Source organism: Pseudomonas sp. LBUM1644, from assembly GCF_059716195.1.
This window is the reverse complement of sequence record NZ_CP166812.1, coordinates 5790994-5848314: the sequence shown is the minus strand read 5'-3', so window position 1 is coordinate 5848314 and position 57321 is coordinate 5790994. Positions and strand designations below refer to the sequence as shown.

The window sequence follows — 57321 nt, the reverse complement described above, 5'->3', positions numbered from 1 at the left end:
CCCGCGCACGCTACTACCGCGCCGAGGTCTACCTGCACAATGGCAGCCAGGATTACGACTTGATGGGTTTCACTCAGGATCAGATCACCCGTGACGTGCTCGATCAGTTTGAAAGCCATCGGCAGCTCCTTGGCCGTGTCTATAGCTGAGACTTGAGGTGATGCGGTGCAAGTTGCTGCACCGCAGATCCACTGTGGTAAGGGGATTTCTGTGGTGAGGGAATTCTGTGGTGAGGGGGATTTTTGTGGTCAGGGGATTTCTGTGGCGAGGGGATTTATCCCCGTTCGGCTGCGCAGCAGTCGTAAAACCGGCCAGCGCGATTCATCTGATGTACCTCGGTGACTAGTTTTGGGCCGCTTCGCGACCCAACGGGGATAAATCCCCTCGCCACAGAAATCCCCTGACCAAAGAAATCCCCTTACCATAGAAATCCCCTCACCACAGAATCCCCTTGCCACAGTAGTCCGTGTTTACAGTTGAATATCAGCACTAACAAAAACGCCGCGATCCTCTCGCGGCGTTTTTGTGTCTGCTGCCTTACCCCAGGTTCTTGCCGAGCAGCGCGTGATACAGCTCGCTGTCGCCGAGAATCCCGACCACTTTGTTGTTGTCGTGCAGCACCAGTTTGTTGCCGGTGTGATAACGAATCTGCAGTGCATCGCGCATGCCGATGTTGGAGTCCACCAGCGTTGGCCGACGTCCCAGGCCTTCAACCGCCTGCCCCGGGATCCAGTTCTGCAGGTCCAGGCTCGCGCCGTTCTGGCGTGCGCCCTTGATGGTGTTGCCTTCGGCCAGGTCCAGCCACGAATCGCCACCCGGATCGAGGCAGACCGACCCGTTGATGCGCTTGCAGTTGTCGAGCGTGCGCATCAGGCTGCGACCGCACAGAACGTTCAGCGGATTGGTGTGGGCAACGAACGTGCGCACGTAGTCGTCTGCAGGGTTCAGGACGATTTCTTCGGGCTTGCTGTACTGAATGATCCGGCCGTCTTTCATGATCGCGATGCGGCTGCCGAGCTTCAGGGCTTCATCGAGGTCGTGGCTGACGAAGACGATGGTTTTGCTGAGCTTGCTCTGCAGTTCCAGCAACTCGTCTTGCAGGCCTTGGCGGATCAACGGGTCGAGTGCCGAGAACGGTTCGTCCATCAGCAGAATGTCAGCGTCCATTGCCAGTGCCCGAGCCAGGCCCACACGCTGTTGCATACCGCCGGAAAGTTCATCGGGTTTCTTGTTACGCCACTGGGTCAGGCCCACCAGCTCAAGCTTTTCGTCAACCAGTTTTTTCCGTTCTTTCTCTGGGCGACCCTGCATTTCCAGGCCGAAGCTGATGTTTTCGCGCACGGTCAACCAAGGCATCAGGGCGAACTTCTGGAACACCATCGCGATGCGCTTGGTGCGCATCATTTTCAGTTCTGCCGGGGTGCAGGAAGCGATGTCGATCTGCTTGCCTTCGTGCTCGACGAACAACTTGCCACGGCTCACGGTGTTGAGGCCGTTAATGCAACGCAGCAAGCTGGATTTGCCGGAACCGGACAGGCCCATCAGGACGCAGATTTCGCCTTTCTCGACGTCCAGGCTGGCCTTTTCAACACCGACGATCTGCCCGGTCTTTTTCAGGATCTGGTCGCGGGTCATGCCCTGGTCAAGGAGTTTGAGCGCCTCGCGCGGGTCTTTTGAAAAGACTACGTCGACGTCTTCGAACCGAATAATGCTCATGCGTCACCCCCTACTTTGGCGTCGGGTTGTTTGCAGATACGGTCGAGCATGATCGCCAGCAGTACGATCGCCAGGCCGGCTTCGAAGCCCAGGGCGATATCAGCAGTGTTCAGTGCGTTGACCACGGGTTTGCCCAGGCCGTCGGCGCCCACCAGTGCCGCGATCACCACCATCGACAACGACAGCATGATGCACTGGGTAATACCGGCCGCGATGCTTGGCATGGCGTGGGGCAATTCGATGCGCGAGAGCAGCTGGCGGCGCGAACAGCCAAAGGCTTTACCGGCGTCCATCAATTCTGCGGGCACATCGCGGATACCCAGGTAGGTCAGGCGGATAGGCGCGGCAATCGCGAACACCACCGTGGAGATCAGGCCCGGGACCACACCCAGACCGAAGAGGGTCAGGGTAGGAATGAGGTACACGAAGGTCGGCACGGTCTGCATGAGATCGAGCACCGGACGCATCAGTGTGTAGAACATCGGTTTGTGCGCGGCGACGATGCCCAACGGCACGCCGATGACCACGCAGACCAGGGTGGCGAACAACACCTGGGCGAGGGTTTCCATGGTTTCCTGCCAGTACCCCAGGTTGAGGATCAGCAGGAAGGAGGCGATGACGAAAACGGTCAGGCCCCATTTGCGTTGAATGAAGTGTGCCAGTAGCGCGATGAGGCCGATCAATGCCAGCGGGTTGAACCAGGTCAGCGCAAACGTCACGCCGTGGATCATCGTTTCCAGTGTCACGGCGATTGCGTCGAAGGTGCTGGCGCCGTGTTGCGTCAGCCATTCAACGAAGCCCGCAATGTACTGGCCTAAGGGTATTTTCTGATCAATCAGCATGGTAGTGAACGTCCGCATGCAAGGAATAAACAGCCCGGGCGAGCGAACTCGCCCGGCGTAAGCGATTTACTGCGCGAGCTTGGCTTTCACGGCCTCCAGGCCTGGTTTACCGTCAATGGTGGTCACGCCAGCGAGCCAGGTATCGAGGACCTGTGGATTCTTTTTCAGCCAGGCCTTGGCGGCCGCGTCAGGCTTCATCTTGTCGTCCAGGATGTTGCCCATCAGCGAGCTTTCCATGTCGACGTTGAATTCGAGGTTTTTCAGCAGTTGGCCTACGTTGCTGCACTCTTGGGTATACCCCTTGCGGGTGTTGGTCGCAACGGTGGCGGCACCGAAATCAGGGCCGAAGAAATCGTCGCCCCCGGTCAGGTACTGGATTTTGAAACGTTTGTTCATCGGGTGCGGTGCCCAGCCGAGGAATACCACGGCGGTATCGCGTTTCTGGGCGCGGTCGACTTGCGACAGCATGCCCGCTTCGCTGGACTCAACGACTTTGAAACCGGCGTCTTTGAGACCGAAAGCGTTTTTGTCGATCATGGTCTGGATCAGGCGGTTGCCATCGTTGCCTGGCTCGATGCCGTAGATCTTGCCGTCCAGTTCCTTCTTGAATTTGGCGATGTCGGCGAAGTCATGCAGCCCTTTGTCGTACAGCGCTTGCGGCACGGCGAGGGTGTATTTGGCGCCGGTGAGGTTGGTGCGCACGACGTCAACGGTGCCGGCATCACGGTACGCCTTGATGTCGTTTTCCATGGTCGGCATCCAGTTACCCAGGAAGATGTCCATGTTCTTGCCGTCGGCCAGGGACTTGTAGGTCACCGGCACGGAAATCATCGTGGTTTTGGTCTTGTAGCCCAGGGCGTCGAGCACGACGCTGGTGGTGGCGGTTGTCGCAGTGATGTCGGTCCAGCCGACATCAGAGAAGTTTACGGTGCTGCACTGAGCGGGTTCTGCTGCTTGAGCCAGTAACGGCAGACTCAGCATGGCGGCCAACAACAACGACGGGGAACCTTTCATGGATGGACTCCTTGGTGTTTTTTTTGGCAGTGTTCCGACTGGACCACCGCACTTATAGGTTGCGGTTGGATGGCGTTTTGGAGACAGCTTTACCACGGCGCCTTGCAATCGAGTCGATATGATCATGTACCAGTGAAAATCTGACGCCTACAGGGTGCGTCGTAACCAGTACAGGGATGGTCGCATCCAGTGTCGGTGACGTCGTTTACAGATTTTTTAAGCCCCCTTTACCCCTCTGAGCCGCAAAAAAACGGCGAAAACGCTACGTAAAACGCGCGCGGCGTTGGTGGACAAGAGTGCGTCGGTACCAGACGTCGAACGACACGGTAAAAGCCTGATGATGCAGCCATATCGACGGATTGCAGCTTGAGCGTAGCAGCTCCGTCACCGGGCGCTTTTGCGCCCGGAGTTGGCTCATCCAGGAGTTCGGCAGTAATGGCTATCAGCGTTTTCGACCTGTTCAAAATCGGCATCGGCCCTTCCAGTTCGCACACCGTAGGGCCCATGCGTGCCGCGGCGCTGTTCGTACAGGGATTGCGTGAACAAGGTCTTTTGGAACAAGTGCGGCGCATCGAAGTTCAGCTTTATGGTTCGTTGTCGGCCACCGGCATCGGTCACGGCAGCGACAACGCGGTAATCATGGGCCTGATGGGCGAGTGGCCGGACGCGATCGACCCGTCGCAAATCGGCATTCGCATTGAAACCCTGCGTGAAACCCACATGCTGTTGCTCGACGGTCGTTTATCGGTCCCGTTCATCTGGGCTCGGGACATGCGCCTGATCGACGAGAACCTGCCGTTCCACCCCAACGCCATGACCCTGATCGTCGAAGGCGATGACGGCGAGCTGCATCGCGACACCTACTATTCCATTGGCGGCGGTTTCGTCGTGGATGAGGCGCAAGCTTCAAGCGGCGTGGTCGACCTGGATCGCACCGAATTGCCTTATGACTTCTCCAGCGCGGTCGAACTGCTCAGCCTCTGCAAACAGCACAACCTGCGTGTGGCCGAATTGATGATGGCCAACGAGCGGGTCTGGCGCAGCGAAGAGGAAATCCGCAGCGGGCTGATGAAACTCTGGCGCGCCATGCAGGATTGCGTCGAGCAAGGCCTTAAACATGAGGGCATCCTGCCCGGCGGCCTGAATGTGCGCCGTCGTGCGGCCAAGTTGCACCGCAGCCTGCAGGAACTGGGAAAACCCAACGTGATCGGCTCGACATTGAGCGCGATGGAATGGGTCAACCTGTTCGCCCTGGCAGTCAACGAAGAAAATGCGGCCGGCGGGCGCATGGTCACGGCGCCGACCAACGGCGCGGCGGGGATTATTCCGGCGGTGCTGCACTACTTTATGAAGTTCAGCGAGGCGGTGACTGACGCCAACGTGGTCGACTATTTCCTCAGTGCGGCAGCGGTGGGGATTCTGTGCAAGAAAAACGCTTCGATCTCCGGTGCTGAAGTCGGTTGCCAGGGTGAAGTCGGTTCGGCCTGTGCGATGGCGGCGGCGGGGCTGGCGGAGATCCTGGGCGCCACGCCGGAGCAGTTGTGCAACGCGGCGGAAATCGGCCTGGAACATAACCTCGGCCTGACCTGCGACCCGGTGGGCGGGCTGGTGCAAGTGCCGTGCATCGAGCGCAATGCAATTGCGGCGGTGAAAGCGATCAATGCGGCGCAGATGGCGTTGCGCGGGGACGGTCAGCATTTTATCTCCTTGGACCGGGTGATCCGTACCATGCGTGACACCGGCGCGGACATGCATGACAAATATAAAGAGACCTCGCGGGGTGGGTTGGCTGTCAGCGCGGTGGAGTGTTGAGACCGGGTTGCCCCTGTGGCGAGGGGGCTTGCCCCCGTTCGGCTGAGCAGCAGTCGTAGAAATTTCAGGGCCGCTGCGCGACCCAACGGGGGCAAGCCCCCTCGCCACAGAGATCTCATTCGCCACACCAGACCAGTCAAAACTGCGCGCTAAGTGAACACCAGATTTAAAACACGCCACCTTTTGGCGCGTCGCTTACAGGTAAGCGACTAACCCACGGTCCGGGATCCAACTGAGCCCCGACCGTCCGTCTCCCGTGCTTGCGGTGACACTCTTTCCGTGGGCGCCGCAGCCCTGTTCCCACAAGTGCTACCGATTTGCTCACACGCAACGGGGCAGTGCGCTTGTTGCCTTGATGGCACTTGAATTCCACCCTCTGCGCGCATCATATCCAGACACATTCCGACGTCGTTTTCAGGAGTTATTGAACGCGCATTCAAGTTTAGGCATGGCAATTGCTCTGTCATTAAAAAGCCCGTCTCCCACGCGAGAACGATGGCAATAACAAGAGCCTCCGCCTGAGGCCATCACCCGCTTTGTGTGAGGAGATACCGCGATGACGACGTTCAACTCCGGGGCCCAACCCCAGAACCGTGCGCCCCAATCCATCGGCTTTTTGCTGTTGGACAATTTCACGCTGATTTCTCTGGCCTCCGCCGTAGAACCCCTGCGCATGGCCAACCAATTGTCCGGCCGCGAGCTGTATCGCTGGACCACGCTCACCGTCGATGGCGGTCAGGTCTGGGCCAGTGATGGCCTGCAGATCACCCCCGACTGCTCCATGCACAAAGCGCCAGCCCTGGACACCGTCATTGTCTGCGGTGGTATCGGCATTCAGCGCACCGTGACCCGCGAACACGTTTCATGGCTGCAAAGCCAGGCGCGTCAGTCCCGTCGTCTCGGCGCGGTCTGCACCGGCAGCTGGGCCCTGGCTTGCGCCGGCCTGCTGGATGGTTTCGATTGCAGCGTGCACTGGGAATGCCTGGCCTCGATGCAGGAAGCCTTCCCCCGTGTGGCCATGAGCACGCGCCTGTTCACCCTCGACCGTAACCGTTTCACCAGCTCCGGCGGCACCGCGCCGCTGGACATGATGCTGCACCTGATCAGCCGCGATCACGGCCGTGAACTGTCGGCCGCGATCTCGGAAATGTTCGTCTACGAGCGCATCCGTAACGAGCAGGATCACCAACGTGTGCCGCTCAAGCACATGCTCGGTACCAACCAGCCGAAATTGCAGGAAATCGTCGCGCTGATGGAAGCCAACCTGGAAGAGCCGATCGACCTCGACGAACTCGCGGTTTACGTCGCCGTGTCCCGTCGTCAGTTGGAGCGGCTGTTCCAGAAGTACCTGCATTGCTCGCCGTCGCGTTACTACCTGAAACTGCGCTTGATCCGTGCGCGGCAGCTGCTCAAGCAGACGCCGATGTCGATCATCGAAGTGGCGTCGGTCTGTGGCTTTGTGTCCACGCCGCACTTCTCCAAGTGCTACCGCGAATACTTCGGTATTCCACCGCGTGACGAGCGTGTGGGTTCCAACACCACTCAGCAGGTTGCCATGATGCCGTTGCCGCAAGCGCTGGTGCTGTCGCCGTTGTCCGGGCCGTTGTCGGCGTTGAGTCAGGCGCGCAACGAGTCGACGTTTGCCAGCGTAAGGCTTTAAACCGAAAAGATCGCAGCCTGCGGCAGCTCCTACAGGGATCGGTGTAGGAGCTGCCGAAGGCTGCGATCTTTTGATCTTCGGTCAGGCGCTACGGCTCTGCTGATATTCCGCCAAAGCAGGCAGCAACTGCCTATCAATAGCCTGGCGCACCGCCGGTAAAATGGTCGCGCTGCTGGTGTACATCTGCTTGACCATGGTCCGCAGCACTATCGCCCGTTCATCGTTCAAGCCCCTTACCGCACACTCGCAAGCCTGCTCGGCCGTGGCGCCGCTCGGCACTTGAAAACCCAGCGACTTCAGCTGGCCCAACAGGTCTTCCTGGTCAATCAAATCGGCGTACATCATGACGCAATCCTTCTACAGGGAACGGTGTCGTGGCTCGATTCTCGTAGGGGCTTGGAGTGGCGGCAAGGACGATTTGTCGCAATGGCCGCAATACCTATGAACAGGTCGTTTTCGGCTAACTTGCGAGAGGGGAGAGTGGGCACACTGGATTCAGCTGGCTTCACGAAGGTTTGGTCACCCTCGGGCAACGGCTCCTCAACGGTACCCTCCTCAGCTCCGATCCTGTCACGGCTTGATCGGGGTTTTTTTTGCCTGTGAATCAGGTAAATATGAGGTGTGTTGGCTGACGCATTCGCGAGCAAGCCCGCTCCCACATTCGACCGCATTTATTCTGAGAGAACGCGGTCACTGTGGGGGCGGGCTTGCCCGCGAAGAACGATGACGCGGTCTAACGCTGCAACACCAATATCCGCGACAACAATTCATCACGGTCGACATAGCAACCCTGAAAATGCCGGGCCCCGCTGGCCGGGTCGAACGCATTGCGGGCATGCAAGGTCCGGCGATTATCAAAGCACCACAGCTCACCGGGATTGAGCCGCGTCATTACCCGGAAACGCGCCTCGCGCGTCATCGCGATGAAGCGGCGGTAGGCGCGATACAGCTTGGGCATCTGCTCCACGGAGGCATCGAACGGGCCGCGCAAAAAGTTCGCCATGCGGATTTCCGACACTTGCCCCCGCGCATCCAGGGCGATGATCGGCGCGAGGCAGCGGTAGTCGCTGTGACGATCCTTATTGCGGAACTCCACGGGGATCTCGCAGAGGCTTTTGAACGACTCGGGATCTTCCTCGCGCAACGCTTCGGCGATCGCAAAACCGTCGACGAAAATACTCTCGCCACCGTCGGCATCATTGACCAGGCAATGCAGGAATTGCAGCCCCGGTTGCAACTCGCGGGTCGGCAAGTCGCTGTGCAACGGCAAGTTGAAGGCGGTGTAGGCGTTGCTGTCGGCATCCGCCTTGGATTGCACGTTGAACAACACGCCAAAGTTGCTCTCGCGAATGAAAGAAATCCGCTGGGCGATCAACTTCAAGGAGCCGGGCTCCGTGGGCACGCCACGGACTTGCGTCAACCCGATATCGCGCACGGCCAGCAGCCATTGCAGCAAGGCGTCGTTATCAGTCATCAATGCCTGGTAGTCGAACACCGGTAGTTGCAAATCGTTTCGCCAAAGTCTTGATTGTGGCTTGCCGGCCTGGCGCTCGGCCCGGGACTCGTCGTCATAAGCATGAGCCCGCAACCAGCCCGGATCGAAGCGGCTCACGTGGCCATCCTGCCAACCGACGCACAGGCAACCTTCGGCATCGACATTGGCCTGTGCAGCCGTCAGGTCCTCTGCCACATCGACGATTTCCAGCACTTGCTCGCGTGTCACGGTGTAGACGCATTGCGGGCAGGGGCAGTTGTCTCGCAACCACTGGTGATGGAACGGGCTGGCGCGACCGTCGGCCCACTGCACGTGAATTCGGTCCGCCAGGGTTTGCACGGCGGTCAACGCGCTGATCAACGGGTACGTACGGAAGTCGGCAAAAGCGGCAGCGGTGTTCATGGCGATCTCCTTGTTATTTTTTTGGGGGTAACGCGATCACTCGGCCAATGTACGCGGGGGCAGCCAGGTCGGCTTGCTCGGCGGCGATGGCTTGCAGTTTGCTCAAGGTATCGGCGCTGAACGGTGCGGAGTGTGGTCCCGCGAGGTCGACGTGGAGCAGCATTTGTTCGTTGCCCGCCAGCTCTTTGTCATCACCGACCAGGTGCAGGCTGTGATAGAGGTGCAGGCGTTTGCTGTCATTGCCGATGATCTGCGTGCGTACTTCTACATCCGCGTCGAGCTTCACTTCGTGCAGGTAGTTGAGGTGCAGTTCGAGGGTGAACAGCGAATGGCCACTGGCTTCGCGGTTGTTGCTGTCCATGCCGAGGCGGTCCATCAAGGCGTCGGTGGCGTAGCTGAAAATCAGTAGGTAGAAGGCGTCGCGCAGGTGGCCGTTGTAGTCGACCCAGTCTGGGATGATTCTGGTTTGGTAGGTGGTTAAGGCGGGCATGGTTCTTGTTCCGATTTTGGTGGTGACTGGACGGCCGCTTTCGCGAGCAAGCCCGCTCCCACATTGAATGTGTGAACGGCGCAGAACCAATGTGGGAGCGGGCTTGCTCGCGAAGGGGCCGGTCCTGCTAACTCATTACTCGCTGAACGCCATCCCATGCTTCTCTTTGGTGGTTTTCACTGCCTCCAGCACCGCCAACAAGCAATCATCACGATAGCGCTCCAGCGCCGAAATACTGTGCTTGCCCAACTGATCGCTGGTGCCATCCACCACATCATCGATCAATTTGTCAGTCAGCTCTGGCGCTGGCAAGTAAGTCCAGGGCAACTGCAGCGCCGGACCAAACTGCGCCATGAAGTGCCGCATACCGGCATCGCCACCCGCCAGGGTGTAGGTCAAGAACGTTCCCATGAACGACCAGCGCAGACCTGCGCCAAAGCGGATCGCATCGTCGATTTCACCCGTGGTCGCCACGCCGTCGTTAACCAGGTGCAGCGCTTCACGCCACAGCGCTTCCAGCAATCGGTCAGCGATAAAGCCAGGCACTTCCTTGCGCACATGCAGCGGACGCATCCCCAGGGATTCGTAGACTTTCATTGCCGCTTGAATCGCTTGCGGCGCGGTGTTCTTGCCACCCACCACTTCCACCAGCGGCAGCAGGTAAACCGGGTTGAACGGGTGCCCGACCACGCAGCGTTCCGGGTGCGTCGAACTCTCGTAGAACTCACTCGGCAACAGGCCGGAGGTGCTGGAGCCGATCAACGCATCGGGCTTGGCAGCCGCGCTGATCTTGCTGTGCAATTCCAGTTTCAGATCCAAGCGTTCCGGAGCGCTTTCCTGAATGAAATCCGCGTCGCGAACACACTCTTCAATCGTCGCGACAAAGCGCAGTCGGTCTTGCGACGCGCCGGGCGCCAGGCCTTGTTTCTCCAGCGCGCCCCAGGCATTGGCGACGCGTTTGCGCAGCGCGGCTTCAGCGCCCGGCGCCGGGTCCCAGGCCACCACGTCGAGGCCGTGGGCGAGGGCGCGCGATACCCAGCCGCTGCCAATGACACCGCTGCCCAGTGCGGCGAAGGTTTTGATCTCAGTGATAAAGCTCATGGCAACTTCCTAAAGAAATTCGGTGATCCCTGTAGGAGCTGCCGCAGGCTGCGATCTTTTGATGTTGCTCTTAAAAACAAGATCAAAAGATCGCAGCCTGCGGCAGCTCCTACAGGGTTTAGTGTGGGTCAGCCGCGCTTGGTCAGGCCCATTTTTGCCCGGCCCTCCGCCGGTGTCAGAACCCGGGCGCCGAGGCGGCTGAGGATTTCCGAGGCGCGTTCAACCAGTTGGCCGTTGGTTGCCAATACGCCTTTGTCCAGCCAGATGTTGTCCTCCAGGCCTACGCGTACGTTGCCGCCCAGCAGCACCGCTTGCGCCGCCATCGGCATCTGCATGCGACCAATCCCGAAGCCTGCCCACACCGCGTTGGCCGGCAGGTTGTCGACCATGGCTTTCATGGTCGTGGTATCGGCCGGCGCACCCCATGGGATGCCCAGGCACAACTGGAACAACGGGTCGTCAAGCAAGCCTTCCTTGATCAGTTGTTTGGCAAACCACAGGTGGCCGGTGTCGAAAATTTCCAGCTCGGCTTTCACGCCCAGCTCTTGAATGCGTTTGGCGCCAGCCCGCAGCTGCGCCGGGGTGGACACGTAAATGGTGTCGCCATCACCAAAGTTCAGGGTGCCGCAATCGAGGGTACAGATTTCCGGCAGCAGCGCTTCAACGTGGGCCAGGCGGGTCAGCGGGCCGACCAGGTCGGTGTTGGGACCGAACTCCATCGGGTTCTCGCCCGCGCCGATTTCCAGGTCGCCGCCCATGCCGGCGGTGAGGTTGACGATGATGTCGACGTCGGCTTCGCGGATGCGCTCCATCACCTCGCGGTACAGCGCCACGTCGCGGCTGAACTTGCCGGTTTCAGGGTTACGCACATGGCAGTGGACCACGGTGGCGCCGGCCTTCGCGGCTTCCACGGCGGCGGCGGCAATTTGTTTCGGGGTGACCGGCACGTGCGGGCTTTTGCTGGTCGTGTCGCCAGCACCGGTGAGTGCGCAGGTGATGATGACGTCGTGGTTCATGAGGCGGGTTCCTTGCAGGCGTGATGATCCCGTTCGCAGCCCGGTCGGGCTGCGAATCGGTGGTTCAATCAGGGTTTATTTGCTGGTCAGTTTCAGATTGTCAGCGGCGGGTTTGCCATCGAAGGTGGTCACGCCTTCGAGCCAGCGTTGCTTGTCTTGCGGGTGGTCTTTGAGCCATTGCTTGGCCGATTCGAAGGCGTCTTTGTGGTCGAGCAGCGGTTGCATCATCCGGCTCTCGTCTTCGGCGGTGTAGGTCAGGTTGCTCAGCAGACGACCGATGTTCGGGCATTGTTCGGCGTATTTCGGCGCGGTCACCGTCCAGACGGTGGCCATGCCTTCGTTCGGGCCGAGGGCGTCTTCGCTGCCGGTGAGGTAAGTCATCTTCACGTTGACGTTCATTGGGTGCGGCGCCCAGCCGAAGAACACCACCGCTTCATTGCGTCGAACGGCACGATCCACCGCCGCGAGCATGCCGGCCTCGCTGGACTCGACCAACTGGAACTTGCCGAGGCCGAACTGGTTCTTGGCGATCATCGCCTTGATCTGGGTGTTGGCGCCCGAGCCTGGCTCAATGCCGTAGATCTTGCCGCCCAGTTCTTTTTCGAACTTGGCGATGTCGGCGAAGGTTTTCAGGCCCTTGTCGGCGAGATAAGTCGGCACCGCGAGGGTGGCGCGAGCGTCTTTCAGGCTCGGCGCCTGAAGCACTTTCACCTGGTTGCCATCGACGAACGGGGTGATGGTCTGGGTCATCAGCGGGTTCCAGTAGCCCAGGAACAGGTCCAGGCGCTGGTCGCGGATCCCGGCGAAGATGATCTGCTGGGACGCGCTGGTTTGTTTGGTGTTGTAGCCGAGGCCATCGAGCAGGACCTGGGTCATGGCACTGGTAGCGATGACGTCGGTCCAGTTCACTACGCCCATGCGCACGTTCTGGCACGACGCGGGTTCGGCTGCCATGACACTGGCGCTCAGGAAAGCGGTACCGCTGAGTGCAAGAACACAGCTGCTGATCAGTCGTTTCATCTCAGGTTTCCTCGGCAGTTCGTTATTGTGGGTCCGGTCGTCTTCGTGCGCCGGTTATGCCAAGTTACGCAGCATAGCGCCTGTAAAAACGCACTGCGGCGACCAGCTCTTGCACAGCAGCGACCTGTCCTCTTGAATGCCTCGTGCAACTGGCGTATCAACGTCAACACGCTGCCCGCCCTCTCGTTACCTGCCAGTCGAGTGCGCTCCATGTCCCAGGATTTCTACTTCATGTTGATGCCGGGTTTCTCGGCCATCGGTTTCATCTCGGCCATCGAGCCGCTGCGGGTCGCCAATCGCTTTCGTGGCGAGTTGTATCGCTGGCATGTGCTGAGCGCCGACGGCGGCGCGGTGCTGGCCAGCAACGGCATGTCGGTCAACGCCGACGCGGCGCTCGAGCCGCTGAAGAAAGGCGCCACCTTATTGGTCGTCGCCGGATTCGAGCCGCTGAAATTCGCCACCCCGGCGCTGGATCACTGGCTGCGCCGGCTGGACAACGAAGGCGTGACCCTCGGCGCCATCGACACCGGGAGCTTTGTCCTCGCCGAAGCCGGCCTGCTCGACGGCCATCGCCTGACCCTGCACTGGGAAGCCATCGACGCGTTCAAGGAGTCTTATCCACAGCTCAGCGTCACTCAGGAATTGTTCGAGATCGACCGCCGCCGCATCACATCCGCTGGCGGCACTGCCTCCATCGACTTGATGCTCGACCTCATCGCCCAGGCCCACGGCCCGGAACTGGCGATCCAGGTCAGCGAGCAATTCGTACTCGGCCGCATCCGCCCGCGCAAAGACCACCAGCGCATGGAAGTCGCCAGTCGGTATGGCATCAACAACAAGAAACTGGTGCAGGTGATTGGCGAGATGGAGCAGCACAGCGAACCGCCCCTGAGCACCTTGGAATTGGCAGAATCGATCAAGGTGACCCGCCGGCAGCTCGAACGGTTGTTCCGCTTGCACCTGAACGACACGCCGAGCAATTTCTACCTGCGCTTGCGACTGGAGAAGGCCCGGCAGTTGCTGCGGCAGACGGACATGAGCGTGCTGGAGGTGAGCATTGCTTGCGGGTTTGAATCGCCGTCGTATTTCACCCGCAGTTATCGGGCGCGGTTTGAGCGGTGCCCGCGAGAGGATCGGCGTCGGCTTGGGGATGGCAGGGAGCTGGTTTGATGGGTGGCTGCCGAAGATCAAAAGATCGCAGCCTTCGGCAGCTCCTACACATTACCCTGTAGGAGCTGCCGAAGGCTGCGATCTTTTGATCTTCGGACGGCCTTACTTCTTCACCAATGCCGAACACGCCGCTTTATAAGCCTCATGCTGATACTTGTTCAGCGTGGCCGGCAGTTCAAAGTCGAACTTCTTGTTCTGTGCATTGATGGTCTGTGGCGACAGCAGCGTGACTTCGCAACTCTCCAACAACTGAAAAATGCCCTCAATCTTGAACGTAGTCGGCCCACCGGCAAACTCACCTTTCTTGCTGCGCTTCTTGATCGCCATTCGATCAATGGAATTCTCGCGCACAAACGACGCAACCTGCGCGGCAAAGACTTTGACGTTGGCGGCTTCGTCGTCGTCGTCGAGGGCGATTTTCTTGGTGTTCAACGCGACGTGGCTCAGTACCTGACCGTCGAGGGAGGCCACGGCGATGATCGCTTCGCTGCCTTTGATTTCAATGCCGCAGATTTTCATTTCGATGCCTTTCACAAATGGTTGGATGCAGCCTACAGCTCAAGTTGATTGGCCGTGATGCCAAACGCCGCGGCGATTTTCTCGCGGGTAGCCTTGCGAGGTTTGGCGACGGTTTCTTGCTGGGCGAAGGCTGGTTGAGAAATGCCCATGCGTTTGGCTACTTCATCCTGAGTAAGGTTCAAGTGTTCGCGCCAGGCGCGAATTGGCGTTGCGCCATCGACAATACGGCTGACCACTTCATGGGGAATCAGATCGGGTTCAACCTTTTGCGCCACATATTGCGCGTATGGAATGACCACGAACGCAGGATTCCCCTCTGCATCGTTGATGATTTGAACGTCAGTAGGTGCGTTCATCGCGTTTTTTGACCTCTTGAATACTGACCACTTTGATTGCGCCATCCCAGTCGAACATGACTCGATAATTACCCACTCTAAGTCGATAGGCGCAGTCATGACCGACCAGTGCTTTGACATTGCCTATATCAGGCATGCCAGTCAGCACCGTGACGGCATCACGAACCCGGATCTGGTGAACGGAATGCAATTTCAGAAGCTGCTTAACGGCCTTTCGAGTCCAGTAAATGCTGTTCATGGGAGAATATAAGTCTTTTATAAGATTTGCGAATCTTTACTTATATTTTCACGTCGGCCAATTAACGATGCATGTCGGGATGTTGCCCGACGAACAGGGTCTACTGCGAGGTGTTGGGAGCGCTGTAGGCTTGGTTGGCAAGGTTTGTAGGAAACAGCATTTCTTGAGGAGCGAAAGCCAGCGATGCTGCCAGCTTCCGACGGGAACTCAGGCTCACTCCTGCCCAATCGACTCCAAAAACTCCGAACGTTCATCACTCATCCGCGCCACGCAATCATTCTGCGCAATGGTGAACGCCTTGCTACCACTCGTCGCTGGAAACGCCTCAACCGCGCAATCCGCATCCCGGGTCTTCAGCCACTGTTGCTGGGCGGTCTTGAGCTTGGCGGTGATGTCGGCCAGTTGCGCCGGGTTCTTGCCGTAGGCCGTTTGCATGCGCTCGGTCAGGCCCTTGTAGTTATCTTTGAGCAGGTCTTCGGCGGTGGTTCTGCTGTAGACCGAGCATTCCAGGGTCTGGACGTCGTTTTCGACCGCATCGCAGGGGTTGTTGTCGGACTCTTCAGCCGCCTGTACGCCGGTCGCTATCAGTGCCAAAGCCAGGAAGATCGATTTCATTACGCCGCAGCCCCTTCTAATCAGTGCATTTTCAGTAATGCGACGAATTCTGGCCCAAGCCGAGGCCCTTGAACAGCAGGGCGATCACACGCGGCGACGACCCTTTGTCGCAGATTGACGCTTTCGGCAAACCCCCTGTCGTTTTTGCACCCGGCTGCCCGGCCCCTCAGGCATATGCTGGCCCCAAAGCGCCGACACATGATTCGGCGCATGAATCGCTAATAGGGGACAGCCTGATGAGCCCAGCCGAATTGCACGCAGACAGCATCGTTATCGACGGGCTGATTATCGCCAAGTGGAACCGCGAGCTGTTTGAAGACATGCGCAAGGGCGGTCTGACCGCGGCCAACTGCACCGTGTCGGTGTGGGAGGGCTTCCAGGCCACCGTCAACAACATCGCCGCCAGCCAGAAGCTGATCCGCGAGAACAGCGACCTGGTGATTCCGGTGCGCACCACCGCCGATATCCGCAAGGCCAAGGAGCAGGGCAAGACCGGCATCCTGTTCGGCTTCCAGAATGCCCACGCCTTTGAAGACCAGATCGGCTACGTCGAGGTGTTCAAGCAGCTGGGCGTCGGTATCGTGCAGATGTGCTACAACACCCAGAACCTGGTCGGTACCGGCTGCTACGAGCGCGATGGCGGCCTGTCGGGTTTCGGTCGTGAAATCGTTGCCGAGATGAACCGGGTCGGCGTCATGTGCGACCTGTCCCACGTCGGCTCGAAGACGTCCGAAGAAGTCATCCTCGAATCGAAGAAGCCGGTCTGCTACTCCCACTGCCTGCCGTCGGGCCTGAAAATTCACCCGCGCAACAAATCCGATGAAGAACTGAAGTTCATTGCCGATCACGGCGGTTTCGTCGGCGTGACCATGTTCGCGCCGTTCCTGGCCAAGGGCATCGATTCGACCATCGACGACTACGCCGAAGCCATCGAATACACCATGAACATCGTTGGCGAAGACGCCATCGGCATCGGTACCGACTTCACCCAGGGCCATGGCCAGGACTTCTTCGAATACCTGACCCATGACAAGGGCTATGCCCGCCGCCTGACCAGCTTCGGCAAGATCATCAACCCACTGGGCATCCGCACTGTCGGCGAGTTCCCGAACCTGACCGAAACGCTGCTCAAGCGCGGCCACTCCGAGCGCGTGGTCCGCAAGATCATGGGCGAGAACTGGGTCAACGTCCTCAAAGACGTCTGGGGCGAGTAAGCCCATTTTCAAACGAACCCTGTAGCAGCTGCCGAGGCACGAGGCTGCGTTGCGGTCCGCAGGACCGCCCTCGGGGGCCGCTTCGCAGCCCAACGCAGCCTCGCAAGCTCGACAGCTGCTACGGCACGACAACACAACGAATTTTTCTGGAGTTAAGTTTCCATGGCCAAGATCGCCCCGCAATTGCCAATCGAAGTCGACAGCGAAACCGGTGTCTGGACCTCCGACGCCCTGCCGATGCTGTATGTACCGCGTCACTTCTTCGTCAACAACCACATGGGCATCGAAGAGGTTTTGGGCGCCGAAGCCTACGCCGAGATCCTCTACAAGGCCGGCTACAAATCCGCTTGGCACTGGTGTGAAAAAGAAGCTGAATGCCACGGCCTGGAAGGCGTCGCGGTATTCGAGCACTACATGAAGCGCCTGTCGCAACGTGGCTGGGGCCTGTTCAAGATCCAGGACATCGACCTCGACAAAGGCACCGCCAGCGTCAAGCTCGAACACTCGGCGTTCGTCTACGTCTACGGCAAGGTCGGGCGCAAGGTCGACTACATGTTCACCGGCTGGTTTGCCGGCGCCATGGACCAGATTCTGCAGGCTCGCGGCAGCAAGATCCGCACCGTTGCCGAGCAAGTCTACGGTGGCTCCGAAGAAGGCCACGACGACGGTTTGTTCACCGTCAAGCCGTTGTAAGTCGAGGACCCCGCCATGGCTTTCGAAGCAATGTTCCAGCCGATCCAGATCGGCAAACTGACCATCCGCAACCGTGTGCTCAGCACCGCGCATGCCGAGGTCTACGCGACCGACGGCGGCATGACCACCGACCGGTACGTCAAGTATTACGAAGAGAAAGCCAAGGGCGGGATCGGCCTGGCGATTTGCGGCGGTTCGTCCAGCGTGGCCATCGACAGCCCGCAGGGCTGGTGGAAATCGGTCAACCTGGCCGACGACCGGATCATTCCGCACTTCCAGAACCTGGCCGATGCCATGCACAAACATGGCGCCAAGATCATGATCCAGATTACCCACATGGGCCGACGTTCGCGCTGGGACGGCGAGCATTGGCCAACCTTGCTGTCGCCGTCGGGCATCCGTGAGCCGGTGCACCGCGCGACCTGCAAAACCATCGAGCCGGAAGAAATCTGGCGGGTGATCGGCAACTACGCCAGCGCTGCGGCGCGTGCGAAGGCCGGTGGCCTGGACGGCGTCGAACTGTCGGCGGTGCACCAGCACATGATCGACCAGTTCTGGAGCCCACGGGTCAACAAGCGCACTGACGAATGGGGCGGCAGTTTTGAAAACCGCATGCGTTTCGGCCTCGAAGTGCTGAAAGCTGTGCGCGCTGAAGTCGGCCCGGATTTCTGCGTCGGCATCCGTCTGTGTGGTGACGAGTTCCACCCGGACGGCTTGTCCCATGAGGACATGAAGCAGATCGCCAAGTATTACGACGACACCGGCATGATCGATTTCATCGGCGTGGTCGGCTCGGGTTGCGACACCCACAACACCCTGGCCAACGTTATCCCGAACATGAGTTATCCACCGGAGCCGTTCCTGCACCTGGCTGCCGGTATCAAGGAAGTGGTCAAGGCCCCAATCCTGCACGCACAGAACATCAAGGACCCAAACCAGGCGACCCGTATTCTGGAAGGCGGCTACGTCGACATGGTCGGCATGACCCGCGCCCACATCGCCGACCCGCACCTGATCGCCAAGATCAAAATGGGCCAGGTCGACCAGATCAAACAGTGTGTCGGTGCCAACTACTGCATCGACCGTCAGTATCAGGGCCTGGACGTGTTGTGCATCCAGAACGCCGCGACCTCTCGTGAATACATGGGTGTGCCGCACATCATCGAGAAATCGACCGGCGTGAAGCGCAAAGTCGTGGTGGTCGGCGCCGGTCCTGCCGGGATGGAAGCGGCTCGCGTCTCCGCCGAACGTGGCCACGACGTGACCCTGTTCGAGAAGAAAGAATTCATCGGCGGGCAGATCACTACTGCCTCGAAAGCCCCGCAACGAGACCAGATCGCCGGTATCACCCGCTGGTTCCAACTGGAACTGGCGCGTTTGAAAGTCGACTTGCGCCTGGGCGTGGCGGCCGATGCGGCGACCATTCTCGACCTGCGTCCGGACGTGGTGGTGCTCGCCGTTGGCGGTCATCCATTCCTGGAGCAGAACGAACACTGGGGCGCGGCTGAAGGCCTGGTGGTCAGCAGCTGGGACATCCTCGATGGCAAGGTGGCGCCAGGCAAGAACGTGCTGGTCTACGACACCATTTGCGAATTCACCGGGATGTCCACCGCGGACTTCCTTGCCGACAAGGGCAGCCAGGTCGAGATCGTCACCGACGACATCAAGCCGGGCGTGGCGATTGGCGGTACATCGTTCCCGACGTACTACCGCAGCATGTACCCGAAAGAAGTGATCATGACCGGCGACATGATGCTGGAGAAGGTCTACCGCGAAGGCGACAAGCTGGTGGCGGTGCTGGAAAACGAATACACCGGCGCCAAAGAGGAGCGGGTGGTGGACCAGGTGGTGGTCGAAAACGGCGTGCGTCCTGACGAAGAAATCTATTACGCGTTGAAGGAAGCGTCGCGCAACAAGGGCCAGATGGACATCGAAGCCCTGTTCGCGATCAAGCCGCAGCCTTCGCTGAGCCAGGCGGGGGACGGCTACTTGCTGTTCCGCATCGGCGACTGCGTGGCCCAGCGCAACACCCACGCGGCGATCTACGATGCCCTGAGGTTGTGTAAGGATTTCTAAGGCTTGCACATAACCCTGTGTAGGAGCGAGCTTGCTCGCGATGAATTTGAAGGCGACGCGCTGTTCCAGACTGCAAGCGTCATCGTTTACGTCCATCGCGAGCAAGCCCGCTCCCACAGGAACCGAGTAAGGCATCTCGACCTGCAAGACCCCGAGGTCTTTGGGAGCTCCACATGTTGAACACCCTTCTTCCAATCCTGTTGTTCGCTGCCCTGGGCCTGGCTGTCCTGGGCGCGTTGCGGCGGGTGGCTATGTGGCGCCGGGGCCGGGCTTCGAAAGTCGACCTGATCGGCGGCCTGTTGGCCATGCCCAAGCGCTACATGGTCGATTTGCACCACGTCGTCGCGCGGGACAAATACATTGCCAACACCCACGTGGCCACGGCCGGTGGTGCGGTGGCGTCCATTGTGCTGGCGATACTGGTGCACGGTTTTGGCCTGCACAGTCGCATTCTCGGCGTTGCCCTGTTGATTGCTTCTGCGGTGATGTTCGTCGGTGCGATTTTCATGTTTCTGCGCCGTCGCAACCCACCAGCTCGCCTCTCCAAAGGGCCATGGATGCGCCTGCCGAAAAGCCTGTTGGCGTTCTCTGCAAGCTTCTTCCTGTTGACCCTGCCGGTGGCAGGCATCCTTCCGGAAAATTTCGGCGGTTGGGTGGTGGCTGCGATCCTCGGCATCGGCGTGCTGTGGGGCGTTTCGGAGTTGTTCTTCGGCATGACCTGGGGCGGGCCGATGAAGCACGCCTTCGCCGGTGCGCTGCACCTGGCCTGGCACCGTCGCGCCGAACGCTTCAATGGTGGCCGTTCCACCGGTTTGAAACCGCTGGACCTCAATGACCCGACCGCTCCACTGGGCGTGGAAAAACCCAAGGATTTCACCTGGAACCAACTGCTCGGTTTCGACGCCTGCGTGCAGTGCGGCAAGTGCGAAGCGGCATGCCCGGCATTCGCCGCCGGCCAGCCGCTGAACCCGAAAAAACTGATCCAGGACATGGTGGTCGGCCTGGCCGGTGGCACCGACGCCAAGTTCGCCGGCAGCCCGTATCCAGGCAAAGCCATCGGTGAACACGCTGGCAATCCGCATCAACCGATCGTCAACGGTCTGGTGGACGCTGAAACCTTGTGGTCCTGCACCACTTGCCGTGCTTGCGTCGAGGAATGCCCGATGATGATCGAGCACGTCGATGCCATCGTCGACATGCGCCGCCATCTGACCCTGGAAAAAGGCGCAACCCCGAACAAGGGCGCCGAAGTCCTGGAAAACCTGATTGCCACCGACAACCCGGGCGGCTTCGCCCCGGGCGGGCGGATGAACTGGGCGGCGGACTTGAACCTGAACCTGCTCAGCGAGAAGAAATCGGTCGACGTGCTGTTCTGGGTCGGCGACGGCGCCTTCGACATGCGCAACCAGCGCACCCTGCGCGCCTTCGTCAAAGTGCTGAAAGCAGCCAAAGTCGACTTCGCAGTGCTGGGCCTGGAAGAGCGCGACAGCGGTGACGTGGCCCGACGGCTGGGCGACGAAGCGACCTTCCAGTTGCTGGCCAAACGCAACATCCAGACCCTGGCCAAGTACAGCTTCAACCGCATCGTCACCTGCGACCCGCACAGCTTCCACGTGCTGAAAAACGAATACGGCGCCTTCGACGGCAACTACCTGGTGCAGCACCACAGTACCTACATGGCGGAAATCATCGGGGCCGGCGCGCTCAATCTCGGCCAGCACAAAGGCAGCAGCGTGACCTATCACGATCCGTGCTACCTCGGCCGCTACAACGGCGAATACGAGGCGCCGCGTGAAGTGCTGCGCGCCCTCGGGATCGAAGTGAAAGAGATGCAACGTTCCGGCTTCCGTTCACGCTGCTGTGGCGGTGGCGGGGGTGCGCCGATCACTGACATTCCGGGCAAGCAACGGATTCCCGACATGCGCATGGACGACATCCGCGAAACCGGCGCCGAGTTGGTGGCCGTGGGTTGTCCACAGTGCACCGCGATGCTCGAAGGCGTGGTCGAACCGCGGCCGCTGATCAAAGACATCGCCGAACTGGTGGCCGACGCGTTGCTCGAGGACGCGCCTCCGAGTAAACCGGCCACCCCGGCCCAGCGTGAACCTGCGGAGGCCCACTGATGAGCGACATTATCCGCCGCGACCCCCGCGCCGAATGGATTGCCCGCAACCGCCTGCATCCGTTGCATGCGGCCATGCAACCGGCGCAGCACAGCTGGATGGGCCCTAATGGCGTCATCCGCAAGAATCTGCATGGCATTGGTTTTATCGGCCCCAATGGCATCAAGCGCATCGACCGAAGTGGCGCTCAGCAGGGTGGGGCGAGCAAACGCTCGGCCGCGGTTGAAGCGCAATTGCCGCTGCATCAAGTGCCTGCACCTGCGTTTTACATCAGCGTGGTGCCCGACATGGTCGGCGGCCGATTGAGCAGCCATGACCGCGACTTGTTTGGTCTCGCTCACCAACTGGCGGGCAAGGACGGCGCGGTGTTGGCGGTGGTCTTCGGCGAACACAAGGAAAACGCTTTTGCCACCGCAGGCGTTGACCGCCTGTTGGTGCTGGAAGGCGAAGAGTTCAGCGGTTATGCACCGGAACAACGGGTCCAGGGCCTGCGGGCTGTGGATAACCAGTTCAGCCCACGTCACTGGCTGCTGCCGGACAGTCGCAGCGGTGGCGGCGAACTCGGTCGGCGCTTTGCCGCTGCGCTGGGTGAACGCCCGGCTACAAGGGTCTGGCAGGTCAAGGATCAGGAGTGCATCGGCCGCGCCGGTGCTGGTCTGCAGGACCTTGCGCGTCCGGTTGCTCGCTTGATCCTGGCCGCCGTCGAGTGCGCCGAACCGGTCAGCGAAACGCGTCACGAAGCCTTGCCGGTGGAGTTATCCACAGCGGTCGTGCGAAGCCTGTCGCGCATCGAAGATCTGGGCGCGGTGGCGGTCGATCCGGCAGCGATTCCGATGGCCGAAGCCGAATTCATTTTCTCCGGCGGCAACGGGGTCAGGGACTGGGGACTTTTCCACAGGACCGCCGAAGCCCTTGGCGCTACCGAAGGCGCGTCCCGTGTGGCCGTGGACGATGGTTTCATGGCGCGCGACCGTCAGGTCGGCGCGTCTGGCACCTGGGTCACCGCGCGGGTCTACGTGGCGGTCGGGATTTCCGGGGCGATCCAGCACCTGCAGGGCATCGGTGCTTGCGACAAGGTGGTGGCGATCAACCTCGACCCTGGCTGCGACATGATCAAACGGGCCGACCTGTCGGTGATCGGCGAGAGCGCCGAGATTCTTCAAGCCTTGATCGCGGCGGTAGAGGCTTACCGCAACGAAGCCAAGCGCGATGCGGCTTAAGGGAAGGAAAGGGTTATGAGCACGAAAATCATCAGCCTGGTGTCCATCGGCGCCCACCCGACCTCCGGCCGGCCACGTCGCGCGGAGCAGGATGCGCGGGCAGTGGAACTGGGCCTGCAACTGGCTGGGGATAACTTGCAAGTGCTGCATGCCGGCGATGTTGCGGAGCCAGCGTTACGCGCGTATCTGGGCATGGGCCTGGAACAGCTGCATGTGCTGGAACAACCGGTCGGCGCCGATGCGCTGCCCGCATTGACCGCCTATCTACGCGACGCTGGTGCGCAAGTCGTGTTGACCGGCAGCCAGGCGGAAACCGGTGAAGGCTCGGGCATGCTGCCGTTCCTGCTGGCGGAAAGCCTCGGCTGGCCGCTGGTGGTGGGGTTGGCTCAAGTCGAGTCGATCGACGGCAACTCGGCGCTGGTGCTGCAAGCCCTGCCTCGTGGTCAACGGCGTCGTTTGAAAGTGCGGCTGCCATTTCTGGCGACTGTGGATAACGCCGCACCGAAACCTCGGCAGAGCGCCTACGGCCCGGCGCGACGCGGCGTGTTGCAGGCGGATGAAGTCGAAGTGATCGACGATGAGTTGCTGGCGGTTGCAACACTGCAACCGGCCAAACCACGCCCTAAACGCTTGAAAGTGATCAAGGCCAAGAGCGGCGCCGACCGGATGAAAGCCGCGACGGCCAAGGCGAGTGGCGGCGGGCAAGTGCTAAAAGGCGTCACCGCGCAAGCAGGCGCCGAGGCGATTCTCAAATTGCTGATTGAAGAAGGCGTAGTCCGCTAACGCAAATCCGCACTTTGTAGGAGCTGCCGCAGGCTGCGATCTTTTGATCCAAAAGCTCCAGATCAAAAGATCGCAGCCTGCGGCAGCTCCTACAGTTGAGCGTATGAATTTCGTAGTCTGTCAGGCCGCCCCCACAAGGAATACCAATGAACGTTGAATTTCGTTCGGCCCTGCGCGCCGATGCGCGGGAGATTGCGCGGTTGTTTCAGATTTCATCAGAGGGCGCTTCGGATTACATCTGGAGCCAGATAGCAGAGCCTGGCCAGGATTTGCTGGACGTCGGCGCTACCCGTTACGCCCGCGACGACGTGGATTTCTCCTACCAGAAACTGCCTCATTGCCGAGGCAGAGGGCCGCGTCATTGGCATGCTGCACAGCTACGTCATGCGCCATGACCCGCTGGCAGAGCCCACCACCGACCCGGTCCTGGCGCCGTATGCCGACATGGAAATCCCCGGCACGCTCTACATCTCCAGCCTGGCGCTGCACGAAGGCTGGCGCAATCGGGGCCTGGGCAAACAATTCCTCGCGCGTGCTCACGAACGCGCTAACCATCTAGGGCTCAAGGGCTTGAGCCTGATCGACTACGCCGTCAACACCGGCGCCCGGCGCTTTTACGATCGCCACGGCTTTCGCATCGTCGACACCTGCCAGATCACTCCGCATCCGATGATTCGGGTCACGGGTGAGGCGTATCTGATGCAATGGCCGCAGGCGTGGCGGCTGTCGTATTCCTTACGCGAACATGAAGACGCCCTATCAGAACTGATAGTGTCGGTGGGTTCGACGGTTTGCTACCGTAGTGAACAGCCGATATTCAGCCGGTCAAGGAGTCTTGGGGCTGAGGACCCTCTGGCCGGTAAGGATGTTCTTGATGCCTATCTCCCGTAATACTCAAAGCGCTCTCCGGCCACCGGTTGCGGATATCACGCAGCCGCACACTCTGTTACTGGCGACCGATCTGCAGCGCACCATCCTCGCCGAACTGAGCCAAAGCGGCCCGATCCGTCTGGTGTATACCGCCTACGGAGCGCAAAGCCGCCAACGGGTAGCGGGCACCCACTTGGGGTTCAATGGACAAATCATGGAGCGCCTTACCGGCGGGTACCACCTGGGCAATGGTCACAGGTTTTATAACCCGGTGCTGATGCGTTTTCACAGTCCGGATCGGCTGAGTCCTTTTGCACAGGGTGGGTTGAACGCCTATGCCTATTGCGGGGGAGATCCCGTTAACTTTGAAGATCCATCGGGAGAGTTCGCAGCGGCAATTGCCCGACTTATCGGAAGTTTTGAAACCATAACGGGGCATATGGAAAATATTGCGAGCGCTATGCTTCGTTCTCGTCCGCGCGGTTTGTTGGGGTATGCGTCGGTGTCCTCGAACGTTGGTTACGCAGGTCTCACTGCGGGAGCCGCAATGGAGGCCGCGGGCTATCCGGCCGGAGCTGTTTTCTCCAATGTGGGCGCGGTGTTGGTGAGTGCGGGTAATGGTGTTAAAGCCTTGCACGGTGCTGCGCAGGTGGTAAAAAATAGCCGGTGGGGTAGAGCCGTTGCCCAACGAATGGTCACCAAGAGACCTCCAGCTGACGAATTGGATGAAGTGATCGTGTCGATGGGTTCATCGGGTTCAGGAATGACAAGAGTTCAAATGCCGCCAGCTGAAAGCCGCGCGCCTAAGATCGAAACGAACTCCCGTAAAATCCGGACGGCGTAGTCGAGCACGCTGATTTTAAGTGCCTTAAAATTTTGCTGGTTGGCATGCATTCAATGCCTATGAATTGAACCTGAACATCGACACGGGTCGGTCGTGTTTCAACAGGATCTGGTCGGGGTTACCCACAATCCCTGTTAGCGCTTCTGTGGATAACATGTTCACCCTTCGCTGCACCCCATACAAATAAAGCCTTGTAGGCCTTCGTACAAAAAACAACCAGTCTAACCTGCGGTTTTTACACGCTTTTTACGGTGCATAAGATTTGGCGCTAGCCAATACTTGCCCCCAATCTCTGTTGGCGCTTCTGTGGATAAGATGTTCGTTAACCTCTGGAGGCCATACAAACCGGGCTCTTTGGACTACTGATTAGAAAATGATCAAATCATCGTTTTTAGACGGGTATATCCCTTGAAAACCCCGATTTATAGCGGCTGCCGGTGGTTTTCCACAGATCCCTCGAAGTTGCCCCCAAAGTCTGTTGGCGTTTCTGTGGATAAGGTGTTCGTCATCCGCTGCAGCCACCGTAAACCGTGGTCTTCAGGCTTTCGATCAAAAAACGAACAATAGCCGCTCAAAACCCTGCTTCTGGATAAGTCACGGATTTTCTTCGATTTCTGTGGAGAAAGTTTTGCGTAAATCCACACTTGTCCCCATTTGCTGTGGGTGGAGGTGTGGATAACTTGTTTGTGAAAGGCTGCGTGCCACGCCCGGCATAGGCCTGAACGTGATAGATCATATTTCGTACAGTGCTAAGGAGTCTTGCGGGGGTATTGCGGGGATTGGAGGTGTGGCGGCTAAAAGATCGCAGCCTGCGGCAGCTCCTACAGAATCACACGATCCTTGTAGGAGCTGCCGCAGGCTGCGATCTTTTGATCTTGCTTAACCCTGAACAGGCACGCCTTTAAGATAAGGCGCAGGCTCAGCCCCGAGGTTGTTCAGCAACCGCTCGCTGTACCAATCCACAAAGTTCACCACACCAAACTCATAAGTCTTGGAGTACGGCCCTGGCTGGTAAGCCGTGGAGTTGATGCCGCGCTGGTTCTCTTCGGCCAGGCGACGGTCCTGGTTATTGGTTTCATCCCAGACCTTGCGCATGCGTTCCACGTCGTAATCGACGCCTTCGACCGCATCCTTGTGCACAATCCACTTGGTGGTGACCATGGTTTCCTGCGCGCTGATCGGCCACACGGTGAACACGATGATGTGATCGCCCATGCAGTGGTTCCACGAGTGCGGCAGGTGCAGGATGCGCATCGAGCCCAGGTCCGGGTTCTTGATGCGGCCCATGAGTTTGGCGCAACCCTGTTTGCCGTCCAGGGTCATCGACACGGTGCCCTTGAGCAGCGGCATGCGCACGATACGGTTACGCAGGCCGAAGCTGGCGTGGGCGTAAGGAATCTTTTCGGCTTCCCAGGCCGCGGAGGAGGCAGCGACGTGGTCCTTGAAGGCCTGGTCGGCGCGCGGGTCGGTCACGTCGTCCCATTCCAGCAGGGATTTCAACAGTTCCGGGTGCGACGCGTTGCAGTGGTAGCACTCGCGGTTGTTTTCCAGCACCAGTTTCCAGTTGGCTTTTTCGTACAAGTTGGTCTGGATGGCCACCTTGGTGTTTTCCATGTCGTACGGTTCCATGTAATGGCTCAACGTCGACAGGAAGTCATCAATGGCGGGCGGGTTCTCCGACAGGCTGATGAAGATGTAACCACCGGCGGTCTTTACGTTTACCGGTTTCAGGCCGTACTGCTTCATGTCGAAGTCGGCGCCCATTTCGGTGCCGGCGAACAGCAGGCGGCCGTCCAGCTCGTAGGTCCACTGGTGGTAATGGCAGACCAGTTTGGCGACTTTGCCTTTTTCGCTGGTGCACAAGCGCGAACCGCGGTGGCGGCAGACGTTGTGGAACGCATGCACCACGCCTTCTGCGCCACGAATCACGATGATCGGGTTCTTGCCGACTTGCAGGGTCAGGTAGTTGCCCTTGGTCGGGATCTCGCACGTCATGCCGGCGATCAACCACTCTTTCTGGAAAATTTCCTGCATGTCGATATCAAACAGCCGCTCGTCAGAGTAAAACGGCTGCGGCAGCGAGAACGTGCGCTCGCGCTCTTGCAGCATCTGCGCGGTGGCCTTGCGTGCGGGTTCCAGTGGATCGCCCAGGCTCAGGGTAGTGGTGACGTCCATCGTGTATTTCCTCAAGGCCATCTGCGTGGCCGCGAAAAGTGGCTGATCAGGTTTGCTACGCAAGGTGTAAAGAAACTGTCGTTGTGTGGAGCGAGTGTGGGGCCGGCGCTGGCCAGAACCTTATCCATGGGCGACATGGCCCAATCTGTTCCCGACGCGCAACCCCCGGTAGTTGGGGGCTGGTCGCGATAAGTATGTGAATGTCGCAGATAGGTAAATGGGTGGTTCGCGCTATACGCAGAATCGCCAACATAAGGCCGAACATCGGCGGTGGAGAACAGCATGTCCAACAGCTTCCTGAATCCGGTAACGACCCAGACCTGGGCCAATGGTCGACACATCGTCCGTTGCGTCAAAGTCATCCAGGAAACCTGGGATGTGCGCACCTTCTGCTTCATGGCCGACCAGCCGATCCTGTTCTTCTTCAAGCCGGGGCAGTTTGTCACCCTGGAGCTGGAAATCGAAGGCGTGCCGATCATGCGCTCCTACACCATTTCCAGTTCGCCGTCGGTGCCGTACAGCTTTTCGGTGACGATCAAGCGCGTACCGGGCGGCAAGGTCTCCAACTGGCTGCACGACACGCTGCATGAAGGCCAGGAGCTGGCGGTGCACGGGCCGGTCGGGCTGTTCAACGCCATGGACTTCACTGCGCCGAAGGTGTTGTACCTCAGCGGTGGCGTTGGTATCACGCCGGTCATGTCCATGGCGCGCTGGTTCTACGACACCAACGGCAACGTCGACATGGTGTTTATCCACAGCGCCCGTTCGCCCAAAGACATCATTTACCACCGCGAGTTGGAGCACATGGCGTCGCGGATCGATAACTTCAGCCTGCACCTGATCTGCGAGAAGCACGGTCTGGGCGAGCCGTGGGCTGGTTATCGCGGCTACCTGAACCACAAGATGCTCGAACTGATGGCGCCGGACTTCCTTGAGCGTGAGGTGTTCTGCTGCGGTCCGACGCCGTACATGAACGCGGTCAAGCGCATGCTGGAAGCGGTCGGCTTCGACATGTCGCGTTATCACGAGGAGTCCTTCGGCGCGACGCCGCCGGAAGCGCGTGCCGATGCGGTGGAGCAGGCCGAAATCGCCGCAGACGCCCCGGACATCGACGTGGCGGACCTGCATCAGGTGGAGTTCACCGCGTCTGGCAAGAGCATTCGTGTGGCGCCGGGGGAAACCGTTCACGCAGCAGCGGCCAAGCTCGGTCTGTTGATTCCGAAGGCCTGCGGGATGGGGATCTGCGGGACGTGCAAGGTGATGAAGCTGGGTGGCGAAGTCGACATGGAGCACAACGGCGGGATCACCGAGGAAGACGAAGCCGAAGGGTTCATCCTGTCGTGCTGCAGCGTGCCGAAGGGCGACGTGCGCATCGAGTTCTAACAGCTAACCCCCCCCCCTGTAGGAGCTGCCGCAGGCTGCGATCTTTTGATCTTGATCTTAAAAAACAAGATCAAAAGATCGCAGCCTTCGGCAGCTCCTACAGGGTTCGCTTATCAGTCGATAAACAGGTCTGGCATCAGTTTGTCGGTGGAGCCCGGTTCAAACCGGTACCCCTCAAACGCCGCCACCCCGTTTTCCCTCAGAATCTCTTCATCAATCAGCAGCCGACCGGTAATGCTACGACCGCTGCTGTCCAGAATGATGTGGGCGGCATCCGCCATGATCGCCGGCGTTCGTGCGTGTTTGAAGGACTCGCGCGATCCGAGCTGAAACTCGATGGCCGCCGTCGCGATCATCGTTTGCGGCCACAGCGAATTGACGCTGATGCCGTAGTTCTTGAATTCCTCACTCATGCCCAGGGTCAGCATGCTCATGCCGTATTTGGTTACGGTGTAAGGGCTGTACTGCGCGAACCATTTCGTCGCCAGGTTCAGCGGCGGCGACAGGTTGAGGATATGGCCGCTGGTTTTTTTCAGGTAGGGCAGGGCGGCCTGACTGCACAGCAGCACGGCGCGGGTGTTGATCTGGTGCATCAGGTCAAAGCGCTTGAGTTCGATGTGCTGGACTCCGGTCAACTTGATTGCCCCGGCGTTGTTGATCAGTGCATCAATGGCGCCGAAATGCTCATGGGCCTGGGCCAGCGCCTCACGTACGGCGACTTCATCGCGCACATCCACTTGTAAGGCCAACGCCTGGCCGCCCGCGTCTTCGACTTCCTTCGCCACGCTGAAAATGGTCCCCGGCAACTTGGGGTGCGGCTCGGCACTTTTGGCCGCAATCACAATGTTGGCCCCATCCCGCGCGGCCCGCAGCGCGATCTCACGACCAATCCCGCGACTGGCGCCGGTGATGAACAGGGTTTTGCCTTTCAATGACATGCGAACGCTCCTGATTATTATTGTCTGAGCGAATGGGCTCGCCAGACAATGTAGACCAAGTCTTTCAGGGCGCGATCCATGTAGGAGCTGCCGAAGGCTGCGATCTTTTGATTTTGCTTTCAAAGACAACATCAAAAGATCGCAGCCTTCGGCAGCTCCTACAGAGCGGCGTCGCGGGGGCTGGCGTGGGGGTTAGCGGGACATGACTTCGCGAATATCTGCCGCCAGTTCGCGTACGCGTTCTTCTTCGGTGTCCCACGAGCACATGAAGCGTGCGCCGCCGTTGCCGATGAAGGTGTAGAAGCGCCAGCCTTTGGCCGTCAGTGCGGCGATGGCCGGTTCCGAGAGTTGCAGGAACACGCCGTTGGCCTGGACCGGGAACATCAGTTCCACGCCTTGAATATCGCTCACCAGTTCAGCCAGCAATTGCGCGCAGCGGTTGGCGTGTTTGGCGTATTTGAGCCAGGCATCGTTTTCCAGGATCCCGACCCACGGCGCCGAGAGGAAGCGCATTTTTGACGCCAGTTGTCCGGCCTGTTTGCAGCGGTAGTCGAAGTCCTCGGCCAGTTTGTGGTTGAAGAACAGGATCGCCTCACCGACCGCCATGCCGTTCTTGGTGCCGCCGAAGCACAACACATCGACGCCGGCCTTCCAGGTCAGGTCCGCCGGCGAGCAGCCGAGGAATGCGCACGCGTTGGAGAAGCGAGCGCCGTCCATGTGCAGGTTCAGGCCCAGCTCCTTGCAGGTGGCGCTGATGGCGCGAATTTCTTCCGGGGTGTAGACGCTGCCGACTTCGGTGGCCTGGGTCAGGGTCACGACGCGCGGTTTCGGGTAGTGGATGTCCTGGCGCTTAAGGGCGACTTCGCGGATCGATTCCGGGGTCAGCTTGCCGTTTTCGGTGCGTGCGACCAGCAGTTTGGAGCCGTTGGAAAAGAATTCAGGCGCGCCGCATTCGTCTGTTTCGACGTGGGCAGTTTCCGAGCAGATCACGCTGTGGTAACTCTGGCACAGCGACGACAGGGCCAGCGAGTTGGCGGCGGTGCCGTTGAAGGCGAAGAACACTTCGCAGTCGGTTTCGAACAGTTTGCGGAAATCATCGGACGCGCGAGCGGTCCATTCATCGTCGCCGTAAGCGCGTTGGTGGCCGTGGTTGGCCTGTTCCATGGCCGCCCAGGCTTCGGGGCAGATACCGGAATAGTTGTCGCTGGCGAATTGTTGGCTCTTATCGGTCATGGCCCTGCTTTCCGTGATCGAGACGCTTATGGTGAAGCACCTCGTGGTCAATGATGGTATGCACTTTACCGAAGATCATCCGGGGAGCACACGCGATGCGTCTGACAGAAAATGACAAAGACGACGGGCAATTATGCACATGACTCAACGCGATGGTGCACTGGATCTGCTCAAGTGGCTGGCGCTGCTGAGCATGGTGCTCGATCACCTGCGATATGTCGGTTATTCCGTTGATCTGTTGTATGTGCCGGGGCGGCTGGCGTTCCCGTGGTTTTGTCTGGCGATGGCGGCGAACTTGTCTCGGATCGGCGCAGCAGCGGCCGACGGCGAGGGGCGTTATTTTGGCTGGTTGCTGCTGTTCAGCGCGATCAGCGAAATTCCTTATCGGCTGTTCATTCCTGATCCCGACACGTTAAACGTATTGCCCACGCTGGCTCTCGGGCTGTTGGTGGCGCGTGGCTGGCAGCACAAGACGCTTCAATCGAGGCTAATCGCTGTCGGCGCTTTGACATTGGCGGCAGTGTTCCCGGAGCGACTGATGTTCGGCTTCTTTGGCGTGTTGTTGCCGCTGGTGACATTGCTGGTCATCAACCGGGCCTGGTACTTCAGCCTGTTGCCGGGGTTGGTCTGCCTGGCGGCCAATCAATGGCACGTGCTGTATTACGCCGCAAAAATCGGCAACAGTGCCGCCGTCCCCGGTATCGCCGCCTGTCTGATCGCTCCATTGCTGGGGCTGTTGTTATTGCGACAGGCCCGAGGCATCCAGCCACCACCGATGCGTCGGTGGGCGTACGCGCTCTATCCCGTGCATTTCCTCGCTCTCCTGGCGTTACGTCAGGTTCTCGCAGCAACCCTGTAGGAGCTGCCGCAGGCTGCGATCTTTTGATTTTCTCGACAGCCAGATCAAAAGATCGCAGCCTGCGGCAGCTCCTACAGAGGCGCTCCCACAGCCCATGTCGTAAACGCACCTTTGCGTGGCGTCCATAGGCATTTGACCTGTCTGCGCCGGTCATACCATCGCATCCAAAGGGCACTGCCGAAAGGTACGTGCCTCACCGAGACGAAAGGCGCACAAGCCGCCGCTGGGAGAGACGCGATGTTCAGCAAGCAAGACCAGATCAAGGGCTACGACGATGCACTGCTGGCGGCGATGAATGCCGAGGAGCAACGCCAGGAAGATCACATCGAGCTGATCGCGTCAGAGAACTACACCAGCAAACGCGTCATGGAAGCGCAAGGCAGTGGCCTGACCAACAAATACGCCGAAGGCTATCCCGGCAAGCGCTACTACGGTGGCTGCGAGCACGTCGACAAGGTCGAAGCCCTGGCCATTGAACGCGCCAAGCAACTGTTCGGTGCCGATTACGCCAACGTGCAGCCGCACTCCGGCAGCCAGGCCAACGCCGCGGTTTACCTCGCGCTGCTGAATGCGGGCGACACCGTGCTGGGCATGAGCCTGGCCCACGGCGGTCACTTGACCCACGGCGCCAAGGTCAGCTTCTCCGGCAAGCTCTACAACGCTGTTCAGTACGGTATCGACACCACCACCGGCCTGATCGATTACGACGAAGTCGAGCGCCTGGCGGTCGAGCACAAACCGAAAATGATCATCGCCGGGTTCTCCGCCTACTCCAAGACCCTGGATTTCCCGCGCTTCCGTCAGATCGCTGACAAAGTCGGCGCCTACCTCTTCGTCGACATGGCGCACGTCGCCGGTCTGGTCGCTGCCGGCCTGTACCCGAACCCGCTGCCGTACGCCGACGTGGTCACCACCACCACCCACAAAACCCTGCGCGGTCCACGTGGTGGCCTGATCCTGGCCAAGGCCAACGAAGCGCTGGAAAAGAAATTCAACGCTGCCGTGTTCCCCGGCGGTCAGGGCGGCCCGCTGATGCACGTGATCGCCGGTAAGGCCGTGTGCTTCAAGGAAGCGCTGGAGCCCGGTTTCAAGGCCTACCAACAACAAGTGATCGACAACGCCCAGGCCATGGCCGGCGTGTTTATCAAACGCGGCTACGATGTAGTGTCCGGCGGCACCGATAACCACCTGTTCCTGGTCAGCCTGATCCGTCAGGGCCTCACCGGCAAAGAGGCGGATGCAGCACTCGGTCGCGCCCACATCACCGTGAACAAGAACGCTGTCCCGAACGATCCACAGTCGCCGTTCGTGACCTCGGGCCTGCGCATCGGCACCCCGGCGGTGACCACTCGCGGCTTCAAGGTGACCCAGTGCGTCACGCTGGCCGGCTGGATCTGCGACATCCTCGACAACCTCGGCGACGCCGATGTCGAAGCCAATGTCGCGCAGCAAGTTTCGGCCCTGTGCGCGGACTTCCCGGTTTATCGCTGAGCGCGGTTTTGGAGTAAATGACTATGCAACGCTACTCAGGCTTCGGCCTCTTCAAACACTCCCTCAGCCATCACGAAAACTGGCAGAAAATGTGGCGCACGCCGACCCCAAAAAAGGTCTATGACGTGGTCATCGTCGGCGGTGGCGGGCATGGTCTGGCGACCGCCTACTACCTGGCCAAGGAACACGGCATCACCAACGTGGCCGTGGTCGAGAAAGGCTGGCTGGGCGGCGGTAACACCGCGCGCAACACCACCATCGTGCGTTCCAACTACCTGTGGGACGAATCGGCGCACCTGTACGAACACGCGATGAAATTGTGGGAAGGCCTGTCCCAGGACCTGAACTACAACGTGATGTTCTCCCAACGTGGCGTCTACAACTTGTGCCACACCCTGCAGGACATTCGTGATTCCGAACGTCGGGTCAGCGCCAACCGCCTCAACGGCGTGGACGGCGAACTGCTCGATGCCAAGCAAGTGGCCGACGAGATTCCGTACCTCGACTGCTCGAAAAACACCCGCTACCCGGTGATGGGCGCGACCGTCCAGCGTCGCGGCGGCGTGGCTCGTCACGATGCCGTGGCGTGGGGCTTTGCTCGGGCCGCCGACGCACTCGGCGTGGACCTGATCCAGCAGACCGAAGTGATCGGCTTCCGCAAGGAAAACGGCGTGTGCATTGGCGTCGAAACCAACAAGGGCTTCATTGGCGCCAAGCGCGTCGGTGTGGTCACTGCCGGTAACTCCGGGCACATGGCCAAACTCGCCGGTTTCCGCTTGCCGATCGAATCCCACCCGCTGCAAGCACTGGTGTCCGAGCCGATCAAGCCGATTATCGACAGCGTGATCATGTCCAACGCCGTGCACGGCTACATCAGCCAGTCCGACAAGGGCGACCTGGTGATCGGCGCCGGTATCGACGGCTACAACGGCTACGGCCAGCGGGGTTCGTACCCGGTGATCGAGCACACCATCCAGGCCATCGTCGAAATGTTCCCGGTGCTGTCGCGCGTACGCATGAACCGTCAGTGGGGCGGCATCGTCGACACCACACCGGATGCCTGCCCGATCATCTCGAAAACCCCGGTGCCAAACATGTTCTTCAACTGCGGTTGGGGAACCGGTGGCTTCAAGGCAACACCTGGCTCGGGCAACGTGTTTGCCGCGAGCCTGGCCAAGGGTGAAATGCACCCATTGGCTGCACCTTTCTCCATCGACCGTTTCCACAACGGTGCGTTGATCGATGAACACGGCGCTGCTGCGGTTGCCCACTAACAGGAGAAATCCCCATGTTGCATATCTTCTGTCCTCACTGCGGCGAACTGCGCTCCGAAGAGGAATTCCACGCATCCGGCCAGGCGCATATCCCGCGTCCACTGGATCCGAACACCTGCACCGACGAGGAGTGGGGCGACTACATGTTCTTCCGCGATAACCCTCGCGGTCTGCACCACGAGCTGTGGGATCACGTCGCCGGTTGCCGTCAGTATTTCAACGCCACCCGCGACACCGTGACCTACGAGATTCTCGAGACCTACAAGATCGGCACCAAGCCGCAGTTCACCGACAAGACCGATGGCCAGAAAGCGGCCACGACGGCTCTGGGAGAGAAGGTATGAGCCAGATCAATCGCCTGTCCAACGGTGGACGGATCGACCGCAACAAAGTGCTGAGCTTCACCTTCAACGGCCAGGTCTACAAAGGCTTTGAAGGTGACTCCCTGGCCGCCGCCTTGCTGGCCAACGGTGTCGACATCATCGGTCGCAGCTTCAAGTACTCTCGTCCGCGCGGCATCTTCGCCGCCGGTGCCGAAGAGCCGAACGCCGTGCTGCAGATCGGCGCGACCGAAGCCACGCAGATCCCGAACGTACGCGCCACGCAACAAGCGTTGTACCAAGGCCTGGTCGCCACCAGCACCAACGGCTGGCCGAGCGTGAACAACGACATGATGGGGATTCTCGGCAAGGTCGGCGGCAAGCTGATGCCGCCGGGCTTCTACTACAAAACCTTCATGTACCCGCAATCGTTCTGGATGACTTACGAGAAGTACATCCGTAAGGCGGCAGGTCTTGGCCGCTCGCCGACCGAGAACGATCCGGACACCTACGACTACATGAACCAGCACTGCGACGTGCTGATCGTCGGCGGTGGCCCCGCAGGTCTCGCCGCAGCATTGGCGGCCGCGCGCAGCGGTGCCCGGGTGATCCTCGCCGATGAGCAGGAAGAGTTCGGCGGCAGCCTGCTCGATTCCCGCGAAAGCCTCGACGGCAAACCGGCGTCGGAGTGGGTGGCCAGCGTCATCGCCGAACTGAAAGATACCCCGGACGTGCTGCTGTTGCCGCGCGCCACGGTCAACGGTTATCACGACCATAACTTCCTGACCATTCACGAGCGCCTGACCGATCACCTCGGCGACCGCGCCCCGATTGGCCAGGTACGTCAGCGCATCCACCGGGTTCGCGCCAAGCGTGTGGTGCTGGCGACCGGCGCTCACGAGCGTCCATTGGTCTACGGCAACAACGACGTGCCGGGCAACATGCTCGCCGGCGCTGTGTCGACTTACGTTCGTCGCTACGGCGTGGCTCCAGGCAAAAAACTGGTGCTGTCGACCAACAACGACCACGCCTACCGCGTAGCGTTGGATTGGCTCGATGCCAGCCTGCAAGTCGTCGCCATTGCCGACGCCCGCAGCAACCCGCGCGGTGCGCTGGTGGAAGAAGCACGCGCCAAAGGTATCCGCATCCTGACCGGCAGCGCAGTGATCGAGGCCCGTGGCAGCAAGCACGTGACCGCCGCTCGCGTTGCCGCGATCGATGTGAAAGCGCACGCCGTGACCAGCCCTGGTGAGTGGCTCGAGTGCGATCTGGTTGCCAGTTCCGGTGGTTACAGCCCGGTGGTTCACCTGGCTTCGCACCTGGGCGGCAAGCCGATCTGGCGTGAAGACATCCTGGGTTTCGTACCGGGCGAAGCACCGCAGAAACGCGTGTGCGTCGGTGGCATCAACGGCGTCTACGGTCTCGCCGATTCGTTGGCCGATGGTTTTGAAGGCGGCGCTCGCGCAGCCAATGAAGCCGGTTTCAGTGTGGTCGAAGGCACCTTGCCCAAAGCCCTGAGCCGTCTCGAAGAGCCGACGCTGGCGCTGTTCCAGGTGCCGCACGAAAAGAACACCGCACGGGCGCCGAAGCAATTCGTCGACCTGCAAAACGACGTCACCGCCGCCGCCATCGAACTGGCGACCCGCGAAGGCTTCGAGTCGGTCGAGCACGTCAAGCGCTACACCGCGTTGGGCTTCGGCACCGATCAGGGCAAACTCGGCAACGTCAACGGCCTGGCCATCGCCGCCCGTTCGCTGAACGTGACCATCCCGCAGATGGGCACCACCATGTTCCGTCCGAACTACACGCCGGTGACCTTCGGCGCCGTGGCCGGTCGTCACTGTGGGCACATCTTCGAGCCAGTGCGCTACACCGCGCTGCAAGCCTGGCACGTGAAGAACGGCGCCGAATTTGAAGACGTCGGTCAGTGGAAACGTCCTTGGTACTTCCCGAAAAACGGTGAAGACCTGCACGCCGCCGTGAAGCGCGAATGCAAAGCCGTGCGCGACAGCGTTGGCCTGCTGGACGCTTCGACGCTGGGCAAAATCGACATCCAGGGGCCGGACACCCGTGAGTTCCTGAACCGCATCTACACCAACGCCTGGACCAAGCTCGACGTGGGCAAGGCGCGTTACGGCCTGATGTGTAAAGAAGACGGCATGGTCTTCGACGACGGCGTAACAGCCTGTCTGGCCGACAACCATTTCGTGATGACCACCACCACCGGCGGCGCTGCACGCGTACTGCAATGGCTGGAAATCTACCACCAGACCGAATGGCCAGACCTGAAGGTGTACTTCACGTCAGTCACCGACCACTGGGCAACCATGACGCTGTCCGGGCCGAACAGCCGCAAGCTGCTCAGCCAGGTCACCGACATCGATTTGAGCAACGAAGCGTTCCCGTTCATGACCTGGAAAGAAGGCCTGGTCGGAGGTGTGCCGGCGCGGGTGTTCCGGATTTCGTTTACCGGTGAGCTGTCGTACGAAGTCAACGTGCAAGCCGACTACGCCATGGGCGTGCTCGAGAAAATCGTCGAGGCTGGCAAGCAGTACAACCTGACGCCGTACGGCACTGAAACCATGCACGTGCTGCGGGCCGAGAAGGGCTTCATCATCGTCGGCCAGGACACCGACAGCTCGATGACCCCGGACGACCTGAACATGGGCTGGTGTGTCGGACGCACCAAACCGTTCTCGTGGATCGGCTGGCGTGGCATGAACCGCGAAGACTGTGTGCGTGATCAACGCAAACAGTTGGTCGGCCTGAAACCGATCGATCCGACCAAATGGCTGCCGGAAGGTGCGCAACTGGTGTTCAACACCAAGCAAGCGATTCCGATGAGCATGGTCGGTCACGTCACCTCCAGCTACCTGCACAACTCCCTGGGCTATTCGTTTGCCATGGGCGTGGTCAAGGGCGGTTTGAGCCGGATGGGTGAGCGCGTGTTCGCACCGCTGGCCGACGGCAGCGTGATCGAGGCGGAAATCGTTTCTTCGGTGTTCTTCGATCCTAAAGGCGATCGCCAGAACGTGTAAGTGGCCTCGGGTCCTGTGGGCGGGCGGCTATTCGCGAGCAAGCCCGCTCCCACAGGGGAACGCGGTCGACTGTGGGAGCGGGCTTGCTCGCGAAGGCGGCAGAACAGCCACCACAAGGGCCGGAACCAACAGAATTCAGGAAAGGTGCTTTATGACCACAGCCAATGTTTACCAACAACGCCCAACCACCGGGGCCAAGGCCGAGTCGTCGCTGCATCATGCCGACCTCGCCAGTCTCGTGGGCAAGGGTCGCAAAAGCGCCGGTGTCACCGTGCGTGAGAAAAAACTCCTCGGCCACCTGACCCTTCGTGGCGACGGCCTCGATGCTGCCTTCGCGGCCGGCGTGCACAAGGCCCTCGGTATCGAATTGCCAGGCCCGCTGACGGTGGTGATCAAGGGCGAAACCAGCCTGCAATGGATGGGGCCGGATGAATGGCTGCTGATCGTGCCGACCGGTGAAGAGTTCGCCACCGAGCAAAAGCTGCGTGAAGCGCTGGGCGACCTGCACATCGCGATCACCAACGTCAGCGGCGGCCAGCAGATCCTCGAACTGAGCGGCCCAAACGTGCGTCAAGTGCTGATGAAATCCACCAGCTACGACGTGCACCCCAACAGCTTCCCGGTGGGCAAGGCTGTCGGCACGGTGTTCGCCAAGTCGCAATTGGTCATCCGCCACACCGCTGAAGACACCTGGGAACTGCTGATTCGTCGCAGCTTCTCGGATTACTGGTGGTTGTGGTTGCAGGATGCGGCGGCTGAATACGGCCTGAGCGTTCAGGCGTAATTGTGGCGAGGGGATTTATCCCCGTTGGGTTGCGAAGCAGCCCCAAAAATTGCAACCACGGTGTATCAGGCGAACAGCTTGCAATGGTTTACGACTGCTTCGCAGCCGAACGGGGATAAATCCCCTCGCCACAAGATCCTGCACAGCCACCAAATTGTGCAGGTATTTTCGAACAGGAGTCACCGCACTATGAGCCGCGCCCCAGACACATGGATTCTGACCGCCGACTGCCCCAGTGTCCTCGGCACAGTGGACGCGGTGACGCGCTTTCTGTTCGAGCAGGGTTGCTACGTCACTGAGCACCATTCCTTCGATGACCGGCTCTCGGCTCGTTTCTTCATTCGTGTGGAGTTCCGCCAGCCCAACGACTTTGACGAACAAGCCTTCCGCGCAGGCCTGGAAGAACGCGGCAAAGCCTTCGGCATGATCTTCGAACTCACCCCGCCGAACTACCGGCCAAAAGTGGTGATCATGGTCTCCAAGGCCGATCACTGCCTCAACGATTTGCTCTATCGCCAGCGCATCGGCCAGTTGTCGATGGACGTCGCCGCCGTCATCTCCAACCACCCGGACCTCAAGCCGCTGGCGGACTGGCACCAGATTCCGTACTACCACTTCCCGCTGGACCCGAACGACAAGCCGTCGCAGGAACGCCAAGTGTTGCAGGTGATCGAAGAGTCCGGCGCCGAACTGGTGATTCTCGCCCGCTATATGCAGGTCCTGTCACCCGAACTGTGCCGCAAACTCGACGGTAAGGCGATCAACATTCACCACTCCCTGCTGCCGGGTTTCAAGGGTGCCAAGCCGTATCACCAGGCCTATAACAAAGGCGTGAAACTGGTTGGCGCCACGGCGCACTACATTAATAACGACCTGGACGAAGGGCCGATCATCGCCCAGGGCGTGGAGGCTGTGGACCACAGTCATTACCCGGAAGATTTGATCGCCAAGGGGCGGGATATTGAAGGACTGACCTTGGCGCGGGCCGTTGGATATCACATTGAACGACGGGTTTTCCTGAACGCCAACCGCACGGTGGTTTTGTAGCGTTCTTGAGACCGCCAAGATCGTAGCCTTCGGCAGCTCCTACAGGGGGATGCGGTCAATGTAGGAGCTGCCGAAGGCTGCGATCTTTTGATTTACCGAGCAATCAACGCGCCGCCGATCCTGGGCGACGCGACCGCTACATAAAAACAACAGCGAGGTGAAAGCATGTCTGGCAATCGTGGTGTGGTGTATCTCGGCAATGGCAAGGTCGAAATACAGAAAATCGACTATCCGAAAATGCAGGACCCGCGCGGCAGGAAGATCAATCACGCTGTCATCCTGCGCGTGGTGTCCACCAACATCTGTGGTTCCGACCAGCACATGGTGCGCGGCCGTACCACGGCGCAAACCGGCCTGGTGCTGGGTCACGAGATCACCGGTGAAGTGATCGAGAAGGGCAGCGACGTCGAAAACCTGCAAATCGGCGACCTGGTGTCCGTGCCGTTCAACGTCGCTTGCGGGCGCTGCCGTTCCTGCAAGGAAATGCACACCGGCGTTTGCCTGAGCGTTAACCCGGCTCGTCCGGGCGGTGCTTACGGTTATGTCGACATGGGCGACTGGACCGGTGGCCAGGCCGAATACGCGATGGTGCCGTACGCCGACTTCAACCTGCTGAAACTGCCTGATCGCGATCGCGCCATGGAAAAAATCCGTGACCTGACCTGCCTCTCCGACATCCTGCCCACCGGTTATCACGGCGCAGTGACCGCCGGCGTTGGCCCAGGCAGCACCGTATACATCGCAGGCGCCGGCCCGGTCGGTCTGGCCGCTGCCGCTTCCGCTCGCTTGCTGGGTGCGGCAGTGGTCATCATCGGTGACGTCAACACTGTCCGCCTGGCACACGCCAAGGCGCAGGGTTTCGAAATCGCCGACCTGTCCCTGGACACCCCGCTGCACGAGCAAATCGCGGCACTGCTGGGCGAACCTGAAGTGGATTGCGCCGTCGACGCCGTAGGCTTCGAAGCGCGCGGTCATGGCCATGACGGTGTGAAACATGAAGCGCCGGCTACCGTGCTCAACTCGCTGATGGGTGTTGTGCGCGTGGCGGGCAAAATCGGTATTCCGGGCCTGTACGTGACTGAAGATCCGGGTGCTGTGGATGCTGCCGCGAAAATGGGCAGCCTGAGCATTCGCTTCGGTCTTGGCTGGGCTAAATCCCACAGCTTCCACACGGGTCAGACGCCGGTGATGAAGTACAACCGCCAGCTGATGCAGGCGATTATGTGGGACCGCATTCATATTGCTGACATTGTTGGGGTTGAGGTGATCAGCCTGGATGACGCGCCACGTGGTTATGGCGAGTTCGATGCGGGCGTGCCGAAGAAGTTTGTGATTGATCCGCATAAGTTGTTTAGTGCGGCTTAAGAAAATTAGCGGTATTAGAAGGGCGACGTCATGTCGCCCTTTTTATTTAAGCTCTCTAGTGGATTCAGGTAGGCCAGTTCGTATTTTTGTAGCTGATTCTTTAAGTTTCTCGATGAGCTTTTTATTGAGGTCGAATGTTTTTTGAATCGTGGTTAAAGATTGGGATTCCAATACGTCAACATACTTCGTGCGACTGGCTTCTATGAGGGTTGGTCCACTGCTGTTGGAGTCATAGCTGACATCTGACTGTATTCGCTCGATGGTTCTTTGTTCGTTTGAAATATGAGTGCTTAGTTTTTCTCTTGCTTGAATCAGTGAGTCGACTTCGTTGCCGCGATATTTTATTAGCTTGGCGTGACGGATCGCATTGTCTGCACTAGTGAGTACTCTTTTGGTGGTCGGTTGATACTTGGTGATGCTATCAAGTAGGCCTTGGTCCATATTTTTTATCATGGCGCTGGGGGCCAGATTTTTTGGGATTATCCTCCAGCTTCCGGAGACGCTGGATTTGGTCGAAAATGTGATTGTGCTTAAAACGGAAATTAGACTATGACCTGTCGGATCACGATAACTATTAGGGTTGCCTGAACAATACGCATAGGCATTTATTCCGCCTTTCCCAAAGGGACTCCAACTGTCCGGACTGTTAAACCGCATCAACACTGGGTTAAACGCCCGATAGCCATTGCCCAGCAAATAATGCCCGGTCACCGGGTCCGGCCGTTCGCCATTGAAGCCGAGCAGGCTGAGCATGCCGTTCATCGAGTGTCGATGGCCATAAGGTGAGTAAGCGAGGACTCGAGAATCGGTCGTATTCAGCGCGTTTAAGACTGAGCGTTGTTGATCTGTAGCGAGCAAGGTGGCTTCCGCTATGCCATTCTGCAGCGTTTGTTGCGCCAGTATTTGATTCTCATGCTGAGCGATCGTTAGCTGCTGCGCGCCCTGAAGCTCGTTGGCCAGGCGATCTTTGAGGTAAAAGCGCTGGGTGCTGACCAACTCCCATGCGCAATCAACCAGTCGATCCAGTGGGTCGTAGTGGTAATGACAGCAGGAGATTTGGTGGTTGGTCGACATAATTGCGTCCTGGATTGTCGTTATCGTATGTTTCCGCTTCCCCGGCGCAGCGCTTTTCCAGTGTTTTGGAGTGATTTATCCACCACACCACTGGTCAGCGCACCTCCAGCATTAAAAACAGCCCCGAGAAATGCGCGGGGGTCTCCATTGGAGATAAATTTTTTCATCCATGGATAAACCGCGATGGCATGGGCACCTGTGTTGCTGAGTTTTCCGGCGTCTACGTTTTGGGCGAGTATCCCGTAATTCTTGGCTTGATCCATTGTGAGGGTGCTATCGCCATGACTGGCTAAATTAAAGTTGATGGCTCCGGCCTTTTGAGCATAAGGCGGTGGATTTTCCATGCTACTGATAACTTCGTTCAGATAGTGTCTTGACTCTGATATAGGACCTTGGAAATTCTTGTTTCTGTTAAATGATTGTTGTGTTGTTGTCGAAAGCTCATCGAAAGTGGTCGCTATTTTGTCCGAAAAGCTGATGTTGGGATTTTCGGCTATTGATCTAGTGGGCTTGAACAAGGTCGTAAACTTTTTGCCTAGATTGCTTACTAGTGAAAAAAAATGTCCCGTCGGATCGACTTTATTCACCGGATCCCCCACGCAATACCCGTACGCATTTAACCCACCCTTCCCAAACGGACTCCAACTGTCCGGACTGTTAAACCGCATCAACACCGGGTTAAACGCCCTATAGCCATTACCCAACAAATAGTGCCCAGTCACCGGGTCCGGCCGTTCGCCATTGAAGCCGAGCAGGCTGAGCGCGCCGTTCTGCGCAATGCGATGGCCGTAAGGTGCATAGGCGAAGGCCCGAGGTCCGGTCGTGTCGAGTGCGTTCAACACCGAGCGCTGTTGATCGGTGGCGAGCAAGGTCGTTTCTACTGCGCCGTTCTCGCGCTGCTGCTGCGCCAGCAGTTGATCTTGATGCTGGATGATCGAGCGCTGCACCGTGCCTTGAACCTCGGTGGCCAGGCGATTTTGGAGGTAGAACCGCTGGGTACCCGTATGCTCTGACTGGGTGCAAACGGTGAGTCGATCAAGCGGATCGTAACGGTAGTCACAGAGCAGCGTTTCGCGGTCGGACTGCATGGGCGGGGCTCCCTGAAAAGTCCTTTGGTTCAGGGTTTCACTGTGGGGCAATCGGGCAAGGCTGGCTACTATCAGAACTGATAGGGTCGCGAGCATGAAGGAGTAATGTGACTTGATATCGCCCAATTAATTATGGCGTATACCATTAAATTTATCTTCGAGTGTGCTGATTTTCTTTGTGTAGTGCAGTATTTTGTTTTCGAGTTTTTCTCTTCTTTTACGGAGGGCGTTGTGCACCATGGTGTCGTGTTCCTCGGAGCCAAATTCATTTGCAGTGTCAATATTTCTCTTTTTGATTTTGTTGTAGATGTTGAATTGATCTTCTGAGAATTTGTTTAGTTTGCTATTTGCTTTATCCAATTTTATCTTGTTTCTTTGGATTGCTTTTATTGTTGTCTCTACATTTTTTATTTTTGAAGACGGAACTGTTCTCGGATGATCTGACGGTACTTGCGCGTTGGAGTGGCGCGGGGCGTTGTATGCATTGCCTGGGGCCTTTCCAAATGACTTCATTAGCCACGCTAATAATCCTGGCGCGTGTCCGGTGTCATCTCTCCTGTTCACCGAATCCCCACCGCAATACACATACGTATTCAACCCGCCCTCCCCAAACGGACTCCAACTGTCCGGACTGTTAAACCGCATCAACACTGGGTTAAACGCCCGATAGCCATTACCCAGCAAATAATGCCCAGTCACCGGGTCCGGCCGTTCGCCATTGAAGCCGAGCAGGCTGAGCAACCCGTTCTGCGCAATGCGATGGCCGTAAGGTGCATAGGCGAAGGCCCGAGGTCCGGTAGTGTCGAGTGCGATCAACACCGAGCGCTGTTGATCGGTGGCGAGCAAGGTCGTTTCTACTGCGCCGTTCTCGCGCTGCTGCTGCGCCAGCAGTTGATCTTGATGGTGGATGATTGAACGCTGCACCGTGCCTTGAACCTCGGTGGCAAGGCGAGTTTGGAGGTAGAACCGCTGGGTACCCTGATGCTCTGACTGGGTGCAAACGGTGAGTCGATCAAGCGGATCGTAACGGTAGTCACAGAGCAGCGTTTCGCGGTTGGACTGCATGGGCAGGGCCTCCCTGAAAAGTACTTTGGTTCAGGGTTTCACTGTGGGGCAGTCGGGCAAGGCTGGCTACTATCAGAACTGATAGGTACGAGGCGCAAGCATTATCCACAACGCGATCCGTAGCAGCTGGCGAAGCCTGCGTTCGGCTGCGCAGCAGTCGTAAACCCTGCATGCGTGGTCTACCTGACACATCGCGAATTCTGATTTTACGACTGCTGCGCAGCCGAACGCAGCCTTCGGCAGCTGCTACAAAGGGTGCGTTTCGTTCCGGCTCGATCACAACGCTGCCAGCGCCCCTTGATACAATACCGGCCCCGTCGGTTGTCCGGTCGGCGAACCGCCTTTAGGCTCTAGGCTAACCGCCAGCGCAATCGGTTTGTCGATCAGCGCTTTTTGAGCGTCATTCAGCTGTAACCGACCCTTGCCACCCGCCGGAATCACACCGAGGGAAATAGGCTTGCCGTCGGCCGGAATCACCCACAATTCAAGACTTCGCCCCGGATCAACCGCTGCCAGCGTCAACGGCTCGACTTTCAAATAATCTTTGTGCGCTTCAACCTTCAACGCAGGCTGCGCGTCGGCCGTCAGCAAGGTGGCGCTGTATCGCGCATTGTCGCGGTTGTAGATCACGCTCAACATCACAACGACCACCAGCGAGCAAACCGCTGCCGTTACGCGCAACCAGTTCCAGAACGGACGTTTTTCAGGCACGTGCAGCACTTGCGGATCGATTCGCGCCGTAATCCCTTGCCACACGCGATCCGGCACCGGCTGTTCGGGCAGTGCGTCGGTCAGTCTGGCCAGGCTTTCCTGCCACTGCGCCAGCTCCACACGAAGCGCTGCGTCGTCCAGCAACAACTGTTCGAAACGCCGTCGAGCGGCAGAAGACATCAAGCCGATGGCGTAATCAGCGGCGAGGGCGCGGCGCAAGGTCGGAGTTTGGTAGTTCATGATTCAAGGCACCTGCGCAGGCGTTCCATGCCGCGGCGGATCCAGGACTTCACCGAGCCCAGCGGCGCGGCCAGGTGTTCGGCCAGTTCAGAGCACGACAGCCCCTGAAAATACGCGACGGTGATCGATTGACGCTGCATGCCTTCGAGGCTTTGCAGGCAGCGATTCAAGGCGCTGGCCTCGCGGGCGCTGCTTAATTGTTCGTGGGCCGAGGGACTTTCATCCATCAGCGCCTGTTCTTCGAGATCGCTCAACGGCCGGTCGCGATGTTTGCGTAACTGGTCAATGGCCTGATGGCGCGTGATGTTGATCATCCACGTCAGCGGTGCCGACAGATGCGATTCGTAACGCGAGGCGTTGTTCCAGATGCGCACGAAGCTTTCCTGCAGCACTTCTTCCGCCAGATCCGGGCGCCCCATGAATCGCAGCGCTACACCATGCAAGCGTGGGCCGACGCTGCGGTAAAGCGTCTCGAACGCGCGGCGGTCGCCCAGTGAACACTGGGCGAGAAGCTGCCTGAGTTGATCGGCGTCGGCGATGGGAATAGTGGTTCTCCAGGCGATCGAGGTGCGCGGCGTGCGGTGCCGGTTGCAGGCAGAGGTTAGTTCACGCTGTGGGGTTGTTCCATTCACGGGTGAACACCTCGGAAAAAGGCCGACCCCGATGCGCAGGGTCGGCGGCACGGCTCAGCTTTTCGGCATCAGCACTTTATCGATGACCTGAATCACGCCATTGGACTGGTACACGTCGTAAGTGGTGATGTCGGCGACGTCACCTTTTTCATCCTTGATGGTGATGTTGTGCGGGCCGTTCATCATCGCCCACAGCTTGCCGCCGGCGACGGTGGTGAGCTCGGTCTTGCCGCCACCGGCCTTGATCTTCTCGGCCAAGGTCATCATGTCGAGTTTTCCCGCGACCACGTGATAGGTGAGGATTTTGGTCAGGGTGGCTTTGTTTTCCGGTTTCAGCAGGGTGTCGACGGTGCCGGCGGGCAGGGCGGTGAAGGCTGAGTTGACCGGGGCGAACACGGTGAACGGGCCTTTGCCTTTGAGGGTGTCGACCAGGCCAGCGGCTTTTACGGCGGCGACCAACGTGGTGTGGTCGGCGGAGTTCACGGCGTTATCGACGATGTCCTTGCTCGGCAGCATGGTTTGGCCGCCTACCATGACGCTGTCGTGGTTCATGGTTGCCGCTTGCACGGTGTTCAAGGCGAATCCACCGCCAAGGGCCAGGGTCAGCAGGCTGGCAATCAACGGCGTTTTGATCGAAGTGCGTTTCATGGTGATGATCCTTAGTGAGGAGAATCGGCCAGGAGTGTCTGTCCGTGCTTGATATACGTGGGCGGGACTAGACTGGATGCAGTCGGACGCAATTTGTTTGGACCCTGTAGGAGCTGCCGAAGGCTGCGATCTTTTGATCTTGTTTTTTGGCATGGCTGAATGCGCTGGAGATCAAAAGATCGCAGCCTGCGGCAGCTCCTACAGAAGCCGTGACAAGGCTGGGAACAATCCCTTGGGATGCCAGTCCAACGGACAGTTTTTCGCCGCCCCATTGGCAGGCGATGTTCATGGCACAAGAGGATGTCTGGATGAAGATTTCACGCGGTTTTGCACTGGCGTCGCTGATGAGCCTGGCGGCCAGCCCGGTCTTCGCCGGTTTCAGCCTGGATGATGTGACCAAGGCGGCCTCGAGCATGCAGGGCGGTAACGCCGCAACGGCTGCAGCACCGACGAAGGAAACCGCCGGCCTGCTCGGCGCATTGACTTCGCAATTGAACGTCACGCCACAGCAAGCCGTCGGTGGCACCGGGGCGATGTTGGGGTTGGCGAAGAATCAATTGAGTTCCACTGACTACTCGCAACTCGCCAAAAGCGTACCGGGGCTGGACAAACTGTCCGGCGGCGGTCAACTGGGTGCCCTAAGCGGGTTGCTCGGCGCGTCCGGCAAGTCGGCCGGCCTGGAGAACGCACTGGGTAACGTGAAGAACACCAGTGACCTGGACGGCGCATTCGGCGCCCTGGGCATGGACAACAGCATGGTCGGCCAGTTTGCCCCGGTGATCCTCAAATACCTCGGCGATCAGGGTGTTGGCGGTCCGTTGCTGGAAAGCCTGGGCGGGATCTGGGGCGCCGGCAGCGGCAGTTGATTCAATGGCGCTCGGCGCGCAAGGCGTCGATGCGTTGGTCCTTCTCGATCCAGAGCTGGTTGACTCAGTTCTGGACAGTTTCACGAAACAGCGGATCGTTTTCGTAATCGCCCTGCCACAGTGCCGGGTCGAGTTCGCGGGTCTTGATGTCGATGATGATTCTCGGCACGTTGCCGCTGAGCAAATCCCAGAATCCCGGAATCGATGGTGACGAATGTTTCACGTGGGCAGCGCTATGCTGGAAAAGCTGCATCTGTAGGAGCTGCCGAAGGCTGCGATCTTTTGATCTTGCTTTTCAGAATCAAGATCAAAAGATCGCAGCCTTCGGCAGCTCCTACAATGTTGCGGTCTTCTGATCCTCATTTTCGCCGAACGAATTCAGAGACAGCGGTCTAAAATCCCGCTGCCCACTCTCCAAGGAAGCCCACTACGTGAAATCCCTTCTTGCACTGCTTTCCCTCGTAGCCTTGCCCATCATGGCCGCCGAGCCGACCCTGTACGGGCGCTACGAATACATCGCGCTGCCGGAAATCGGCGGCGAAGTGCTCAAGGCCAAAATGGACACCGGCGCGCTGACCGCGTCGCTGTCCGCCAAAGACATCGAAACCTTCACCCGTGACGGTGAAGACTGGGTGCGCTTCCGCCTCGCCACCAAAGACGCCAGCAACAAGGTCTACGAACACAAAGTCGCGCGGATCAGCAAGATCAAGACCCGTTCTGAAGAAGACGAGGATGAAGACGCGGCCGCGCCCACCAAACGCCCGGTGGTCGATCTGGAACTGTGCCTGGGCAACGTCAAACGCACGGTCGAGGTCAACCTGACGGATCGCAGCAGCTTTAACTATCCGCTGTTGATTGGTGCCAAGGCGTTGCGTGAGTTTGGCGCGGCGGTGAACCCGGCGCGAAGGTTTACGGCGGATAAGCCGGATTGTTGAGCGAAGATTACGATAATCCCGCACTGCAGATTTACTGATGGCGGAAGGCTGGAGTGCTCCTGGCCGCGATCACTACTGTAAAAAAATCGATGGCTCAGGAGCCTCGGACCTGCTTGTTTTGAATGCTTGGTCCGTCAGGTTTCGATGCGTCGATTTTTAGTTTCACAAAATCTTTGTCTCCGCCCAATACATACGTATTTCGCGAGCGTGGTGGTCTTACAGTCGGAACCGTAGCGGGTGTAGACAACGTTCTCGAATCACTGGTGGCCGGATTGATGGCGTGTCCTCCTTCGGTTGCCTGATGGAGTGACTTGCGAAATTCGATGTCAGTAGTACTTGAGAGCGCGGGGAGTTGTTTTAGCTGTCTTGTGGTCTCACCCGTTGCGATTTCAGGCGCCGCGGGATGCTTCGTGAAAACATTTGTCGTTTCTGAAGTCGTAGAAGGTTTAATAACCTCGGCTATCTGCGGCAGCGATTTTTTGGGGACAACTGCAGCTTTAGTGAGGTCAACTTTCATAGATGCTGTGTTTAGCGGCGATTTGAACATATGCCCAGTTCTGTCATCCCGGTTGACTGGCTCCCCCCCGCAATAAGCATACGCATTCAATCCACCCTCCCCAAACGGACTCCAACTGTCCGGGCTGTTAAACCGCATTAACACCGGGTTGAACTGCCGATACCCATTCCCCAAATGATAATGCCCGGTCAGAGGGTCCGTTGATTCGCCGTTAAACCCGAGCAGGCTGAGCAAGCCGTTTTCCCGTGGGCGATGTCCGTAAGGTGTGTAGGCAATGGGCTGAAGCCGATTCTCGTCGAGGGTGATCAACACCGAGCGCTGTTGATCGGTTGCCAGCAGGATTGTTTTGCGTGAATGAGTAGGCATTGGCTGATCTCCGAGCAAGGTCCATAAAGCCGGACCGTCAGCATGGGAGGTTTCTCAGTCTATGCCTACTATCAGAACTGATAGGGTCGTTGTGCACAGATGGAAAGATCGCAGCCTTCGGCAGCTCCTACATTGGGATGAGTACCCCTGTAGGAGCTGCCGAAGGCTGCGATCTTTTGAGGTTTGTAACACCAGCGAAGATCTAAACCTTCGGCATCGTCGCCACCATCGAAGGCCGCTGACTGACCTCGAAGTACCACGCCGCCAGCTTCGGATTCGCGTCGCGCCATGCCAGGTCCGGATGACGCAAATCGAGGTAACCCAAGGCACACGCCACGCTGATGGCCGCGACGTCAAAGTGGCTGGTCAACTCGGCAATCGCATCCGTTTCCAGCACCGCCAGGGCGCGGCGGATCTTGTCGCGTTGGCCGTCGAGCCATTCGTCCCAGTGTTTCTCCGGGGCGCGCAGGGCGACTTCGTAACGGGTCAGCACGGCGGCGTCCATGATCCCGTCGGCCATGGAGGCCAGGGTCAAGCGGCGCCAGCGGGCCGAGCCTTCGCGGGGGATCAACGGGTTGCCCACGTGTTGATGATCGAGGTAATCGAGGATCACCCGGCTGTCATGGATGACGTTGCCATCGGCCAGGCGCAGAGCGGGGATTTTCCCCAAGGGATTGTCTTCGTTGAGGACTGGGTCGAGGCTGACGGGGTTAGGCATGCTGGCTTGCAGCGCCACGCGATCCTGTTGACCGGTTTCGTGCAGCAGCACCAGAACTTTACGAACGAAGGGCGAGAGAGGGTTGTGGAACAGGGTCATGCTCGGGGCGGACATGGCGGTGTCTCGGTCGGTGGCAGTGTCGAGCAGCATAGCGCGTTGATCTGATAGCTCAAGATCACAATTTCCTGTAGGAGCGAGCTTGCTCGCGATGATGTATCAGCCACGTTGGCGTCGACTGACACACCTTCGCGAGCAAGCTCGCTCCTACAGGGTTTTGCGTTTTAGCTGGCAGGTTGCAGTGTCTGCGCGTCTTGCGGGCCCGAGGCGGCCTGAGGCTTGAGTTCACGAGCAACCGTCCAGACGATGAACGCGGCCACGATGTCGAAAATCGCCAGCACCACGAACAACGGGCTGTAACCGATCTTGGTCACCATCACACCGAACACCAGGGTGAAGGCGGCGGCGCCGAGGTAGCCGAACATTCCGCCCATCCCCGTGGCGGTGGCCACTTCGTTCTTGCCAAACGAGTCGGAGGTGATCGCATACAGCGCACCGGACAATGTCTGGTGAGCGAAGCCGCCGATGCACAACAGCGCGATGGCGGTGTACGGGCTGGCCACCAGGCCGATGCAGGCCGGGCCGATCATGCACGAGGCGCCGAACAGCAGCACCATTTTGCGCGACGTGAACAACGACACTTTCAGGTGTTTATGGAAGAACGGGCTCAGGTAGCCACCGAGGACGCAGCCAAGGTCGGCGGCCAGGAACGGCAGCCAGGCGAACATCGCGATTTCCTTGATGTTCATGTGGCGTTCGGTCATCAAGTACAGCGGGATCCACGCGTTGAACGTCTGCCAGGCCGGCTCGGAAAGCATCCGGGCGCTGGCAATGGCGTAGAAGTTGCGGCTGCCGATGATCTTCTTCCAGCTACCTTTTTTGGTGGTTGGGTCTTTGAAGTGATCTTCCTGGCCGCTGAGGATGTAATCGCGTTCCTCGTCACTCAGGCGCTGTTGATCCCGTGGGTGTTTGTAGAAGATCATCCACAGGAAAGTCCAGGCTACGCCCAGGCCGCCGACAATCAGGAACGCCAATTCCCAGCCACTGTGCAAAATCGCCCAGACCACCAGTGGTGGCGCAAGCACGGCGCCAATCGACGAGCCGATGTTGAACCAGCCGATGGCCACCGAGCGCTCTTTGGCCGGGAACCATTCGGTGGAGGTTTTGACCGCTGCCGGCAAACCCGCTGCTTCCGTCAGGCCGAGTAGGCCGCGGACAAAAGCGAGGCCCTGCCAACCGGTTGCCAGTGCCGCCAGGGCGCAGGCAATCGACCAGGCGAATGCGAAAATCGCGAAGCCCATCTTCGTGCCGATGGCATCAATGATGTAGCCGGCCACCGGTTGCATCAGCGCGTAGCACACCTGCCAGGCGACCACGATGTGCGAATACTGCTCGGTGGAGATGTTCATTTCGCTCATCAGGGTCGGAGCGGCCACTGAGAGGGTATTGCGAGCCAGGTAGTTGACCATCAGACCAGCCGTCACCAGGCCGACCATCCACCAGCGGATGCCTTTGACTTTCATCACTTCACCAGATTTATTTTTGGATTTTGGTGTTGTTGTAGGTTGTCGTACAACAGGCGTCTTTATAGAAGCGCAAGGGTAAATATGTCAATAAATATGTCAGGGAAATGGCCGGGGGAGGCGACGGGCGGGGGGGCGTCATATAGGTGTGTAGCAGCTGCCGAGCCTGCGAGGCTGCGTCCGACTGCGTAGCAGTCGTAAAACCTGCAACCGGCTTATGAGAGGCAGATCGAATGCGCCGAATGGCGGCCGCTGCGCGACCGAACGCAGCCTCGCGGGCTCGGCAGCTGCTACGGGTTAGCGGCGCTGCAGCAGGCCGCGCAGGGCGAGGACAGCCGGGATGCCCAGGCCAAGCCAGCTCAAGGCATCCCACACGCCATCCCCCAGCAGCGCGGCAAATAATCCTGCAGCGCTGAGCAGGGCGATCACGGTCGGGGTGGCGAAGACTTTCCAGAAACTCGACTGGCGGGGTTTCATGCCGCAGCCTCCGCTTTTTCCAGCACGGGTTTCGCAGCCTTGCGCCGCACCACCCACAGATAAACCCCGCTGCCCAGGACGATGATGGTCAACACATCCAGGGTTGCCCAGAGAATCTTCATCGGCATGCCGCCGTAATCACCGAAGTGCAGCGGCTGCGACATGCCCATGGCGTCCATGTACCACGGCCGCTCGGCCACCGCGGTGACTTGCAAGGTGCTGGCGTCGATCAGCACCGGGGTCAGCAGGTGTGATGTCAGGTGGGTGCTGCCTTTCATGAACACGGCGTAATGGTGTTCGCTGGAAAAGCGGGTGCCGGGGAAGGCGATGAAGTCCGGCTGCATGCCCGGTGCGACTTCCTGGGCAATGTCGAGCAGACGGGTGGCCGGCGCCAGTTGCGTCAGCGGTGGCGCGTCGCGGTACGGCGCGACCATCGCGCTCAGACTGTCGTTGCGCCAGGCGGCGATCAGCAGGTCGGCGCAGGCACTGATAATTCCGGTCACGCCGACCACCAACGCCCAGGTCAGTGTGACCACACCAATCAGGTTATGCAGGTCGAGCCAGCGCAGGCGTGTGGATTTGTCCTGGCGCACGGTGGCAAATTTCAAGCGCCGCATGAACGGTAGGTACAGCACCGTCCCGGACACGATCGCCACCACGAACATGATCCCCATGAATGCCAGCAGCAACTTGCCCGGCAGCCCGGCGAACAGGTCCACGTGCAGGCGCAGCATCACCATCATCAAGCCGCCGTTGGCCGACGGCGTCTCCAGTGCTTCGCCGGTACGGGCGTCGAGCATGAAGGTGTGGGACGAATTAGGCTCGGTGCCGGCGGTGGGCGCCATGATCGCGATCACGCCGTTGGGCTCTTCATCTTCGTAGCCGAAATATTGCACGACCTCGCCGGGACGATGTTTTTCCGCTGCTTGCACCAACTGCTGCAGATTCAGCCGTGGGGTGTCCGCCGGCATCGGCTTCAATTCAGCGGCATCGCCCAGCAAGTGGTCGATCTCGTGATGGAAGATCAACGGCAAACCGGTGAGCGCCAGCATCAGCAGAAAAACAGTGCAGATCAGGCTGGTCCAGGTGTGGACAGCGGACCAGCGACGAATTGTTTTACTTTTCATTTCATGACCTTCAGAAATACCAAAGCCGTCTTGAAGGACGGCTTGGTCAAAGCGCAAATCAGATCAGGCGTTTACCACTTGTACGTTGCACTGGCGACGACACTGCGCAGGTCGCCGTAATAGCAATAGAAGCCGTCACAGGTGGAAATGTAATCCTTGTTCAGCAGGTTGGTTGCATTCACTGCCAGCGAGGCACCTTTCAAGCTGTTGTCCAGGCGCCCCAGGTCGTAATGAACCGCGGCATCGAACACGGTGTAGGCGTTGGCCTTGCCCAGATGGGTGTTGCCTTGGTCGCCGTAAGTGTTGCCGGTATAACGCGCGCCCGCGCCGAGGCCGAAACCGTCCAGCACGCCGTTGTGCCAAGTGTAATCGGCCCACAGCGAAGCCTGTTGGTTCGGCATCAGTTGCAGACGGTTGCCTTTGAAGTCACCTTTCTGCACTTCGGATTTCGCCAAGGTGTAGGCGGCGATGAGTTTCAGGTTCTCGGTGACATCGGAAACAGCTTCCAGCTCCAGGCCTTTGACTTTCACTTCGCCGGTCTGGCTGGTGATCGGCACGTTACCCACGGTGGTGGTGACGGAGACGTTTTTCTGGGTCAGGTCGTACACCGCAGCGCTCAGCAAGGTATTGCTGCCTGGGGGCTGGTACTTGATGCCCAGTTCCCATTGCTTGCCTTCGGTCGGCTTGAACGAATCGGTCGATGAGGCGGCGGCGTTGCTGGTTGGCTGGAACGACTCGGCGTAGGACAGATAAGGCACAAAGCCCGAATCGAACACGTAGCTGATCGCAGCGTTGCCAGTGAAGTTCTTGTCGCGCTCGGTGTTGCTGGCGCCGCCGTTGGTGTAGAACTTGGTGCCCGTGTGGACCCAGTCCTCACGACCACCCAGCGTCAGGCGCCATTGGTCGAGGGCCATCTGGTCCTGGACGTACAAACCGGTCTGATAGGTTTTCTGGTCTTGGTCATAGAACGCAGCGGAGCGGGGTGGACGAGTGATTGGCAAGCCATATACCGGGTGGTTGACGTTGACGTCCGGCGCGGTACCAAAGATCGAGGTGTAGTTGGTGTTGTTGCGCTGATGGTCCAGCCCGAGCAGCAAGGTGTGATGGATATCACCCGTGGAGAAGTCGCCCTGGAAGTTGTTGTCCACGGCGAACTGGCTGATGTCTTCGTCGACATTGGTCGTGCCCCGCCCGGTGTTGCCTTCATCGTCGACGACAAAACCGAAAGCGGCAAACGACGGGATGTAGCTGTTGACGGTAATCGCCTGGAACGACAGGTCGGACTTGGTGTAGCGAAGGTTTTGTCGGAATTGCCACACATCGTTCAGGCGGGTTTCGAAGGCATAGCCCAGTGCGTAGTAGGTGCGGTCGTAGTACTCGTAGTCCGGATCACCCAGATTCTTGTGGTGGGAGATCTTGCCGAATGGCATGTCGATCTTGGTGCCCTGGATGGAGTGGAACTGGCTGGTGATCCCGGTATCGTCGCGGGTGAATTGCGAGAGAAGGGTGAATTTGGTGTCGTCGTTGATGTTCCAGGTCAAGCTCGGCGCAATGTTGTAGCGCTTGTTGTCGATGTGATCGATCTGAGTGCCGCTGTCGCGGATAACGCCGCTCAGGCCATAAAGAAACTGGCCTTCATCATCGATCTTGCCGGTGCTGGCAAAGTTGATCTGGCGGAAATTGTCACTGCCGTACTGCACCTGGATTTCATTGCTCGACTCGGCACTCGGACGGCGACTGACCATGTCCAGCAAACCGCCAGGCGGGGTCTGGCCATAGATCGAAGAAGCCGGGCCGCGTAGCAGGGCGAGACGATCCAGGTTCCAGGTTTCAGGCTTTGGGTTGGCGTACACACCTTTTGGCAGCGGCAGGCCATCGAGAAACTGGGTGGGTTCAAACCCACGCACCCGCAGCCAGTCGGTACGAGTGTCGCTGCCATAGCTGCTGGCGGTGATGCCCGGCATGTAGCGCACGGCATCGTCCAGGCTGTGGACGCTACGGTCGTCCATTTGCTCGCGGGTCGCGACCGAAATCGAACGCGGTACTTCGACCAGTGCGGTGTCGGTCTTGGTGCCGGCGGCGGTGCGCTTGGCCAGGTAGCCTTGTACCGGGCCCCAGGCATTTTCGGTGTTTTCCACGCCGATCACGCTGGTCGCTGGCAAGTCCAGTACGCCCTCAGGCACGGCCACCAGGCTGTAGGTGCCAGCGCTGCTTTGCTCCAGTTGCAGACCGGTGCCGCGCAAGGCTTCGCGCAGGGCGCCAGCCGCATCGAACTGGCCTTTGACCGGGGCCGAGGTTTTGCCCGCGGCCAGCGACGGGTTCAACGACAGCGCGAGGCCAGCCTGGCTGGCAATCTGATTCAGGGTGCTGGCCAATGGCGCGGCCGGCAGGTTGTAGGCGCGAACGCTGGACGCCTGTTCCGCAGCGATCAGTTGACCGCTGGCGAGCGGAGCGCAGAGGGCAATGGCAACTGCCAGCAGACTGGGGCGCAACAAGGTGTCTAGCGAACGGGACATACAGCGGCTCCTGAAAGGGAATACTTCTCAATTGCCTAGGTGCCGAACGAAAATCCAAAAGTGATAGGGCTGGATGAAAATAATTTTGATTCAGCATTTGCTGTGAGGCTGATGGCCCTTTCGCGGGCAAGCCCGCTCCCACAGGTTTGGCGTCGTTCACGGAATTACTGTCGACATAAAACCCTGTGGGAGCGGGCTTGCCCGCGAAGGCGCCAGATCAGGCACAGTAAACTCAGGGCTTGGTATCGGCTTTGGCCACCGTGACCCACCACGCCGTATGCTGTTCGATTTTCACGGGCAGGGTCGGCAGAAGCGCGTTCAGGGCTTTGTCCGTGTCGTTCAACGGGAAGCTGCCGGTGATCCGCAGGTCCGCGATTTCCGGCGCAACCCCCAGATGCCCACGGCGATAACGACCGAGCTCACGGACCAGGTCTTCCAGCCGCGCGTTATCCACCACCAGCATGCCTTGCGTCCACGCATCGGCGCCGGCGTTGAGAGCGACGATCGGCCCAAGGCCATTACTGCGCATCAGCACTTGCTGGCCTTCGCGCAAAATCTGTTCTTCAGGACTCGACTCGGGATGGGCGGCCACGGCCGACTTCAGCACGCTCAGGCGTGTGCCTTCGTCCTCGCGCTTGACCAGGAACCGTGTGCCCAGTGCGCGCATGCTGCCTTCGCGAGTCTCGACGATAAATGGCCGGGCATCGCCGTGACCCGTTTCGACGAGGATTTCCCCCTCCTGGAGAATGATCCGACGTTGCTTCTCGTCGAATCGCACATCCAGGGCACTGTGAGTGTTGAGGTTGATCAGTGTGCCGTCGCTCAGGCGCAAGGTGCGCTGCTCGCCGGTGGCGGTGCGCTGGTCGGCCAGCCAATAGTCGATTGGCAGGTAACGGTCGCCGGCAAACAGCGCCAGGCCGATCACCGCGACGACGCTGGCCACGCCGCTTCCCAGTTGGCGAACCCGCCGACGAATACTGTCCCGGGATTGCAGCAACGCGGTGCGAGCCGGGCCGCTGGCGACACTGAAACGCTGGTCGAGCATGCCCAGCTGGCGCCAGGCGCGTGCATGTTCTTCGTGGGCTGCGTGCCATTTGGCGAACTCTTCGCGCTCCACCGGGTTTGCCGAATCCAGGGACAATTGCCAGGCAATCGCCGCATCCAGCACCTGGGCCGACACTGGCTTGGAGCTGGCCGGACTCATACCGGATCTCCGTACAGCGCGATGTAGCACTGACGAATTCCCTGGGCCAAATACTGGCGCACGCGCGGCACTGACACACCCAGGCGCTCGGCGATTTCTGCGTGGCTGAGACCGTCGAGGCGGTTGTAGAGGAACGCTGCACGGGCCTTGCTGGACAGCTTGCCGAGCAGGCGGTCGATGGCCTTGAGGTCTTCGAGGATCATTTGCTGTTCTTCCACCGACGGATGTTCGGCGATCGGAATCAGCATCAATTCGGTGAGATAAGCCTGTTCCAGCGCGGCGCGGCGGAAATAGTCGAACAGCAGGCCCTTGGCAATCGCCACCAGAAACGCCCGCGGTTCGCGCGGTTCTTTCAGTTCAT

51 protein-coding genes and 3 pseudogenes (2 of these 54 cut by a window edge) are annotated in these 57321 nt (G+C 59.3%); 23 read left to right on the top strand and 31 right to left on the bottom strand.

Features of this window, described 5'->3' with window-relative positions; translation table 11 throughout:
* Positions 1–149, top strand: partial view of a BCCT family transporter gene (locus ACA052_RS26885; RefSeq protein ID WP_497650405.1) — the 3' portion only. Its footprint begins 1801 nt before the window's first position; only the last 149 of its 1950 coding nucleotides appear in the window; the start codon falls outside the window, past its left edge; it ends in the stop codon at positions 147–149.
* 388 nt (positions 150–537) lie between these two features.
* Here the strand turns inward: ACA052_RS26885 and choV are convergent, their stop codons facing one another.
* The 3 genes from choV to ACA052_RS26870 form a co-directional block, all read right to left on the bottom strand.
* On the bottom strand, positions 538–1716 hold the full coding sequence (gene choV, locus ACA052_RS26880) for a choline ABC transporter ATP-binding protein (protein ID WP_497647507.1): 1179 nt from the start codon (positions 1714–1716) through the stop codon (positions 538–540).
* Positions 1713–2558 carry a choline ABC transporter permease subunit gene (choW, locus tag ACA052_RS26875; RefSeq protein ID WP_169372735.1) on the bottom strand — a complete coding sequence of 282 codons (846 nt, stop codon included), beginning with the start codon at positions 2556–2558 and terminating at the stop codon, positions 1713–1715. The genes choV and choW overlap by 4 nt, the downstream gene beginning before the upstream one ends.
* Before the next feature lie 66 nt (positions 2559–2624).
* Complete coding sequence (locus ACA052_RS26870) at positions 2625–3572, bottom strand: choline ABC transporter substrate-binding protein (RefSeq protein WP_497647506.1); 948 nt, start codon at positions 3570–3572, stop codon at positions 2625–2627.
* Between the two features lie 435 nt (positions 3573–4007).
* Here ACA052_RS26870 and ACA052_RS26865 point away from each other — a divergent pair, with 435 nt between their 5' ends.
* Both ACA052_RS26865 and gbdR read left to right on the top strand, forming a co-directional pair.
* Positions 4008–5384, top strand: coding sequence for an L-serine ammonia-lyase (locus ACA052_RS26865; RefSeq protein ID WP_497647505.1), 1377 nt, complete (start codon positions 4008–4010; stop codon positions 5382–5384).
* A 556-nt stretch (positions 5385–5940) separates the two neighbouring features.
* The gene (gene gbdR, locus ACA052_RS26860) at positions 5941–7044 is read left to right on the top strand and encodes a choline metabolism transcriptional regulator GbdR (protein WP_497647504.1); all 1104 of its coding nucleotides are present in this window, start codon (positions 5941–5943) and stop codon (positions 7042–7044) included.
* An 81-nt stretch (positions 7045–7125) separates the two neighbouring features.
* Here gbdR and ACA052_RS26855 read toward each other — a convergent pair whose 3' ends face one another.
* The 6 genes from ACA052_RS26855 to choX all read right to left on the bottom strand — a co-directional run bounded on the left by ACA052_RS26855 (position 7126) and on the right by choX (position 12568).
* On the bottom strand, positions 7126–7389 hold the full coding sequence (locus tag ACA052_RS26855; protein ID WP_438658983.1) for a hypothetical protein: 264 nt from the start codon (positions 7387–7389) through the stop codon (positions 7126–7128).
* A gap of 388 nt (positions 7390–7777) precedes the next feature.
* Positions 7778–8941 carry a gamma-butyrobetaine dioxygenase gene (locus tag ACA052_RS26850; protein WP_497647503.1) on the bottom strand — a complete coding sequence of 388 codons (1164 nt, stop codon included), beginning with the start codon at positions 8939–8941 and terminating at the stop codon, positions 7778–7780.
* Positions 8942–8954: 13 nt separating this feature from the next.
* On the bottom strand, positions 8955–9431 hold the full coding sequence (locus ACA052_RS26845; RefSeq protein WP_497647502.1) for a thioesterase family protein: 477 nt from the start codon (positions 9429–9431) through the stop codon (positions 8955–8957).
* Between the two features lie 135 nt (positions 9432–9566).
* A complete protein-coding gene (locus ACA052_RS26840) occupies positions 9567–10532 on the bottom strand; it encodes an L-carnitine dehydrogenase (RefSeq protein ID WP_497647501.1) in 966 nt (321 codons plus the stop codon).
* 128 nt (positions 10533–10660) lie between these two features.
* Positions 10661–11548, bottom strand: coding sequence for a 3-dehydrocarnitine:acetyl-CoA trimethylamine transferase CdhC (cdhC, locus tag ACA052_RS26835; protein WP_008151915.1), 888 nt, complete (start codon positions 11546–11548; stop codon positions 10661–10663).
* 75 nt (positions 11549–11623) lie between these two features.
* A complete protein-coding gene (choX, locus tag ACA052_RS26830; protein ID WP_497647500.1) occupies positions 11624–12568 on the bottom strand; it encodes a choline ABC transporter substrate-binding protein in 945 nt (314 codons plus the stop codon).
* A 210-nt stretch (positions 12569–12778) separates the two neighbouring features.
* Between choX and ACA052_RS26825 the strand changes: the two genes are divergently transcribed.
* Positions 12779–13738, top strand: coding sequence for a GlxA family transcriptional regulator (locus tag ACA052_RS26825; protein ID WP_497647499.1), 960 nt, complete (start codon positions 12779–12781; stop codon positions 13736–13738).
* 102 nt (positions 13739–13840) lie between these two features.
* Here ACA052_RS26825 and ACA052_RS26820 read toward each other — a convergent pair whose 3' ends face one another.
* The 4 genes from ACA052_RS26820 to ACA052_RS26805 all read right to left on the bottom strand — a co-directional run bounded on the left by ACA052_RS26820 (position 13841) and on the right by ACA052_RS26805 (position 15466).
* Complete coding sequence (locus tag ACA052_RS26820; protein ID WP_497647498.1) at positions 13841–14257, bottom strand: DUF3010 family protein; 417 nt, start codon at positions 14255–14257, stop codon at positions 13841–13843.
* A 32-nt stretch (positions 14258–14289) separates the two neighbouring features.
* Complete coding sequence (locus ACA052_RS26815) at positions 14290–14613, bottom strand: helix-turn-helix domain-containing protein (RefSeq protein WP_497647497.1); 324 nt, start codon at positions 14611–14613, stop codon at positions 14290–14292.
* The gene (locus ACA052_RS26810; protein ID WP_497647496.1) at positions 14597–14851 is read right to left on the bottom strand and encodes a type II toxin-antitoxin system RelE family toxin; all 255 of its coding nucleotides are present in this window, start codon (positions 14849–14851) and stop codon (positions 14597–14599) included. Before ACA052_RS26810 ends, ACA052_RS26815 begins: the two co-directional genes overlap by 17 nt.
* Positions 14852–15064: 213 nt before the next feature.
* Positions 15065–15466 (bottom strand): lysozyme inhibitor LprI family protein, encoded by a 402-nt coding sequence (locus ACA052_RS26805; protein ID WP_497647495.1) that lies wholly within the window; start codon positions 15464–15466, stop codon positions 15065–15067.
* A gap of 236 nt (positions 15467–15702) precedes the next feature.
* On the opposite strand from ACA052_RS26805, the gene ACA052_RS26800 reads away from it, so the two are divergent.
* The 8 genes and pseudogenes from ACA052_RS26800 to ACA052_RS26765 all read left to right on the top strand — a co-directional run bounded on the left by ACA052_RS26800 (position 15703) and on the right by ACA052_RS26765 (position 25289).
* A complete protein-coding gene (locus tag ACA052_RS26800) occupies positions 15703–16680 on the top strand; it encodes a dipeptidase (protein ID WP_008033250.1) in 978 nt (325 codons plus the stop codon).
* A gap of 162 nt (positions 16681–16842) precedes the next feature.
* Positions 16843–17373 (top strand): DUF5943 domain-containing protein, encoded by a 531-nt coding sequence (locus ACA052_RS26795; RefSeq protein ID WP_007947752.1) that lies wholly within the window; start codon positions 16843–16845, stop codon positions 17371–17373.
* Between the two features lie 15 nt (positions 17374–17388).
* Positions 17389–19449, top strand: a complete 2061-nt coding sequence (gene dgcA, locus ACA052_RS26790; RefSeq protein WP_497647494.1) for a dimethylglycine demethylation protein DgcA — start codon at positions 17389–17391, stop codon at positions 19447–19449.
* Between the two features lie 173 nt (positions 19450–19622).
* On the top strand, positions 19623–21572 hold the full coding sequence (gene dgcB / locus ACA052_RS26785; protein ID WP_497647493.1) for a dimethylglycine demethylation protein DgcB: 1950 nt from the start codon (positions 19623–19625) through the stop codon (positions 21570–21572).
* The gene (gene etfA / locus ACA052_RS26780; RefSeq protein ID WP_497647492.1) at positions 21572–22792 is read left to right on the top strand and encodes an electron transfer flavoprotein subunit alpha; all 1221 of its coding nucleotides are present in this window, start codon (positions 21572–21574) and stop codon (positions 22790–22792) included. Before dgcB ends, etfA begins: the two co-directional genes overlap by 1 nt.
* A gap of 15 nt (positions 22793–22807) precedes the next feature.
* Positions 22808–23575, top strand: coding sequence for an electron transfer flavoprotein subunit beta (gene etfB, locus ACA052_RS26775; protein ID WP_497647491.1), 768 nt, complete (start codon positions 22808–22810; stop codon positions 23573–23575).
* 146 nt (positions 23576–23721) lie between these two features.
* Positions 23722–24286: pseudogene (locus ACA052_RS26770) on the top strand (GNAT family N-acetyltransferase); the annotation flags it as partial.
* A 163-nt stretch (positions 24287–24449) separates the two neighbouring features.
* Positions 24450–25289, top strand: a complete 840-nt coding sequence (locus ACA052_RS26765; protein ID WP_497647490.1) for an RHS repeat-associated core domain-containing protein — start codon at positions 24450–24452, stop codon at positions 25287–25289.
* A gap of 879 nt (positions 25290–26168) precedes the next feature.
* Here ACA052_RS26765 and gbca read toward each other — a convergent pair.
* On the bottom strand, positions 26169–27464 hold the full coding sequence (gene gbca, locus ACA052_RS26760) for a glycine betaine monooxygenase oxygenase subunit (protein WP_497647489.1): 1296 nt from the start codon (positions 27462–27464) through the stop codon (positions 26169–26171).
* Between the two features lie 282 nt (positions 27465–27746).
* Between gbca and gbcB the strand changes: the two genes are divergently transcribed.
* Complete coding sequence (gene gbcB, locus ACA052_RS26755; RefSeq protein WP_497647488.1) at positions 27747–28847, top strand: glycine betaine monooxygenase reductase subunit; 1101 nt, start codon at positions 27747–27749, stop codon at positions 28845–28847.
* A 113-nt stretch (positions 28848–28960) separates the two neighbouring features.
* Here gbcB and ACA052_RS26750 read toward each other — a convergent pair whose 3' ends face one another.
* Positions 28961–29785, bottom strand: coding sequence for an SDR family oxidoreductase (locus ACA052_RS26750; protein WP_497647487.1), 825 nt, complete (start codon positions 29783–29785; stop codon positions 28961–28963).
* Positions 29786–29977: 192 nt separating this feature from the next.
* On the bottom strand, positions 29978–31018 hold the full coding sequence (locus tag ACA052_RS26745; protein WP_497647486.1) for a threonine aldolase family protein: 1041 nt from the start codon (positions 31016–31018) through the stop codon (positions 29978–29980).
* A gap of 133 nt (positions 31019–31151) precedes the next feature.
* On the opposite strand from ACA052_RS26745, the gene ACA052_RS26740 reads away from it, so the two are divergent.
* The 8 genes from ACA052_RS26740 (at position 31152) to fdhA (ending at position 41196) form a co-directional block, all read left to right on the top strand.
* Positions 31152–31877, top strand: coding sequence for a TraX family protein (locus tag ACA052_RS26740; RefSeq protein ID WP_497647485.1), 726 nt, complete (start codon positions 31152–31154; stop codon positions 31875–31877).
* 237 nt (positions 31878–32114) lie between these two features.
* Complete coding sequence (gene glyA / locus ACA052_RS26735) at positions 32115–33368, top strand: serine hydroxymethyltransferase (protein ID WP_497647484.1); 1254 nt, start codon at positions 32115–32117, stop codon at positions 33366–33368.
* 23 nt (positions 33369–33391) lie between these two features.
* A complete protein-coding gene (locus ACA052_RS26730; RefSeq protein WP_007947735.1) occupies positions 33392–34642 on the top strand; it encodes a sarcosine oxidase subunit beta in 1251 nt (416 codons plus the stop codon).
* Between the two features lie 14 nt (positions 34643–34656).
* Positions 34657–34986, top strand: coding sequence for a sarcosine oxidase subunit delta (locus ACA052_RS26725; RefSeq protein WP_497647483.1), 330 nt, complete (start codon positions 34657–34659; stop codon positions 34984–34986).
* Positions 34983–38000 carry a sarcosine oxidase subunit alpha gene (locus ACA052_RS26720; RefSeq protein WP_497647482.1) on the top strand — a complete coding sequence of 1006 codons (3018 nt, stop codon included), beginning with the start codon at positions 34983–34985 and terminating at the stop codon, positions 37998–38000. The genes ACA052_RS26725 and ACA052_RS26720 overlap by 4 nt, the downstream gene beginning before the upstream one ends.
* Before the next feature lie 151 nt (positions 38001–38151).
* Positions 38152–38784, top strand: coding sequence for a sarcosine oxidase subunit gamma (locus ACA052_RS26715; protein WP_497647481.1), 633 nt, complete (start codon positions 38152–38154; stop codon positions 38782–38784).
* A gap of 189 nt (positions 38785–38973) precedes the next feature.
* The gene (gene purU, locus ACA052_RS26710; RefSeq protein ID WP_497647480.1) at positions 38974–39831 is read left to right on the top strand and encodes a formyltetrahydrofolate deformylase; all 858 of its coding nucleotides are present in this window, start codon (positions 38974–38976) and stop codon (positions 39829–39831) included.
* Positions 39832–39996: 165 nt separating this feature from the next.
* The gene (fdhA, locus tag ACA052_RS26705) at positions 39997–41196 is read left to right on the top strand and encodes a formaldehyde dehydrogenase, glutathione-independent (protein ID WP_007947729.1); all 1200 of its coding nucleotides are present in this window, start codon (positions 39997–39999) and stop codon (positions 41194–41196) included.
* Positions 41197–41238: 42 nt separating this feature from the next.
* On the opposite strand, the gene ACA052_RS26700 is transcribed toward fdhA, so the two are convergent.
* The 6 genes from ACA052_RS26700 to ACA052_RS26675 form a co-directional block, all read right to left on the bottom strand.
* Positions 41239–42270 (bottom strand): RHS repeat-associated core domain-containing protein, encoded by a 1032-nt coding sequence (locus ACA052_RS26700; protein ID WP_497647479.1) that lies wholly within the window; start codon positions 42268–42270, stop codon positions 41239–41241.
* A 20-nt stretch (positions 42271–42290) separates the two neighbouring features.
* On the bottom strand, positions 42291–43358 hold the full coding sequence (locus tag ACA052_RS26695) for an RHS repeat-associated core domain-containing protein (RefSeq protein WP_497647478.1): 1068 nt from the start codon (positions 43356–43358) through the stop codon (positions 42291–42293).
* Between the two features lie 126 nt (positions 43359–43484).
* On the bottom strand, positions 43485–44423 hold the full coding sequence (locus ACA052_RS26690) for an RHS repeat-associated core domain-containing protein (protein ID WP_497647477.1): 939 nt from the start codon (positions 44421–44423) through the stop codon (positions 43485–43487).
* Between the two features lie 276 nt (positions 44424–44699).
* On the bottom strand, positions 44700–45374 hold the full coding sequence (locus ACA052_RS26685) for an anti-sigma factor (protein WP_497647476.1): 675 nt from the start codon (positions 45372–45374) through the stop codon (positions 44700–44702).
* On the bottom strand, positions 45371–46006 hold the full coding sequence (locus ACA052_RS26680; RefSeq protein ID WP_497647475.1) for an RNA polymerase sigma factor: 636 nt from the start codon (positions 46004–46006) through the stop codon (positions 45371–45373). The genes ACA052_RS26685 and ACA052_RS26680 overlap by 4 nt, the downstream gene beginning before the upstream one ends.
* A gap of 54 nt (positions 46007–46060) precedes the next feature.
* Complete coding sequence (locus tag ACA052_RS26675) at positions 46061–46654, bottom strand: fasciclin domain-containing protein (RefSeq protein WP_497647474.1); 594 nt, start codon at positions 46652–46654, stop codon at positions 46061–46063.
* A gap of 308 nt (positions 46655–46962) precedes the next feature.
* On the opposite strand from ACA052_RS26675, the gene ACA052_RS26670 reads away from it, so the two are divergent.
* Entirely contained in the window at positions 46963–47520 is a 558-nt protein-coding gene (locus ACA052_RS26670) for a DUF2780 domain-containing protein (RefSeq protein ID WP_497647473.1), read from the top strand.
* Position 47521: 1 nt separating this feature from the next.
* Here the strand turns inward: ACA052_RS26670 and ACA052_RS26665 are convergent.
* Positions 47522–47725, bottom strand: a pseudogene (locus ACA052_RS26665) (acyltransferase); the annotation flags it as partial.
* Between the two features lie 226 nt (positions 47726–47951).
* On the opposite strand from ACA052_RS26665, the gene rloA2 reads away from it, so the two are divergent.
* A complete protein-coding gene (gene rloA2, locus ACA052_RS26660; protein WP_497647472.1) occupies positions 47952–48455 on the top strand; it encodes a retropepsin-like aspartic peptidase RloA2 in 504 nt (167 codons plus the stop codon).
* Between the two features lie 541 nt (positions 48456–48996).
* Here the strand turns inward: rloA2 and ACA052_RS26655 are convergent.
* The 8 genes and pseudogenes from ACA052_RS26655 to ACA052_RS26620 all read right to left on the bottom strand — a co-directional run.
* A pseudogene (locus tag ACA052_RS26655) lies at positions 48997–49317 on the bottom strand (RHS repeat-associated core domain-containing protein); the annotation flags it as partial.
* Between the two features lie 223 nt (positions 49318–49540).
* Positions 49541–50170 carry a glutathione S-transferase gene (locus ACA052_RS26650; protein ID WP_497650404.1) on the bottom strand — a complete coding sequence of 210 codons (630 nt, stop codon included), beginning with the start codon at positions 50168–50170 and terminating at the stop codon, positions 49541–49543.
* Between the two features lie 167 nt (positions 50171–50337).
* Positions 50338–51636, bottom strand: coding sequence for an MFS transporter (locus ACA052_RS26645; protein WP_497647471.1), 1299 nt, complete (start codon positions 51634–51636; stop codon positions 50338–50340).
* 297 nt (positions 51637–51933) lie between these two features.
* Complete coding sequence (locus ACA052_RS26640) at positions 51934–52113, bottom strand: hypothetical protein (protein ID WP_497647470.1); 180 nt, start codon at positions 52111–52113, stop codon at positions 51934–51936.
* Positions 52110–53240 (bottom strand): PepSY-associated TM helix domain-containing protein, encoded by a 1131-nt coding sequence (locus ACA052_RS26635; RefSeq protein WP_497647469.1) that lies wholly within the window; start codon positions 53238–53240, stop codon positions 52110–52112. Before ACA052_RS26635 ends, ACA052_RS26640 begins: the two co-directional genes overlap by 4 nt.
* Positions 53241–53311: 71 nt before the next feature.
* Positions 53312–55756: a TonB-dependent siderophore receptor gene (locus tag ACA052_RS26630; RefSeq protein ID WP_497647468.1), complete on the bottom strand. Its 2445-nt coding sequence runs from the start codon at positions 55754–55756 to the stop codon at positions 53312–53314.
* A gap of 232 nt (positions 55757–55988) precedes the next feature.
* On the bottom strand, positions 55989–56960 hold the full coding sequence (locus ACA052_RS26625) for a FecR domain-containing protein (protein ID WP_497647467.1): 972 nt from the start codon (positions 56958–56960) through the stop codon (positions 55989–55991).
* On the bottom strand, positions 56957–57321 hold the 3' portion of the coding sequence (locus ACA052_RS26620; RefSeq protein ID WP_497647466.1) for an RNA polymerase sigma factor. The gene runs 154 nt beyond the window's last position; the window shows 365 of its 519 coding nt (coding positions 155–519); the start codon falls outside the window, past its right edge; the stop codon is at positions 56957–56959. The genes ACA052_RS26625 and ACA052_RS26620 overlap by 4 nt, the downstream gene beginning before the upstream one ends.

What these genes read in the sequence shown, in the direction of transcription:
- etfB (WP_497647491.1), top strand. Translation starts at nt 22,808, where the DNA reads ATGAGCACGAAAATCATCAGCCTGGTGTCCATCGGCGCCCACCCGACC.
- ACA052_RS26810 (WP_497647496.1), bottom strand. Translation starts at nt 14,851, where the DNA reads ATGAACAGCATTTACTGGACTCGAAAGGCCGTTAAGCAGCTTCTGAAA.
- ACA052_RS26815 (WP_497647497.1), bottom strand. Translation starts at nt 14,613, where the DNA reads ATGAACGCACCTACTGACGTTCAAATCATCAACGATGCAGAGGGGAAT.
- ACA052_RS26640 (WP_497647470.1), bottom strand. Translation starts at nt 52,113, where the DNA reads ATGAAACCCCGCCAGTCGAGTTTCTGGAAAGTCTTCGCCACCCCGACC.
- ACA052_RS26625 (WP_497647467.1), bottom strand. Translation starts at nt 56,960, where the DNA reads ATGAGTCCGGCCAGCTCCAAGCCAGTGTCGGCCCAGGTGCTGGATGCG.
- gbcB (WP_497647488.1), top strand. Translation starts at nt 27,747, where the DNA reads ATGTCCAACAGCTTCCTGAATCCGGTAACGACCCAGACCTGGGCCAAT.
- ACA052_RS26805 (WP_497647495.1), bottom strand. Translation starts at nt 15,466, where the DNA reads ATGAAATCGATCTTCCTGGCTTTGGCACTGATAGCGACCGGCGTACAG.
- ACA052_RS26750 (WP_497647487.1), bottom strand. Translation starts at nt 29,785, where the DNA reads ATGTCATTGAAAGGCAAAACCCTGTTCATCACCGGCGCCAGTCGCGGG.
- ACA052_RS26820 (WP_497647498.1), bottom strand. Translation starts at nt 14,257, where the DNA reads ATGAAAATCTGCGGCATTGAAATCAAAGGCAGCGAAGCGATCATCGCC.
- ACA052_RS26695 (WP_497647478.1), bottom strand. Translation starts at nt 43,358, where the DNA reads ATGCAGTCCGACCGCGAAACGCTGCTCTGTGACTACCGTTACGATCCG.
- choX (WP_497647500.1), bottom strand. Translation starts at nt 12,568, where the DNA reads ATGAAACGACTGATCAGCAGCTGTGTTCTTGCACTCAGCGGTACCGCT.
- ACA052_RS26630 (WP_497647468.1), bottom strand. Translation starts at nt 55,756, where the DNA reads ATGTCCCGTTCGCTAGACACCTTGTTGCGCCCCAGTCTGCTGGCAGTT.
- dgcA (WP_497647494.1), top strand. Translation starts at nt 17,389, where the DNA reads ATGGCTTTCGAAGCAATGTTCCAGCCGATCCAGATCGGCAAACTGACC.
- ACA052_RS26740 (WP_497647485.1), top strand. Translation starts at nt 31,152, where the DNA reads ATGCACATGACTCAACGCGATGGTGCACTGGATCTGCTCAAGTGGCTG.
- gbdR (WP_497647504.1), top strand. Translation starts at nt 5,941, where the DNA reads ATGACGACGTTCAACTCCGGGGCCCAACCCCAGAACCGTGCGCCCCAA.
- ACA052_RS26855 (WP_438658983.1), bottom strand. Translation starts at nt 7,389, where the DNA reads ATGATGTACGCCGATTTGATTGACCAGGAAGACCTGTTGGGCCAGCTG.
- ACA052_RS26650 (WP_497650404.1), bottom strand. Translation starts at nt 50,170, where the DNA reads ATGTCCGCCCCGAGCATGACCCTGTTCCACAACCCTCTCTCGCCCTTC.
- ACA052_RS26825 (WP_497647499.1), top strand. Translation starts at nt 12,779, where the DNA reads ATGTCCCAGGATTTCTACTTCATGTTGATGCCGGGTTTCTCGGCCATC.
- ACA052_RS26745 (WP_497647486.1), bottom strand. Translation starts at nt 31,018, where the DNA reads ATGACCGATAAGAGCCAACAATTCGCCAGCGACAACTATTCCGGTATC.
- ACA052_RS26795 (WP_007947752.1), top strand. Translation starts at nt 16,843, where the DNA reads ATGGCCAAGATCGCCCCGCAATTGCCAATCGAAGTCGACAGCGAAACC.
- ACA052_RS26715 (WP_497647481.1), top strand. Translation starts at nt 38,152, where the DNA reads ATGACCACAGCCAATGTTTACCAACAACGCCCAACCACCGGGGCCAAG.
- ACA052_RS26845 (WP_497647502.1), bottom strand. Translation starts at nt 9,431, where the DNA reads ATGCCCGCCTTAACCACCTACCAAACCAGAATCATCCCAGACTGGGTC.
- ACA052_RS26700 (WP_497647479.1), bottom strand. Translation starts at nt 42,270, where the DNA reads ATGTCGACCAACCACCAAATCTCCTGCTGTCATTACCACTACGACCCA.
- choV (WP_497647507.1), bottom strand. Translation starts at nt 1,716, where the DNA reads ATGAGCATTATTCGGTTCGAAGACGTCGACGTAGTCTTTTCAAAAGAC.
- ACA052_RS26685 (WP_497647476.1), bottom strand. Translation starts at nt 45,374, where the DNA reads ATGAACTACCAAACTCCGACCTTGCGCCGCGCCCTCGCCGCTGATTAC.
- ACA052_RS26865 (WP_497647505.1), top strand. Translation starts at nt 4,008, where the DNA reads ATGGCTATCAGCGTTTTCGACCTGTTCAAAATCGGCATCGGCCCTTCC.
- ACA052_RS26725 (WP_497647483.1), top strand. Translation starts at nt 34,657, where the DNA reads ATGTTGCATATCTTCTGTCCTCACTGCGGCGAACTGCGCTCCGAAGAG.
- ACA052_RS26645 (WP_497647471.1), bottom strand. Translation starts at nt 51,636, where the DNA reads ATGAAAGTCAAAGGCATCCGCTGGTGGATGGTCGGCCTGGTGACGGCT.
- glyA (WP_497647484.1), top strand. Translation starts at nt 32,115, where the DNA reads ATGTTCAGCAAGCAAGACCAGATCAAGGGCTACGACGATGCACTGCTG.
- choW (WP_169372735.1), bottom strand. Translation starts at nt 2,558, where the DNA reads ATGCTGATTGATCAGAAAATACCCTTAGGCCAGTACATTGCGGGCTTC.
- fdhA (WP_007947729.1), top strand. Translation starts at nt 39,997, where the DNA reads ATGTCTGGCAATCGTGGTGTGGTGTATCTCGGCAATGGCAAGGTCGAA.
- ACA052_RS26670 (WP_497647473.1), top strand. Translation starts at nt 46,963, where the DNA reads ATGAAGATTTCACGCGGTTTTGCACTGGCGTCGCTGATGAGCCTGGCG.
- ACA052_RS26850 (WP_497647503.1), bottom strand. Translation starts at nt 8,941, where the DNA reads ATGAACACCGCTGCCGCTTTTGCCGACTTCCGTACGTACCCGTTGATC.
- etfA (WP_497647492.1), top strand. Translation starts at nt 21,572, where the DNA reads ATGAGCGACATTATCCGCCGCGACCCCCGCGCCGAATGGATTGCCCGC.
- cdhC (WP_008151915.1), bottom strand. Translation starts at nt 11,548, where the DNA reads ATGAACCACGACGTCATCATCACCTGCGCACTCACCGGTGCTGGCGAC.
- ACA052_RS26720 (WP_497647482.1), top strand. Translation starts at nt 34,983, where the DNA reads ATGAGCCAGATCAATCGCCTGTCCAACGGTGGACGGATCGACCGCAAC.
- ACA052_RS26690 (WP_497647477.1), bottom strand. Translation starts at nt 44,423, where the DNA reads ATGCAGTCCAACCGCGAAACGCTGCTCTGTGACTACCGTTACGATCCG.
- gbca (WP_497647489.1), bottom strand. Translation starts at nt 27,464, where the DNA reads ATGGACGTCACCACTACCCTGAGCCTGGGCGATCCACTGGAACCCGCA.
- dgcB (WP_497647493.1), top strand. Translation starts at nt 19,623, where the DNA reads ATGTTGAACACCCTTCTTCCAATCCTGTTGTTCGCTGCCCTGGGCCTG.
- ACA052_RS26765 (WP_497647490.1), top strand. Translation starts at nt 24,450, where the DNA reads ATGCCTATCTCCCGTAATACTCAAAGCGCTCTCCGGCCACCGGTTGCG.
- ACA052_RS26635 (WP_497647469.1), bottom strand. Translation starts at nt 53,240, where the DNA reads ATGAAAAGTAAAACAATTCGTCGCTGGTCCGCTGTCCACACCTGGACC.
- ACA052_RS26800 (WP_008033250.1), top strand. Translation starts at nt 15,703, where the DNA reads ATGAGCCCAGCCGAATTGCACGCAGACAGCATCGTTATCGACGGGCTG.
- ACA052_RS26870 (WP_497647506.1), bottom strand. Translation starts at nt 3,572, where the DNA reads ATGAAAGGTTCCCCGTCGTTGTTGTTGGCCGCCATGCTGAGTCTGCCG.
- ACA052_RS26840 (WP_497647501.1), bottom strand. Translation starts at nt 10,532, where the DNA reads ATGAGCTTTATCACTGAGATCAAAACCTTCGCCGCACTGGGCAGCGGT.
- purU (WP_497647480.1), top strand. Translation starts at nt 38,974, where the DNA reads ATGAGCCGCGCCCCAGACACATGGATTCTGACCGCCGACTGCCCCAGT.
- ACA052_RS26730 (WP_007947735.1), top strand. Translation starts at nt 33,392, where the DNA reads ATGCAACGCTACTCAGGCTTCGGCCTCTTCAAACACTCCCTCAGCCAT.
- ACA052_RS26675 (WP_497647474.1), bottom strand. Translation starts at nt 46,654, where the DNA reads ATGAAACGCACTTCGATCAAAACGCCGTTGATTGCCAGCCTGCTGACC.